The sequence below is a fragment of the Rhizobium sp. Root483D2 genome, from assembly GCF_001426685.1.
Lineage (GTDB): Bacteria > Pseudomonadota > Alphaproteobacteria > Rhizobiales > Rhizobiaceae > Pararhizobium > Pararhizobium qamdonense.
The window spans coordinates 29,638-87,308 of the sequence record NZ_LMFB01000003.1; the positions used below are offsets into that span (position 1 = coordinate 29,638).

A 57,671-nucleotide genomic window follows, 5' to 3' on the forward strand; every position below is an offset into this window, starting at 1 on the left:
GCCGGGCACGGTTCCAGAAACAGGCAAAACGATGTTGCCGGTCTTTTTCGTCATCCATATCGACAGCGTCACCGGTCGGCAGTCGGTTGCCAGCGGAAACTGAGATTGAAATACTCGCGCTAAGCGCCCTCGGGCTTGGTGTGGCGGATGGGCGCGGGGGGTGCCTTCTTGCGAAATGCAGCGTCCGTGTTTAGCCTTTGCCTACGACTGAAGAAGAGTTCTGCTAGCGGTTCGAAGATCGGGAGCGCCTTTGGTATCGCACGAGGCTCAGCGCCTTTTGAATGGAACCGGAAGATTATTCAAGATCGGTCGCCAAGGTTTGGTGGCGAGAACCGAGGGATGACGCGTTGTCCCCAAAGCGCTGTGCCGATGACGGCTCTTACACTTGTGAAGCGGCCATCACTTTCTGTGCGGGATTTTGGGTTAGGCCGTCTGATGCCAGCGTCGAAAGTGGGTAGTCATTCGGCAAGCTGGCTATGCTTGACCCTGCCAGGAGATTGACGATCTTTCCAACTTTGTCGCGAAGTCGGTTCGCTGCCGCTTCGACGGCCGACCAGTCGCGGCGGCTGATCCCTGCATACAGGTCTTCGATCAATCGAATACTCATTTTTGGCTGAGCTCTCCGACGCATCGGCGAATACCGGTCGCAGCCTAACTTGAATGGTTGATAGGGGATTAGGAGAACGAGGCGTATGGTCGCTGCGTAACTTCCTCCTAATTGGAGTTCCGCAGTGCCTGATACTGATAGGAAAAAACGGGATTTTGATAATAACGGGGCAATCAAGACTAGTCGGTTGGTCGAATGGGGCGTTGCGTCGGTACCGGAGAACGTTGTCCTCGAATAGGATACGTTCAATCGTAACGCGAACACGAAATTTACAACATTGACGACAAGGCACCTCATCAAGTCCAAGTTGAGATTTCGGCTTCCGCAGCCAGGGCTCTGTCGGTCCAGTCGTCAAATACGCTGATTGGGTTGAGCTCAAACTTCCGGCGGAAACAGAGAACAACGGTGCATAAGCGGAACTCCCCACTCATTCAGCATCGGCCGAGCCCTCCAACGGTGACGCGACGCCGCTTCGGAGCGATGTCCGCTTTCAGGCCAGGGAAATGATGACCTCTACGGCCGACACGACGGCGCAAAGCTGCCGCATCTCTCGGCAATTATCTTTAGACCGCTCAAGCCGACCGCAGACGACGAAACTCCGTCGTCTCACCTTCGAGATGCGCAAAATGCATGGGAACTCACCCCTCGACCGATTAAAAGCAGCCTGTGTAAGTGACGCAGATATCGCTGCGTGCTCTCCAGTATAGTCAGCGCTCGTACTCATCGCGTCCATTGTCGCGGTGACGCTCATGCTCGGTCGGACGAATGCGCTCACGATGCTGTTCATCCTGCACGCCTTTCGCGTCCACCGCCTGCTCGCGTGCTGCCCGGGCCGCTCGACCTGCAACAATGGCGTTTTGCTGGACCGCGATCGCAGGATCCACACTTGCGGGCGGCTTCCGGTTTTGATCTTGGCCGTCGCCCGCTCGAGCAGCTGCCGACGTTCCCCCTCCTCCGGAAGTATGCATCACCGATGGTATCTGCTGCATTTCGATGTCTCGGCGCTGTTGGAAAAAAAGCGCGGAAATCTCGCGCCGCATTTCCTCGACCGCCTGGCGCTCGCCACTACTGTTGACCATCGTGTCAAGGCGGTCCATGGATTTGTTGGCGCGTGCGACGCGTTCATCGAACTGTTCCAGCGAGAGCGGCATAGTGTTTTCCCTTCGATGTTTAATGTCTGAAACCAAAGTCATTAGTTTCGCCAACGGCGCGGCCGGTTCCGAAGTCGCCGTCCGAGCGGATTTGTCGAAGCGGCTCTGCAGCCACGGCGTCGGATAACCGTTCATGCCAGCGCCGGCCGCTTCGACTGAAACAGCGGCTCTGAGCCCGTGTCCAGACAACTGGCGCTCGATATTCTTGACCACGGCAAGGGTTTCCGGGCCACGGCCAACCCTATTCTGTCTCTTCAGCTCCCGCTCAATCTTGCTGAAGCTAGCATCGATCGGCGCAAGAAGGAGGACGGTGCGACCTTGCACCGAGAGGAACCGAGCATCACTGTTCAGCGCACGTTGAACAGTCTTCGGCACGGAGCCGCTGTCATCGGCACCGTGGATCTTGAGCTCCACAAGCACGAAGCCTTTCATCGGGCGTGGCGAAAGCTTCGGCGCTTTTGCCGAAGCCGCAGCGGCAAACCGATCGGCAGCATCAATCACTGTGGATTTCGCACCCACCTTTTTCAACGCGTCCACAGTCGCTCGCCATTGCTGGGCCATCGCAAGCCCGCCGTCTGCGAGCGAGGAGCGGTCAGCGACACCGGCCTGCTTTCGCTCGACGCGCCTAATGAGTGCGGATGTCTTGAGATAATGCGGATCATTAAGACCACGTTGATAGGCGCCGGCCTGCGCCTGGCTGTACGGCCGCGTTGCCGCGACGTCGGCCCGGCGGGTCGCCACCATTGCGATCCCATGCTCACGCGCCTTTGCCGCGAACCGCTCTCGCCATTGATAAAGCTCGGGCTTGATCAACCGCAGCGCTTTGCCAACATCATCGCGGGCGGAAATCATCGCATGGACGTGCACATGCCCGGTTTCCGGATGATGCGCCGTGACCCACCGGTGCCCTGCGACTTGCTCGCTTAGAAAATCGCGCACGGCCCGGTTCATCGCCTCCGCATCCGTCCCCGCCCGGGCGGAAAAAATGACGTGAAAGGCATTGCGCGGCTCTACGGTGCGAATATGTTCAGACCAGCTCTGCCAAATGCCATCTGCTGCGTTCTTGATAGACGTTTCGTGCTTTACCGCTTCGCCCGCACTCGAGGTGACCGGTCTTTCGCCACGAAGAAACTTTTCGAGGAAATAGCGGCCCGACTTTTCCGAAGTGGCAGCCCCAAGAACGCGAACCTCCGCCCGTCTGCCCGCGTCCGCCAACCGAGCCGCAAGATCCGCTTCGGCAGTTTCCGCCAACCGCACCGAACCGTCGCCCTTCTCACGGGCTTTCATAGCGACAGCCAGTTTTCCCGCCGGCAGGTCCGTGACCGCATAGACAGAAATCTCGCCGTCGGGGCGACGGGAATAAAGGAACGGCTTTGAGCCGAAGGCGGCGTTCAGTGCCTCATGAAGATCGTCGTCTCCAACGGGTTCGGCGAACTTAATGGAGATGCTCACCACCGCGTTTACAGCATAGGGCTTTCGGAACTCAGCGATCCAGTCAGCTAGAACGGCCGCGCGCTCCTCCCTGCTTGCGATGGCGATCCCGTCTTGATCAATGACAGAAACGTCAACCCTCTCCTTTCGCCCGTCTTCTTTTTCGATCTCCCGCGTTCCAAGATAGGTGAGCAGGCCCGCGGCGGAAGCGCGGCTGGAAACTGTCGACGTGACTTTAATCACAACCGGCTGGGCACCGGCAGCAAGCGCCGCCCGGCTGGCAACCTCCGACGATGCCTTGTCTTGCAACAAACGCCGAGTGGCGATGGGGTTGGCTTGACGTGCGGCGCTACCGCCCCCTCCTCCGCCCCTGCGCAGTTCGTCGTCCTCTTCCGGACCCCTGGGTGACGCCAACACACCGACGAGCGCGATGACGTCCTGCTGAGAGGAGCGCGCTGGCTGCAGGATGGAGGCGATAGTCTGTTCCCCCGATGGAACGGAGATCGTCGCGGCCCTGGCTGCAAGCCCTGTTGGCAGATACCGCTTCCCAGCGCGATCACCGGGCGCGACCGGACCACTCGCCCGTCCCGGGCGTCGCTTATCATCGTCGTCCAGCAGCGAAACGGCCCGGCGCGCCGAATAGGTATCGATTTCACCTAGGAGGCTTGCCCACTCATAGGCCATGTCCGCCTCCTCTGCGCTCTTGCCGGCTGATCCGCAGCATCAGATCGACGTCGGCCCTCAGCCGAAACACAGCGTCCAGAAGCTTTCGCAACGCTGCATCCAGATGCGGTTCATAGCCGACCCGGCCTTCGTTCATGGCCCTAACAGCCTGGTTGAGATTAATACCGACCCGACGCAGTTCTTCGTTCGTGCCCCGCAGATGGTCGGCTTCGACCGGTCCGACAGGCAACGGAAGACCGGCTTGATCGCGGAACAGCAGCCGGATGACGTCACTTGCGGTCCGTGTTTCTCCACACAGCGCCGCGAGCGCTTGCCGCTCTTCCGGCTTCATGCGGACCCTGACCACCTCGCTTCGCATCACTTCCTCTTCATTGCCATGGGTGCCGGAGGCGCCACAGAGCGCCATCTGGCGCGAACACCAGCATCGCCGGCGGCGGGGCGTCGAGTTTGTACCACAAACTTGACTATCCTGCCACAGAGAATTAATTATAGTTTTCTATTTGCACTGTCAACTCACACTCGCGGGTGAGACCCACATGCCGTTTATGGCCGGCGACCGGCAATGGGTAATTGAAATGTTGGCAATTGCCCATTGTTAATTGAACAGTGGTCGTTAGTGCATGGCAATGAACAGATAACCGTTGTTAATCATCAATTAATGCGTCAACAACTGCTTACGGGCAATCATCAATGGGTCGTTGCCCGTTGATGTTGAACAGCTGGCAATTGTCGATCATCAATCGTCACCGGCCAATTAGCAACGGGCAACTGAAGCGTTGCCAGAAGGGGCCAGCGCAGTTAATTATAGTTTTTTTTCGAACGAAAGGAGCTTCCATGATCGTCACCATTGCGAACCCAAAAGGCGGGACCGGAAAAACCACCCTCGTGCGGGCGCTGTCGGGAACAGCTGCCCATGCCGGAAACAACGTGTTTCTCATCGACGCTGACAGCCGTGCCAACACAATGCGATGGGTGACGATGTCGAAGCACATGGACGTCTGGCCCGATAGGCTTGAGGCGGAAAGCTGCCTGGATCCGGATCGCATCTACAAAATGGCGTTGGATCGACAGCGCGAGGGCAAGATCGTCTTTGTCGACATCGAAGGGACGACAAATGAAAATCTCTTCGCGGGTCTCTATTGCGCCGACGTCGTCCTCATTCCCCTTCAAACCACCCAGGACGACGTGGTCGCCGGGATGCAACTGGCGCTCAATCACATTCCCGTCGTCGAAGACGATCAAAAGCGCAAACTTCCCGCTCTGATCGTCATCAACCAACACGATCTCGTCACCGGACGCGCTAAGGCGAATGCACCGCTTCGCGAAATCTTACGGGAAAGTGGCGTTGCGCTTGCCTCGCAGCCCATTGCCCGTCGTGCTTGCTATCAATCGATGGGCGCCGCCGGCACGCTCCAGACCGTTGCAACGCCCGACCCGAAAGCCATTGCCGAGATGGAAACGCTGCTTGGCGAAATCCTAACCCTTTACAGATCCACCGCCGAGGGAGTTCAGGCATGAGTGACGGACCAGACAGCAAGAACCTTGTTCTCGGGCTGATTTCGACCAACCGGCAAAAGCTATCCGTGCGGGAAAAGCAGACCGCCTCCCCTCCTCCGCAAACCGAAGACGTCCATCAAGCCTCGACTAACAAGCCGCCGATTAGCCGTCATCAGCTTCGCGACATGGTCGCCAAGGGCGAAAGCCGCGATCCGATCGCCGGCAAACGCTTCCGAGACACAGAAAAAGTAACCACCGGTATTCATATCCGCGCCGACGTTCACAAGACGCTGAAGATCCTTGCCGCAATAGAGCGCCGCAAGTTCAACGCTTATATCGAAGAGGCGATCGACGACTATCTCGAAAAGATCGCAGACCGAATCCCCGACATTTCCTGACCAGGTGGACGCGGGGCTCATCATGCGCTCCGCTTCTCATCCCCGGCATTCGCCCTGATCGCCGCCATCAGCATCGGCCCGAGACCGAACTCGCCGCGCGCCGACTTTCGGGTCAAGTCACGCAAGTAGCCGCCGGCCGAGGTGATATGCCCTGCCCGCTCAAGGATGCAGGCAATTGCGACTGCCGCATTTTCGGCCCCCATTATTTCGCAGGCCTCTTGGTAGGCCGAAGGACTGACGCCGAGCATCGACCGGACCACAATGGCAGCCGACATCAAGTCACGCCAATGGTCTATCCGGCCGCCTGGGGCGTAATCCGCCATTTGCGGGCATGCCCTCAACACCATGCTCAACGGGAACGCCTTCAGCGGCTCGGTCACCCGTTTCGGTTTGAGCTCCGGCGTTTCGCCCTGCTCTTTGTCAGAGCTAGGTTCAAGTTCATAGATGGATTCGGGATTTGAATTCTGTATGTGACATCCGTCTTGGATAGCATTGCCGTCGGTTTTTTCTGCTTTTAGCTGAATTTCCAGGACGTTGACGATTTCCTCACGAAGCATTCGCATGTCTTCGAGCACGGCATCAACATCGTGGCGCCTCGGAGCGCGCGGGAGGCGCGCAATAAGCCCGACATACATCGCCTCGATCTCTGCCCAATCGCCGTCAGCGCCCTCTTCCATGGCAGCGGAAATCAGCTTTCGCACATCGCGCCGGCAAAGCGTCAAAGCTTCCTTGGCACGCTTGAACCGCACGCGCTCTTCAGCAACTTGCTGGGCAAGACCAGCCAGCTCGGCAGCACGCGCACGCAACGGTGCCAGGTTGAAGCCGAACGCGTCCTCGATGTCCCCTCCCCTGCTCCGATGCGCATAACGTTTTCCGTTCGGGCTATCGCGGCGCTGGATCAGACCAGCCTCAACGAGCACACCGAGATGGCGCCGCAGTGTTGTGCCGGCGATGCCGTGCGCCCGGATCGACAGCTGCGTGTTCGACGGGAATACGACAAGACCATTGTCGTCCGAGAGCTCAGTATCCGGATAGAAGCTCAGCAACGCGTGCAGCACTGCGAGAGATCGGTCCTGAAGGCCAAAGACGTCCTTCGCCTCACAGAGATCCCGGAAGACTTTCCACTTATCTACGGGCTTGCTCTCGCTACGCTCAGTTGTGTCCAGCTGACCTTTGACCAAGGCAAGCGTCATCGGCCGCCGCCCAAAGGGCGTCGTCACACTTCCACTCTGCATTTTCTTCACCTCTCAAAAGGCAAAAGAAATCCGCTCACCAAAACGATGCCAAAGACTCTTGACTGTGATTCGTGAAAATGCGATTCTCAGATTGCTACATGTGAGGAAGGCTTCCACGACGGAAACGTTTGGGGGCCTTTTTCTTTTGCGGTTGTCTCTCCTTCGACCTTGCTTAACTCTTGCTGTGACCCCCCGCCCTATTGCGCAGGGTCGGCCGATTGATATTCGCGCATCAGATCCGGCATTCGATCCGCCAGCCAGCGCGCAAATGCTGCCTCTTTTTTGGGAATGATCACGGTCGTCCCAGAAGACGTAGACTTCATACGCCCAAAAACTCTTTGGTTAAGAGCGAAGTCGCGGATCTCATCCTGTGCCTTCCCTTCGCCGTGCTTAGATATCTCACTTGCAGCTCTGATTGCCTGCGCGATCCGCTCCGCTCCATCTGCTTGCTTAAACTCTGGTGTTTTAACAATCCGGCGCACAGCCTCGGCCTTGTTCAAACTTTTCAAGAGGTCCGCAAATGCAGTCCACTTGGGGCGGCCCACGCCTTTTGCACGACCAATAGAGTAGACAATATCTTCAGGAACGATGTCGGTGACCCGGAACAGGTGCGAAATAGCCGCCTCAGACAAACCAAGGATGGGGCATATCGCACGATGAGAGAGTCCTGCGCTTTTTAGCTGCACGGCCCACATTGCCTGCTCAATCCAGGTGAGGTTCTCTCTAACGCCGTTTTCGAGAGACTGCTCCTCAATAAGCTGACGATCTGTAAGATCACGGACGTATGCCTTGATCTTAACGGCCTCCGGTCTTTCGGCGTCCGCCATGATCGCCTTGACAGCTGCCCAGCGACGGTACCCGTAAGCCAGCTGATAATGATCGCTCTTCGTTGGATGCGGCCGGACAAGGATTGGTATTTTCTGCCCTTCGCTTGCAATCGATAACTTCAGCGCCTCAAGTTCTTTGTCAGCCTCTTCGTCATTTTCGAAGCGATCCTTGTAAGGAGAGCGCTCCACTTTCGTGGGATCGAGGGAAATAATGCTGTCCTCGGTCAACTGCGAGAGCACTCTTCCCACGTTTGAAATGACCGGCGACGAGTGGCGTCGCGAAGGTAGAGCCTTGTCCAGCGCCTCAGGGACTTGGGCCGTATCACCGCGGATTTCGGCATCCGCTGCCATTCTTTGAAGTATGCTCTTTTTCATGCGCTACGCCCCCAAACCTTGTGGATCAGGTGAAGGATCTCGAAGTTAACACGATCCGCGCTTTCGATCGCTCGCTTCAGCGCCTCCCGACCAACCTCGCCGACTTCAAGCTCGTAAAGCGTTTTTTTAGCGACGGCTGCGCCAGCAATAGCAGTCGACTCCAGAGCCTCCGCCACGAGTACGTCATCACCAAAAAGACGTCGCATGACTCCAGACATGTACTTCTGCGGTCCGTCGTTCGGATTCACACGTGTCAGAAGGAACCGGAAAAAATCATGCTCAAACTGGGCGCCGAACTGGCCCAGCGTCTCGGAAAGATCGGAAATCATGATCAGGAATTGATTGCAAGACGCCACGTCGAGCATGGCTGGATGAACCGTCACGATCAGCGACGTCGCTGCATACAGTGCTGCGAGTGTCGAATAGCCAAGTGATGGCGGTGTGTCGAGAATGACGATGTCATAACGATCTTCCACACGCGCCAGCGCATTGCTTAGCCGTTCGAAAAAGAGACCGAGGTCGTCCCTGTTCCTCTGTGTAAGGTAGGAAGGGGTGTCAAACTCGAAGTCCATGAGTTCGAGGTTTCCTGGCACCAGATCGACGCCTGGGAAATAAGTGGGTCGAATGACATCTGCCAAGGCTCGGCGCTCGTTGTCATAGCGTATCGCCGCATAAGCAGTCTCATTTTCCCCGAGATCAAATTCCGGTTGGATACCAAAAAGCGCCGTCATGGACGCTTGTGGATCCAGATCCATGCACAACACCCTGTAGCCCTGCAAGCCGAGGAAATGGGCCAGATGCATCGAGGTCGTCGTCTTCGAACTTCCCCCTTTGAAATTCGCGGTGGCGATGACCTGCAGCTTCTCGCCCTTACGGCGGTACGGCAAAAGCTCACCGGCATCATCCGGACGAAGGGTAGCGAGAAACGAGCGCAGCTCTTTCACCTGGTCTACCGTATAAGTGCGCCGATTGTTCTCGGCGCGCTCGGGTACAGGTCCCTTCCCTTCGATCGTTAGTTGCCGGAGAGTGCTTTCAGGTACTCCCAGCAATCGTACCAGATCGAGGGTCGAGAATGTTCTCGCGAATGTTTTTCGTGCGGCTGGCGGATAGACTGCTTCGCGCATATCTTGAAGCTCCGCCGAAAGCTTCGACGTGTACGCCTGGATCTTCGATGCGGTATCTCTGACGTTATGAGAAGCCGAGTAAAGCATTAAATCCCCTTGACGGTTATGGTCCCGATACGAGACCCTTACCGTCAGAAATGCCAGAGAGACTCCGATTCTTCAAGTGGTTTTTCGTTAATGAAAAGTTAACATCACCGGTCGCCGGCGCAGGACTTTACAGTTGTAAAGTTCAGCGCGACCTGTAGTTCCCACTTTGGCGAGCGGGGAAGCGAGAGAGCAGCGCTTGAGCACCCTTCGCTTTTGGAACAAATGAGCTGCATGAAAACCGTCTCTTGCGGCAATTCAACGGATTGCAGCCAGTTCCATACTACCGCGCGAAGGTTTGCCACCCCGAGCTCCACCAGCGCCACCACAAGCTTTCGACACCGGGGCCACAGCGTAGCACCGTTCTGCATGTCTGCCCCACAGGGTCGATGACTCAGGCGATCGTTCAGGTACGGCCCCGCACTTGGGCCGTACCTTGCTGGATCAATCCCAGGGAATGACGGCCATCAGATCGTCGTCTTGGCCCGGGAAGCGCCCGAGATTGGCATTAAGGCGTCCGTATCCGGTATTGACCGAGAGGGTGTAGTAGTCACTGCCGTTCTGATTGATCTTCTTCCAGATGCCGCCGATTTCTACGGAGCGTCCCCTAGGGGTCTTGGCAAGGATGCGATAAACGGGCGCTTTCGGGTTGGTGCTGCTGATTTCTTCGCCGGTCAAATCGATGTCGTAAGCCATGGATGCGATGTTGCCCGAGAGGCCGGTTTCGGTGAAGCGGATGAAGTTTACGAGGTCGGACATTGCTGTATCTCCTTTGTTAGCGTTGCCGATGGACACGACAAAAGGGCGGGAACAGGAACGGCCGCACCCGAAGGGTCGCAGCACCTGAGAGCGGGACGATTTTGCAGCGCGAGGAGATCTGTACGATCGGGGAAAATCGTTCCGATCGAGGGTTGCGGGCGTGACGACCGGCCTTAGTGATCCATCTGAAGGCATCGCATACAAAGGAGATCAGCGCAGACGTCTCCGGATATAACGCCGCCCGTTTCACCGAAGCCGGCATCGCCACTCATCGACGCCAGACGCATCTACCTGACATCGACGAGGCGATTAAACACCACTTAGCGGACGAACCATCGGCATCCTCGCAACGACATTCGCCGAGAGCTGGGGCTCATACGGAACTGACTGCATCTGGGAGGAAGACCGATCACGCAGCGAGCACATCGAAACATCGAGATCGGCTCCACCACCATGCCATCTCGAGAGCCTCCCCTGACAAGATCGCAGGTCTTCAGGACAGGAACACTGATTGCGCTAGCGATTTACAGCTGCGCGCGGTTGCGGGCACGATCACAGTACGCGGGATGAAGATTGTTCCTTTCGCATTTAAGGGAAAAGCCGTTGCTGACGGGTCCGACAACAAGCAACATCATCCGCGCCCGATCACATGCGGCCTCATCCAGCCAATGTCGTACCGGAAATAAACGCTCGCGCGAGACAGGCGCCCGCGTGATTCCAGCGCCGCGGATACTGCTTGCGAAGCAAAGCGCGGGCCGGGGTTCGATGCCCTGGACCGCGCTCGCGGGCGGAAATGTGTGTAGGGTAGGTCAAATAGGTGGCTCTGTTTTAAACAGGGGCCGACCGCGCGGAAGAAGCGCGACCGGCTGGATAGCATCGGCGGGGTTATTCCGCTGCCATCGGCAGGGACTGGGCCTCGTCGTCGTCGATCTCGACGTGCACCTCGGCGCTCGGGTCGAATGCAATGCGGATTGGAGCCGGGAGCCAGCCGGTACCCACAATCAGCCTGTCCGCGATCAGCACGGCCTCTGTCTTCTTACCCGCTGCCTTCACGGATAGGCTTGCGTCTTCGCCCTTGGCTTCCGCCACAGCGAGAGCAATGCTTTGCCGATTGATGTGATTAAAATAGCTGTCGGCGGTCGTCTCGAACCAATCCGTCATCCGCACATTGAGCGCACGACCAAGCTGGTTTGCCTGCTCGATACCAGATCGGCGGTCAGTGAATTTCTTCTCCACGGCGTTGACGGAGTGGGCTGCCGCATAGGCCAGCAGGAGCAGCAGTTCTTCGCGGCTCTGTGCAAGGCACCACTCGAACAGGTCGGCAGGGTTTCCGGGGATTTTATGCCCGTAGTTTTCCTGTACGCTGTCGAAATCGGCAACGGCCCTGCACTTTTCCGGCGATTTTATCGACCCTTCGACGCGCTCATAAGTCAGCGACACTTGCAGGGCGCTTTGCTCGGACACATAGCTGGTGTAAGCAACACGCAGCAGCATGGCGTGAACGACGGCGGCAAGCGCCACATCGGGATTGTGGACCAGCTCGACGCGAAGCGCTGCGGTCTTCTGTGCCGTCAAATCCTCAATCAGGGTTGCCGGGTGGGTAAGCTTCGAGGTGTTATCCTTTGCTTTAACGCTTGCGGGGGCGTTCCCGTTTTCGCCTTCGTCCGCGTCTGCGGCCTCGTCCTCATTCCTGATGATGCCGATCGCCGCTTCCAGCTTGCCGTGATAGTTGACATACAGCACGATGCCGCTTCTCGCCTTGTCTTCGGCCAAATATGTTTCCTTGCTTTCGGAAATCTCGTCCAGCCGCCGGTTGATCGCATCAACGCGCTCGTGTGCGCCCTCCTCCTGAGCCTCGTTGTTGATCATTTCTGCCAATTCGTCATGCTCTTGGCAAAGCGCGTCGTATTCAGCTTGAACTTCGTCAGAAAGCTCGACCTCCACCGGATAGGCACGCGGTACATTGAACATCCATTCCGGGCGTTCGGAAGTCGCTTCCACCCATTTCCAGCCTTGCTGACGATATGGCACCGTTGCTTCTTCCAGCTTCTCGGATACGAGCCTGTCGAGCAATGCGACATCAAGCGCATAACCTCCGCCGTCCGCGTCAAACAGATCGCGGCGAACGGTTCCGCCTACCTGCTCATAGGCATCCAGCCCCCCGACGAATTTCACCCGCCGGTCCGTGCTGGCAACCTCGTCCGTCAACAGGTTCGACTTGATCCGGCTTGCATGACGATCCCATGTGGATAGGCCATTCCAAACCTGTTCCTGTCGCTCATGGTCGTCGGAAACCGTGAAGGCGGAAAGTTGCTCGAAGGTCATCTCCTCCTTGCAGTAGAGGTCCAACAGTTTGGGTGAGACCTTCGCCAACGCCAGACGGCGGCGCACGATGATTTCCGTGGTTCCAAAACGGGCGGCAAAGTCAGGGATCGCCTTGCCCTGATCCGCCAAGCGCTGAAGGCCTCGTAAGCATCCACCGGGTGCATATCTTCGCGCATGACATTTTCCGTCAGGCTGATTTCGGTAGCGTCGTCACCATCGCGCACTTTGCACTCGACCGCGTGGTTCTTCTGAATTTCGCCCTGCTCCAACAGCAGCAACAATGCCCGTCTGCGGCGCTCTCCGGCCGTGACGAAATACCGTCCCTTCTTTTCTGCGGTCCGCACGACAAGGTTTTGTAGAACGCCGTTGACCTTGATCGATGCGGCAAGCGCCGCAATGCTCTCGGTGGAATAGGTCTTGCGGACGTTCTTGGGGTCTGCGTCCAGCTTGTTCAATTCGATGATGATGGTCGTCGTCATGGTATGATCTCCTGATGTCCCGTTTCCTTAGGGTTTCGAACCCGCAGTGGGCGAAGCCTTCTTCCTTTGGTCCGAAGGACGTGCTCACACGTTCCTCGGAACGAAGGGAGGGGGCGTAAGCCCGCTCCCGGTAGGGCGGGGATCGGGTCATGGGTCGGACGGGGAGAAAAAACGGAAGGTTCGGCGCTCTGGCGGTGAAAGCCGTTTTTTCTCCACGGCCGACAGCGCCCTGGCGCGCTTGCCCATTGGCGCGAGCACCGACCTATCGTAAGAGCGGCATGTCAAGGAGAAGACACGCATACGCTCCTGCAGATGCTCCTTGCAGATGTGAGCGCGAGGTCGCGCTCTCAATATCTCGCCAGTCGGCCTGGACGAGTCTTGCAAGAGATCGTTTCTCGAATGTGGAATCCAGTTACATGGGGTTTGATGGGCCCGAACACGGCGCGACGCTTTATCAGTGAGTTGCGTCTCTTCGATCGCAGCCGCAGATCTCAACGCATAATTCCGTCGGGTGAGCACCACGTGACCCGGCACACTAGCAGGATCGCAAACACAGCACCATATGTACACACCAAGGATGTACATATTTCAAATAATGGAGTATGGTACATCCACGTACACACAAGGATGAGCGCTATGCACATCACGAAAGCTTTCAAAAACGGAAATTCGCAGGCCGTGCGTATCCCGGCCGAGCTTGCTTTCGACCGGACCGATGTCGAGTTGGAAATCGAGCGCGTCGGCGACGAGCTTCGCATCCGTCCTGTGCATCGCTCCCTGGCCGGCGTTCTGGATGTATTCGCCCGCTTCTCTCCGGATTTTATGCGTGACGGAAGAGGGTCCCATGAGCAAGACGAGCGGGATAAGATCTGATGGCGCGCTACATGCTCGATACGAATATGTGCATCTACCTGATGAAAAACCAGCCGGAGCAGGTCGCCCGCCGCTTTGCCAGTTGCTATGTGGGAGACGTGGTCATGTCGGCCATCACCTTCGCCGAACTCGAGTATGGTGTATCCGCATCCGATGATCCCGCACGGGAACTTGATAATCTCGCAGCCCTGGCCGAACTGATCACGGTAGAGCCGTTTGGGATTGCCGCAGCGCGTGCCTATGGTCCGGTTCGAATGGCGACAAGAGACCGGAAGAAAGATCATCTCGATAAACTGATCGCGTCGCATGCAATCGCCCTCAACACAGTGTTGGTGACCAACAACACGCGCGACTTCCTGGCGTATACCGGACTGAAGCTCGAAAACTGGTTGGACGCGTAACGCAGAGAAACGAGTTAACCCGTCCCAGCGGCTATGCCGTGAGGGGCGGGAAGGGAGGGGACCTTGCCGGCGTTCGTGCCGGTGCGAGTGCCAACGACCAAGGCACGATCAGCGAAAAATGAAGAGTATCGGAGAAATCAGCATAGCGCCGCTCCCGGGCGGGATTTCGGGAATTCTCGACGCGCAGTGAGCGGGAAAAGGCAGCCGCAGGAGCCTCAACATAGTGGCCCGAAGGGGAGGCGGGATCGACTACCGCCGCACGCTGCGCACCGTTTGCATGGGCCAGAAACAAGCAAAAAAAACAAACGCCAAAAACGACCGTTTTCCACCAAGCTCCGGAAAACCCTACGGCGCTATGTGGGAGCGCGGGTTTCCTCCGCTTGGCTGCGCTCGTCCTTGCGGCTCGCTCCGGCCGCGGGCGCGCCGTCTGACGGCGCTGCGGCTGGAAAACGGTCGAACAATACCGCATAATGAACTCCACGATAGCTGTGAGTGCCCTCAGCCCTGGATCCAGGACAGGGGAGGGGAACACACCTCGCTTGCAACGAGCGCATATAATGACGAGCAAGCCCGGTGGGCCGGAAGGAAATGCGAGAGTGTGGGGCTTGGCCGTACCCCGCGAAGCTATCAGCGCTCAAAGCCCAGACCACTGGTTTTTTATCCGTGCCGGCTACGTCGCTGTGGAGCAACCGATCAATCGATCCTTGTCGCATTCTGGCGGAGGATTGCGGCAAAAGCCGCAAGACCCTGGCGTTCCACAGCTCCAACAAAATCTTCGCTTGAAGGCAACGATTTGCGAAGATTGCCTCGGGCACGAGCGACACTGTCGATCAGTGCCTCGGGAAACTGCCCGTAAAGCTCGACCAGAAAAGCATCGGGCGTGATGCAAGCCACGCCATGCGATCGGAGATTTTCGATAGGAAAATCCTTAATATTCCAACTGACGATCAGTGTTGCTTTTCCGGTTATGGCGGCCGCCAGGACGTGCCGGTCATCCGGATCGGGCAAATCCAGTTCGGGAATGAGAGATTGGTAACCACGGACATCGGCTTGCGGCAAAACATCCTTCATCCGGTCGCGCGTGACCTCAAGTCGATCCACCGTGACATGCGGAGCGTTTGCGGCGAGATTGCGTATCCACTCTGCGTGAATGTCGTCGGACCAGTGCGCATCGAAAAGACCGTCGAAAGCGGCCTGAACAAGGAGGTTGCGAAGATGGAAGGGATAGAGAACGCAGGCATCAAGGACCGCGACAAGCGGTCTAGAGGCCATGGGTGCCGATCAAGTCCTCTGTATCGTCTGCCAGCGCCTCAAGAGCCTTTTGACGGGCGTCCAGTTTGGATTTGAGTGTTAGGACGTCTCTCAGCAACGCGCGGCGGTGCTTGCCCACGTAGCGAAAGGGCAGATCACCCCGGTCCATGCGAAGCACGACAAGAGGTCGGGAAATCCCGAGGATCTCGGATGCATCTGACGGGCTCAACTCCTGATCCTCGGTGAGGAGAGCGACATTTTCCCCACGCGACAGCCGATTAATCAATGTCTCGATGGCAACGGCTGCAGCCAGTGGCAGCGCCAATGTTTGGTCGACACCGTCGCGGCGTCGGACATGCAGTTCAATGCGATCGCCTGCCGCCAGTTTCGGCAGGGTCGCAACTTGTCTCCGGTCACGGTCCGACAGACCGACAAATTTCACGACGTGGCTGGCCATAGCTTGATCTCCTGTGCGGTCAATATAGAGGTCGCAGCAATTAACTGCAATAACTGAAATTCAAGGCTTGTGTTCAAAAGCAATTTGGCAAGCCATTTCGCGCCGACGGGCGGGAAGGGAGTGCGAGGGGTGGGGCTTTGGGGCACCCCTCGAAGCTGACCCGCCGCTTCGATAGCGGCAAGGGACAGCTACCACGGCGTCCAAAGGAGGGAAGGGCAAAGTGCCGCCGTTACCGACGACGCCTTACTCGGCAAGGGGTTCAAGCCTTCAGCGCTGCCATCCGTTCGCCCAGAAGCCAAAGCGCCTTGTTCAACTTGATATCCTGATCGATGCCATTGACGCCGCGAGACTTCATACGGCGCGGCCTGCCGAGATCGTCTCGGCCGACGCCCCGCAATCCGCCCTTGATGGCGTTTTCCTGAACCACGTTCCAGACCGTCCAAAGATCCTCTGCGCGATCATCATGGCGGCGGGGAAGCAGCAGCTGCTCGGCTTTGATTGGCGTCTTCGTCTCGCCTTCGTTGTCGCCAAACCGCAGCAGATGGGCGGCATCGGCGAGAATATTGGATTCCTCACGATTGAGCCTGAGGGTCGCCCAGTCCTGCGGAGCGGCAAGCGTGCGTTCGGCCTCGCCCAGCACGCGGTAGGTGCCTTCGATGACCTTGTGCTGCACGTCGCCGGAATGGCGGACCTTGATGGCGTCGATTGTGCCGGTTTGGGTGACCAAGGAATTGAGGCATCGGACGCGGAACAAACCGGCCATCAGTTCATAGGCGCTGCTCCCGTCATTGGCGTTTTTCAGCAGGATTTCGCAGACGGTATCGCCGACATTATAGACTTTGCCATCGTCGATCCGGCGCATGCGAATAAGATGCTTGGTAAAATCCGCCTTGCCCTCGATGCGGCTATTCGATTGCTTGGCGCCAACCGGCATGAAACCCTCTTTCATGAGGCCGCGCAAAACCTCGATAGTCGGGATCGGCTTAAAACGTTCCGACCGGCTCTCATGGGCGCTGACGGCAAAGATGGATGGCGCGATCTGGCGCATCTTGGTCTCGGTCATGGCGCGGCCGGTATCGAAGCGGGCGGTCTGGGTGTAAATGCTCATGGGTCTGTCTCCTAAATTTCCGTTTCCCGAAGGGGAGCCCTGTCGGGCGAAGCCTCCCCGGTCTTTCCGGGAGAATGGCCTCTGACATTCCCCCGGACAGAGGGGGAGGGCGATAGCCCGCCCCACGGCGGCAAACGGGACTGTCAAGTGGCGTGGCGCGGAAGGCGGGGCATCTTCTCGGGCCCGACCAAAGGCGGGCTGGCGCGGAAGATGACCCGACTTCACGGGCCGCTTGACCGGCCTGGGGGACGATGGCATGTGGCGCAAGAGACATGCGGCCCGAACGGGCCTCAATTTCGGGTGCGAAGCGACCGATCGGACAAGCGATCGTCACCGGCATCGGCGAAGACGGCCGCCGGCGGCTTCGTGCCATCGGCATAGAGCGCGGGCGGCCGGAACGCACGATGGCCCAACAGGCGAAGGCGGCTCAGGCGCCCTTCTTGGCAACAAGGTTGAACAGCTGAGCGATAACGTCTGTGGTGTAGACCTGTTCGCCGTCGCGCTCGTAGCTGGAATTGGATATCCGCGATTCGACATAGACGAGATCGCCGGAACCGACGTTCTGTGTGATCCATTCACCCTGTTTCTTGTCGAGAATGGTGACCTGGACCCAATCGGTAGCGGTCTTCTTCTCCCCATCAGCTTGCCACTCACGGTTCGCGGCAATGTTGACCTTCAGCACATTTTTGAGTTCCACCAGGTTCCCAACGTGGCCGAGAATAGTATGACGATTAACGTGTCGCATCGATTTAAACCTTCCTTAACCGGAAAAATGCGTTTATTTGTGGAGCTCGAACCAATGCCGCTCGGTTTGACCTGAGGTTTCATTCTTGATGTCAAAGAAATAGGGCTCTGACTTGAGCGGTCGGGATATGGAGACCGTTTGTATGCAACCTTGCTGTCGATCAGAGTTATAGAAGCCGTGCGTCCTGCCCTGGCACACATTGACTGTCTTGATGCAGAAGTTTTGCTCTCCGCCAAAACCGTTCCTGTTATGCCGACTCCCTGCCTGATAACCCTTTGGACATGCAGCATAGCGTTCAAAGCCAGGGGAGCCTGTGCCGGCTGCCGGGCAGGTTGGCCAATCGAAACCGGGCTTCTTCATCGCCGAGATCAGCCGCGTCATCGGCGGATGGCAGGAAGCGACGCCGCGCCAAGAGGGGTTGGACGACGCTGCGCACAGCAGCACTTCGCAGCCCCATTCGCTCGCCACTGCCGGAGCAACGGGCACAGTTGCCCATACAGACAGAAGAATTCCAACGACGACGTTCATTCGTTTGACTTTGACCAACGTGGGCACCTCTCACATCACACAATAGAAAATTAAATATAATTAATCCTATGGCAACGAGCAAGCGTAAGAAGACCGATACTGACCTGGGAACGATGATCCTGCGAAACATGGCGATGACCATGGAGCGCGAGCGGGAGAAGCGCGGCCTCAATAAAAAGGAAATGGCGAGCTTGTGCGAGATCACGTCGCCTTACTATCTGCAGATCCTCGACGGTTCCGCCAACCCATCGCTGCAGGTCATCACGCGGATCAGCACCAACCTCAAAATTCCGTTGCAGGTGCTGATGATGGGGCAAAAATCCGAAGCCAAGGTCGATTGATCAGCCATCGCGCCTTGCGGTTTTAGAAAACTATAATTACTTCTGTCATCTGTCCGCTGCGGATGAGATTCATCCGGACAATGATGGGAGTAACCGTGGCCTCAAAGCACCCGCTTATCGCCGTCCTGGTGCTAGCGACAACAACGGCTAACGCCGCGGATAATCCCATGTGGCGAAACGGCTTGCTATGGACATGCACATTTTCGTCGATCATTCGCTGTGAACGATCAACTGACTGCTCCTCGCACCCGGATCGAGGAAGGATAAAACTGAACTACCCGGAAAACAGTCTTGTCGATCAAACGGGTCGAAGCCGTCCCATCAAGCGTCACTACGTCCAGACGGTTGCGGGCAGTCCGATCGGCAGCGAAGTGAAAATTGAGCTGGCAACCAACGAAGTGGTTTGGCTTTCGGCCGCCGACGGGGGAGGGACGTTTTCCGACAACTGGACCGGGGCCATGGTTTCGCCAGGTGCCGGTGTGATCGTGCAGGAGCTACGGCCATTGATCTGCGCGCCAGAACAGTGACGGCCAGAGGGAAGGGGCCAACTTTGATGTGCATGGGCCAGGCCCTATAGGGCTTAGCCGATCCCTTGGAGGCCGGGCTTCGATCAGGCGGTAAGCCGAGATACGCGAGGGCGGCTAAGGCAAAACTTAAGAACCCGGCTGGACACGCTCCTCTATTAACCCTCTATTAACCATAGCAGGTTAAAACGAGCGAATGGTTCAAAGCGATGATCCAGTCGGAATGCCTCCCAAACAAAAAGCTCGTTGCTGTGATCCGGCAATGGGCTTTTTGCATTTATGTATGATCAGCGAAATTGTGTTAATCTTGTCATGGTTCAAACAGCGGATCCGACAAGGCGAACGAGACAATGCTCAAAACCGATACACGCCAAGCCAAATGGCGGCGTGCCAACCCCGGGAAATACGAAGCACACCTTGCAGTGCAGCGGGCTGTTAACGCCGGCGACCTCGATAAGGAGAGTTGTGAGGTATGCGGCGTCGAAGCGGTTGATGCCCATCATGATCAATACGACGAACCTCTGCGTGTAAGATGGTTATGCCGTCAACACCATACGCGCCTTCATCACTACGGCGAGGATATGTTTCCGCTTAGGAATTCCCCCCACACGTCCGGTGCTGTCGCTGACTGATCGCTGAGGCGTCACAAACCTGCAGCTTTCGTCAAATTGACCCGGAACCGATCCCGTCGTCTCTGATATCTGCGGGTCATCTCCGCGGAGGCGTGGCCGAGCTGTTTCTGGACGTAGCGTTCGTCAACGTCAGCCGAGGATGCGAGACCCGCCCGCAGCGAGTGGCCGGAGAACCTAAACGCGCGCTCGATCTCGCTGAGATCGCCGCGAACACCGGCCGCCATCGCAGTCCGCTTCACCAGCCGGGCGACTTCCTTGTCGTTCAGTCGCTCCGACCCGATGGCTTTGCCTTGCCTGGTCACACGGCGAAACAGAGGGCCATGCGCCAGCTTGGCGAACTTGATCCAGGTTTCGACGGCCACAATCGGACACGTGGAGTTTGACGAGCCACGGCCAATTTCGACCTCCCGCCAGCCCGTTTTACCGCGCAGGGTGACAAGCATACCCTTATCGAGGATCTCGATCCAACCGCGGCCGTCTTCGGTTTGCTCCGCCTTCAGATCAAGACCGACGATTTCGGAGCGGCGAAGGCCACCGGCAAACCCGATCAGCAACATGGCGCGGTCGCGCAGGCCGCGCAGGGTACCGCGCTCCAGTGTCTCGACCATAGCGATGATATCCTCCGCCAACACCGCTTCTTTCTGGACCGGCGGCTTTGCATGACTGTTGCGGATGCCGGCCATGACCGTCGCAATGTGCCTGTCTTTGCGATCAAGCGCGAGGCCGCGCTGGGCATAGTTCCAGCTGAGGGAGGAGAGGCGCCGTTCGATGGTCGAGACGGAGCTGGCCTTGTCGCCCCGCGCAGCCGTGCCAATGGCACTGCCGGAAGCGCAGGCTGTGATGTAGAGCCCGACGGTTTGCGGGTGCGGGGGGAGGGGAGACAGATTGGACCGCCGGCACCAGGCGGTAAAGTGTTTCCAGTCTGAGGCATAGGCCTTGCGGGTATTGGCGGAACTGGCAGCTTCGACGTAACCCCGGGCGCGATCAGCAAGGCCTGCGAGATGGGCTGGCGTCTGATCCCCGCCGACGAGGGAGGGGAGGGGGCTGTCGCCCGACACCTCCGGCGCGGAAACATCACCGCCGGAGGCTGTGCTGAGAGATGGCGCTAGGGTGTGCTCGACGTGATTTGCGCTGTTTTGCTCGATGATTTGGGCCATTTTCTATATAAACAGTAAGACGTCCGATAATGCAACATTATTGGACGATATTGCATGAGGATGGGTGGTGCGGTTTCAGTGCGAAGCTTGACGATAAACTGCACATATCGGCTCGGTGATTTTGCGACCAGAAGTGCTTTTAGTCGATTCGTTTGAGGGTTTCCGGCACCTGATAAGCAGTCCCCTCGACGAGCAGACGACGGGCAGTTGTGATCGCGTCTTTATCGTCCACACACTCTCCATCCCGGCCCAACGTCCTGATAGTCTTCATTTTCTTCTCCGACACGAGGATATCGGGATAGCGGTTTGATTCAAGGCGCCCCATGGCGAGCGAGCGCTCGATCGTCCGGAATTCCCCAGCGCAATTGGTATCCCATTCACCCTGGTGCCCTGCGACCATAATGTTATCGAGCACAGGTTTCAGTTCGTTGTTGTCTATGACAAAGAGCTACAGGACTGTCTCGCCAAACGGATTGGGCCTAAAACTTCCGCGCCGTTCAATGCGCAAGAGCGCAGAACATCAAGCCGAGATGCTCGATCTTCTGCGACGCTGTTTCCTCTCCCCATACCCCGTTCCTCTGAAAGAAGATCGCCGTCAGCGTCGAGGTCTTGAAGCGGATCAGATCAGTCATTTCTATGGCCAACCGCAGCGGCGCGTCGACGACGCCTGACAGAAGATCAGGATCTTCGAACGTTTCCTTAGCATTCTGGTTTGCGCTGTTCGCCAGGCATTGCGATCGAGGCGACAGCGATCCACCGTCATAGGTGATGCCTGGAAAGCGGATGGCGTAACGCTGCTTGACCGCTGCGGCCTGGTAGCGCCGATAGTCTGTCGAGCCCGAGATGATGACCCGGCGCACACATTCTAGGATCTCCTCCCGCTTGGCGAAGGGCAGGCTGCTGAAATCGTCCTGCGGATTCCATGCGATGCGCCGCCGCTCTGCGTGGCTGATGTCACCCAATTCATGGCCGTAGAGAGAACGGGATTGGTGCTGCAGCTTCGCCTTGAAGTATCCGGCCGACAGGCGGTATCGCTGCTCGATGCGTGACAGGATCCAGATGTTCGCAACCGATCGTGGAACGCGCTCGCCCTGTACCCAGGAAAGGAGGGTCTTGTCGTCGAAGGTTTCGCCCAGGCGAATGACGGCGCGATAGAGTTCGCGCATGGATTGTTGGCGGCGGCCGAGTTCGGCATGAAAGAGCATGACCGGTTGGCGCTCGCTTGGCGATGATCGAACGCAAATTGTCGGGAAGACGAACATGTTCAAAACTACCGGAGCTGGTCGAGCTTGTGATGGCAAAACCGTTGGTGTCGGCCGGGATGGTGGCGAAAACGCTCGAAGTGAGGCCGTAGGCGGCGCGGCGGATCGTTTTGGAACTCGGCCTGCGCGAGATCACCGGGAGGGGGAGGTCTCGGGCATGGGCTGTAGCCTCGATAGCTTCTGAAACGATAGCATTATGTATCGTCTTTAAGCTCGTAAGGCATTGCTATAACTGCATTTCCTCCACTCATGCGGTGGCACGTGAAGGCGCTAGGTGGCAGTAAAATGCACGCCGGCCGAATTCCGCCGCCGCTGCCACGGGCACGATGTTGGCGGAGTGCGATAGGCCGACGGGTCGGCGGGCGCTAGAATGGAATGTCGTCGTCCATGTTGCAGTCGGGTTGATACTCTATCCGCTTTGGCGGCGCCTCAAGCTTCTTCTGATCGGGTGGCGACGACAACTGGTTCTGCTCAGGCTCCTCGCCCTTGGCTTTACCCATAATGCTTTGAATACGTCGCAGAAGCTCGTTGACGGGAGCAAGTGCGCCGTTCGTGGCTTTCTCTGCCAGGGCCGATAAATCGAGTGCCATGAGCATGGCGTTGTCGAACCGGGTGCGAGATCGGTCTACATCGGCCTCGAACGCGGGAAGTTTGATAAACAATGAGTTGCGTCCTCGTCGCAACGGACGACGGTCAACTCTTTCGGATTACGGCTTCGTCATAGTTATTTAAGGGAATCCGTCAAAAGGTATTTGAAGGTGCTTTAAGATGCTCGAAATTGCATTGCCTCGCGCTGGGCGATAGATAAGGTCTGGGAGAATTATAGCTGGGGCTAGTACGAGAATTCGTACCAGTAATCCTTCATCAAGGCGTTGGCCGTGGAATTCAGCAGGTTGGCTTCAATGACGACATCGGACACCCCGCTGACGGAGTTGACGATCCGCTTCAACGAAAGTGCCTTGTTTGGCTCAGACATTCCCAGGGCGGTGGCGTATATTCGCTTCCGGTTGCTTCCACCATCTACATTCATCAGTTCCATATTCATCATGCCGAATGAAAAGCCCAGATAGACCAGCTGCTCACACTCGCTGATTGCGCCACGCATGTCCGCGAGCATCTTCTCGTCGTCTACCCGTTCGGTGAAGGTGCGGATTTGCCCCGCTGCATGATTCAGAATCTCATGCTCGGCGGGCCAACCATACTCAGAAGAAGGCATCCCTGTTCGTTGCCATGGTAGCCCGCATACCTTCCCATACGGATGGAAAATCTTCAGCTTTTGGCAAAGTTCGGTGCAGTCCTCCCATGAGAGGCGCATATACCTTATAAGCCACCAGAGAACATAATGTTCGATGCAGCGGTCGTAGTTGAACGTGATGAAAGTCACGTTCTCGAAAATCTTGTCCAGCCGATCTAGCTGCACATTCTCGGTGAGGATTTTGCAAAACGTGTTGTGCCAGCTATCCGGAGCATGAGTGAAGTCGATTTCTGGTCGCCCATGATGCTCGTGATAGATTTTGCTTTTGTGTTCGGCCTCCAGAATACTGGCGGCGATGCCGAATTTTCCTACCGTAACAACGTCTTCATCCGATGCGTGGGTGTGCAGATAGTTGTCGATTGAAATAGCCTGCGGCATTGCAGATCGAACAGCCTGCGCCGCTATCCAGTGACGATGCATCTGCTGATTTATGTCTCCTCCAGCCTTCTTAGCTCTGTAGACAAGAGCCTTCCGAAGAACATCATCCCCACTTCCGACACCGCGCCCAGGCTGGGGAAGGTCAAGTTTCTTTGCGATAATGCCTTTCAGCGTCTCGCCTACCGGCAAGCCGAGTTCGAAGCTCCCACCGGCTCCGACGACAAAGACAATTTTTTTGTTGAACATGGACGACTCCGGCGCTGACCATACCACACTATCGCCGCGCCGAGCTGCTGTGATATACGAATAGCCTTCAGTTGAGGTAATCCACAGGCTGAACGCTGAACTCTGTTCAACGGAGCGCGATGGGCAGTTCTGGGTGCTGCCTCGATGGCCTTATATTCAATCGTTTGGTGAAGCCACAGGCTCACTAACTCTCCCGCCAACGCTGCGCGGTAATTCAGGTTATTCATCCACATTCGTTTCCTGACTGCCTTTATAGCAGTTCTTGGGCGATATCGTTCCAGCCCATGTTGTAGCAATTTCAGGCGTGCAGGTGGGTCTAGTTTGATGCCAGGGCGGGCGCTGCAATTCGTTACCTGTGTTTCGGCCTCGCCTTTGACCACACCCAAGGCGTCGAAGACTGACCCCCGTTCCAACGTAATAATCGCTAGTTGTCGCCGAATATTAGAATAGGTTGTTCCGGCCCCTGATGGCTCGGTTTCCTCCCGCTGGGAGTAAGCCGCTCCTGCTTCATCATTTGTTGCGGCTACGGGGGCTGGGTCGCTGCCAATTTAGCTCACACTTTGTCGTTCCACGCTTGACCAACCAGCCGTCTCCGGTGTGGGATCGTCGATCGCGAAGTCGCCGTAGAGCAATCCGATGAGGTAATCGGCAGTTGGCACTGCCTCGGACAAGGGGTTCGCCGTTGTCGGGAGCTGAGCACCGGCTTTCCACGCGAACATCAGGTCTTCTGAAACATCGATCAAATATTGAGCGTCCTGCTCATCATATACTGCCGACGTATGCGCATACGGGTTGCGCACATGTTGCACCAGCTTCGACTGAAGCTTGACCACCTTTGTTCGATCGGACAATATTGTGTCGGGAGCAGTCCCTCGGAGAGAGGCTGAAACAACCACAAGGAGTGCTGTCAAATCGAGCTTCGCTCCTACCTCAGGCACCCTGAATTTTCCCGGCCCCGCGAAGAAATCCGCGTATGGCAGGCTTTGATCAAGCTCCGGGGCAGACGTATATTTGATATTGCATCTCGCGGCGCCGATACCCTGCATGATTGCCTCAGGAACCGTTGCTAACGCCTTGACCTTGGCAGTTGCCGATTGAAGCTTTTTTACCTTTTCGATGAAAGCAGAAACAAAGTAAATGAGCATTGCCTCATGCAGTGAATCGTCCGCTAACACCGTTAATTTGTCAAGTTGCGCCCTCTCTCCTTTACCGAAAGCCGCTGCTATCATTTTGGAGTAACCCTCGAGTTGGCAGGCCCAGTTCCGGACGTTGACGGGTGTGTGTTCATTTCCTGCAACTAAGGTGGCACTTCGTCCCACACGATCCCATTCAACGGAAAGCATGCCAATATCTACTCCTCTGCCAAGAGTGGCCAGCAAGTTTACGACATCCGAGAAGCACTTCAGGCGCGGATGCGCATGATGCATCTCAGAAAGGCACGCTGAGGCACGTTCGTAATCCTTTGCCTGGAGCGCCTCCATCGAAAGTTCGTAGCCCCTCCAGTCTGGCTGACCATTCATGATAGCCCACCGCGCCAAAATAGGCGTGGACGCCACCGACCCTGTCGCAGTCTCTTTTACCACAAATGCTTTTAAGGCGTTTGCTTGCAGTATGCTCTGGTCGGCAAGCGTGAGCGCGCCCAGGCCCAATCGGGCAAGTATTTCTCCCGATCCATCCATTATCTCGGAAAAAGAGCGCTTCATGAACGTGGCAACATGATCGCCCAAGCTGGCCAACGTCGCGCCAATCATGTCAGCCTCACCCGAGAGTTTCGCTTCGATGAGACGTTCGTAAAAAAGATCTGGACCACCGCCCAGCTGGTAAAGTCTATACGCCTCTCCGGTCTTGAGCCCGCGTAGGATCGCGCTTGCGACAAAATCCTCCTTGCTGAGCGGCGTCGGAACAGCTCTGTCGTGATTGTCCCCATATGAGGAGCTGACGAATGCGGAGGTCGGGGCCATCTGCTTGCGCATTTGCGCATACGAGATTGGTGAAATGGCAATCGTGGTTATCTGGAACTCGTGCTCCAATGATCGAAGGGTTGACAGAGTCGATAGCAGGTGATCGTCCACGATATCGACGAAGGCGTGAAACCGCTCGATGATCAGTATTGGGTAGACACCCATCTCTAGGGCTTGCTCCACAAGCTCGAGCAAATAATCGCTTGGATCCTCCAATCCTCCAGCATTCATTTTAACAGAGCATGCCTTCCCTAGTAGAAGACCAATGCGCTTCACGAAATGCCTGCTGGATGATGTTGTGTCCGGGGAAATTCGGAGGACAACGGGCCGAGCGTTCGAGAATTTTCTGGGAACAATGAATGATTTTTCCACTGTCTGCTTGAGCAGATCAGCCAACCCTGGCTCGGAAATTCCATGAGGAGACAAAACCAGATAAGACCTACCTGGAGACGCTCTCCAGGTGGCCGTCGCCCGCTCGGCGAACCATCCGCAATGCGATCTCATATGGTTGCTCTCTGATGACGCAGAGTGAATTCACCCCACTGCTTTACTGCACGGAAACCTTCCGCGAAGATCGGAATTTTGAAGCGATATTCGCCGGGTTTCGGAATTTCCAGGATGCCGATCTCCGCCAAAGCAACAAGATGCTGGCGCCAAACGTCCTTGTCTCTCACGCCAAGCAACGTTTGGTCGAGGATAAAGCCAACGTTTGCCTCAGGCGCCACCAAGGAAGTTGAATTCGCTACTCGGTAGAGAAGCATCCACAGGAGGTCTGGCTCCGGCTCAGGACGAAGCCCCAGCATATGCTCCAGAGGCTCCAATATTTCATAAGCCTTGAAAGGCAAGGTCACTCCATCATCGAGGACGAGCGCTTGGACGGCGCGTCGCACGTCCGTTTTTGTTGCCCGTCCGCTGCGCACGAGTGCGGCAGTCGCCGCACCGAGCTGCCACATGAATAGCGGCATGCCAGCAGAGATCTGCGCGGCGTATTCGATCGCGGCCTGATCAAACTGCACAAAAGGCTTAACCCTATGGGGTGCGATGATGTGGGAGCAGTCGACGGGATCATCCAAACCCTTGAGGTTAAGCGAGAAGCAACTTCCAAAGAACGCGTTTTTATATTCCCTCGCAAAAACGTCTATGTGATTGCTTCCTGACAATACTATCCCGATGTTCTCTGACGCCTGCGATACCTCACGCAGGCTCTGCAGGAATTGCTCTAGCTCCGTGCGCTTCGTACCCCCTGCTTGGTAGGGGACAACAAGAGTTTCAGCCTCGTCAACCAGGTAGATGATGCGCTTGCTGGCTCCTCCCAACCACTCGAGAAGTTTCTCGCTCAGATAAACGAGGGATTCCGCGAGGCTATCCTTGTCATAGCATGCTTGCAGCTTCACGCGCACGGATTGCCAGTCGCAATCCAACTTCGATTGAAGTTTGGCGACGACGTCGCGGTTTTTATCGCCAACCGACACCCGTTTCGCCAGGACGTTCACTATCGCAGAAAACATGGTGCTCGACACATCCTTGTTCTTGTCCATAAACGCCGAACGCTTTTCTGCAATCGAAAGGTAAACAGTCACGGCGTTGGGACCATTCGGTTGCTTGTATGATTTGTGGAACTCCTGAAGAAGCGAGGTTTTGCCTACGCGCCGCATGCCCGTGAGCAGAACCGGGCTAGGTTTCTTGCTGGAAACAAGCACGGTCCGAAGCTGCTCGATCTCTGTTACGCGACCTATGAACTCTTCGTCCTTTGCGGGCTGACTACCAACCCCAGGATAGATCTCCCAGAGCGACGAATTGTCGAGCGAGTGACCGCTTCCGCGTCCGCGATCTTGCTGAAAAACCTGGCATGCGATGTCCGTATGTATGACATCGCCTGTGAGGGTCTTGGCTCCAACGCGCATGCGGAGCAATTCCCGGACTGGCTCCGAATCGCGCTTCGCCCAGCTAGTCCCAAGCTTGATCGACACCAAGTAATCTGCGGCAAAATACACAGGCTGCTTTGTTAGATCCATTCGTCGGCTTCCGTCGATGAAAGTGACATCGTCCTCTTGGAACAGCGTCACGCTCAATACCTCCGGCACCAACCCTCGGGGCTCTATGGTTATTGGTAACTCAACGCGCGTTGGTCGACTGTTCTCTAGTCGAAATGAAATCTGCTCGTCGGTTGTGGCGAGCAATTTGGGCTGTTCCACGGTGTGCCGATGGCAGGCCCCGAATGAAATTGCGGAAGGGGCCGGCCTTCGCCTGCTGGGCTGTCTGCGCCGCAAGCGACTGAGCCACGGGGACAAGGTCTCCACGGGTCACTGCTACCGACCTTATCTCGAAAAGCTGCTCCAGTTTATCGCGCAAAGGTGGTTCGTGCTTCTGCGCCAGCTTGAGGACCAGTTCGGAGGAACGATCGTAAAGGAAGAACAGCAGTGGCGTGCGAATAGCTTGGGGTTCACCCGTATTTGTCGCGGCGTCCCATAGTTTGTCGGCCAACTCCAAACCAAGGCTGCCTTTCAGCAAATTCTCCACCGCTCGCCGACTATTGCCTGAAAGTTGCGATATGTTCTTCACCGCGTCGGGGCGGTTTGCCAAGACATCTGCCCAAGTGCCGCCGTCGGGTCTGCGCCGAAGCTCCAGGGCGACGCAAACGATTCTGTAAGCGATCTCGGCGCGAATGGCGCGAGGAATAAAACGCAGATCGTCGGAAGAAAGTAATGAGCTCACTTCGGCCACTTCGCTCGAAATCTGCGGCATCGAGCCTTCATCGGCGGCGATGACCAAGCGAGCCAACTCAGCAAAGTAATGCGAATATTCAACCGTTGGATTAGCGGCGGCCAGCTCCAGGATTTTTTCCCACTCTCGCTCAATCATCGCCTCGCCGACCTTAGACATCAGGGACGAAGCTATGGTCTTGTCGTAACCGACCTCCTCGTTAGTGTCCCTGGCGGGGAACGCATCTTGGGGCTCGTCCCCGTCGAATGCGTCGGCCTCTTGCACGGGCGAACTTTCCGCGAGCTCATCCGCAAATACTTCTCCAATTTCGGTAAGGCGCGCAATGCAGTTGATTGGCTCACCCGAGGATCCGATGATGTCCGAGATCTCGTAAACGCGCTCCAGAACCCCATCTGGTTCATCATCGCTATTGGCGCTCAGTGTCCGAGCGATCTCGATGAAGAACTTTAGGTACCATCGAATAAGAATTGGCAGGGCATTTTTGGCTGCGAACGAAAAGGCAGGGGAAGACTCTATCCAGGTGCGGAGCTTGGAGGCGGATGGCTCGAGCATTTCCGAGAAAAGATCGGCCGTCTTTGACGGCAGCCAAGTGTCGGGGTCCTTAGTCAAATCCTCAAAGACGGCCAGTTCCACAGCCACGTCAGATAGGACGTTCGATGCGGTCGCGAAAGTGCTCTCGGCCAATCGGATGTGCGTTCGGTTAGCTGATCGCCGCTTGAGTTCTTCGGTCCATTGCCGCTCGAGGTCGTAGATCGGAGACCGGTCTTCAAAGACGGTAACTCCAGCTTTTAGCAAAAGCTTTGTGAGTTGTCCGCGTCTGCTGGCGTCCGACTCGCTTTCCAACGGTGGCCGCGCCGTGGATTGTGCTTCGTACAGCATCAGCTCCGCGAGGTCGCCGCGTTCTTGAGCAGCATCAAAGTCAAGATTGTCGATGGCTTCTTCGACCCCATCCAACATGGAGCCGTCTGCGAAATTCACCTCGGTAGCCAAATCGCGAAGGGTCTGCAGGCGACCCATAGCTTCGCTCTTTTGGCGACCAGTTTCATTGCCCAAGCGGGCTAGAAGAGACTCGACGTCAACCTGATCGCCGAACTCGTGGATCGTCGAAAGAGCACTTGCGTACCTTCCGCTCACTATCAAATGCGTCACGATTTCGGTCTTTGTTGGCAAATGGTCCTGGGAAATCCACCATAGCAATGTGGACGTCGCCTCCAAACCGTTCAGGCGTCGGTCGTCGTGGAATTCGGGGAGTTCGAGATACGCTCGGGCCCATTGACTGTCGGTCTCATCCCACTCCCTCTCAAAAAAAGGATCGGCGTCACCGATAAGGGTCAAATACTCCGGTTGTGAATGTTTTCCTGTCAGCATCGAGTGAATGTTCGCTTCGAACCACTCGATCGATCCTACGACGCCGGACCTGCGAAGCTGTGACAAACATCTTTCGAGCTTCGCGCGAAGAGCGACGTGCCGCGATCGGAACTTTCCTCCCCCGGTTCCCTCGCTCGTCAACTGCTCCAAAAAGACAGAGCCTTGGTTCAGGTAACGCTCTAACTGACTACGGTGACGAGCCTCGACCCTTCCCCCTACAATCCGGGCTGCTGATGCGATGATCTCCTCAACTGCTTTTCCCGATTTGATATCCGCGAGTGTGTTCGCCACCACGGTTAGATTAGGCTTCGACGGCAAGCACAGAGGTGCGAAGAGAACATCACGCGCTGCCTCGCGAAGCTTCCTGTAGATCCCAGTCATCATGATTGGCGTATTGATGAACTCCTTTAAAGTGCCAAATGCATCCTCAGTACTGGTGGGGCCTGCGAGAATGCCCCGAAGGTCGTCTGCGCTGTAAACGATGTCGAGATGCTCGCTGAGCACAAGGGAGAGCTCATGCACGGTCCGTCCGACCACGTTCACGTCGCTAAGGCCAGACGCGGGGTCAGACACCTGTGCCAAAGGGCCAAAGAAGAATGCGTCCCGGAATTTCTCTAGGGCCATCACCCTGCGCACGATCGGCTCCCGGTCAAAGGCCGATGTCGCGGAATCGATAAAGCGAATAAGATCTCGGCGAGCCGTTAGGTCCTCATCGACGAGAAGCCGGAGCTCACCGGCGGCTTCATCACCGCCCTTCTCGCTCAACAATCTCAGCACGATAGACTTCAAAGGAAAGGGGTTTGTAGGGAAAGCTGCAACTAGCGCTGCTAACTCCTCCGCGCGTAGTTCTTGCAGCCACCCCTGAAGAATTGACCCTGATGATTGCCTGCGGCAATACTCCCGGACTTGACGTCCAAACTGGGCAAGAAGTTGCTTCTTTCCGAGATGGTCGGCGGCCAAAACGGCCAATTGCTCTAAATCGTCGATTGTGGCGGTTTGTTTGCCAAGGTCCTCGCGCCATCCGTAAACGACCACCGGCTCGGCCCCGACGCTTGCTTCAACGAGTGATCGGACGCGGTTTGCGGACTTGAGGTGGTCACTAACAGAGCCAGCGGGCAGTACGATCCCTGACGGGGCGAGGCCGACCTGTTGGGCGCTCTCGGCAACGAGTCGCTCCGTCTCCCGTGAGCACTCACTGTTTCGTGTTTCAACCACCGCTCGGGCTGCCCTGACCCGAGTCACTGACCTGAGCGCTTCATCATATTCTTGGTCGTTGAGCTCGGAGAGCTTCGAAAGATGCTGTACAGTGCGGGATGCAAGTACGGAACAAGCAAGTTCTAATTCAGCCTCCGATTGGTCCAGCGCGTCCAGCAACGCCTGAGATTTTTCATAAACCGGAAGCGCGTGGAGAGCCAAGGGCGGTCGGTCCGCATTGTCAAGATGTGGCGGTGCAAGTTCATGTCGATCGATAGGAAGCGACACTATACCGGCCGACGGTTCGAGATGTCGGAAATATTCGTTGCCGCGAGCGGCGGCCTCGTTGAAAAGAACCAACGCGTCTTCTACGGGTAGCTTAGCCGCCATTAGTGTGACGACCTGAGAAAACAGCTCGCTGCGTGCATCGCAAGGCCACTGATCCGATGGTCCAGCATCGCGAAGATGTGCCGCAGTTAGGAAGAATTGTTGTCCTGAATTGATTGATACATCGCATAACTTGAATATCCAGTCTCGGACCGCGGCATTCTCGGGATCGTCCAAGAGTACTCCCCACAACAGGCTTGCTATATCCTGATTGACACGTACCCGAGCGACGTTGGCCTGCATTCGGCCAAAGCGCGGTGAATCACGCTCTTTTTGCAGTTCGAGCTCGACGATACGGGACCTAGCGCGTGGGTGGTCGCATACCGCATGCACAAGCAGCTTGTCTTGATCAGGGGCCTCAAGCGTATCGTTCGCAACGGTGAGCTTTCGATAGTTTGGCAGAACGCGCTTTAAGAAAGCCTTCATGGCTTTCCGTACCACGACCGCCGAGGTGTCGGTCTTTAGCGGCAGAGCTGAAAAGAACGCCTTCTTTAAAAATGCTTCTGACAAAACCCTGTAAGGCCATGACCCTTCTGGATTGATCGGCCATTCAGCTTCGAAAACACGATCGACCTTGCTCATAGTGCGCCCCAGTGTCTAAGTCCCCAACGATACTTTAAGAAAACAATTTTTCTCATTAACGCAATCCAAACGTGCGCAACGGCTAGGTTGCCCACAGAGGAAATAAATGCCTTGAGGCTAAATCGATCTCCGAATTAAGATTGTTCGGATATGCCTGCGTGATTTCATTACGGACACGAAAGATCGGAGAGGTTTTTCTGGCACCCCATCTGCCTTTCGACTGTTCGATACTAATGTTGGACGATTAACGCGGACACACTCTAACCTAACGCGAAGCCAGGCCCCTCTCCACTACGCCGCAGCACAGGAAACGAAGAATCAGAGGCTGCCTTCCGGCCCCTTGGAGATGAAAAATATAACTTGACGATATTCTGCCCGCAGAATGATCAACGGGGGAGACCAAGAGAGGTAGCCACAACGGACAGTTCCACTCCCAAATCCAAAGCAATAACCTGGAAAATGAGACCCCGGTACTTGTAAACTCGCTTACAGGGTGTTGAATCTCTGCAAACTATTCGAGGATTCGCCCTGGCTGATCTGCGCCCCATTTCCGATAATTACGAACGCGTGACCTTGCACGTTTTGTTTGTTCACGGCCTTTCCGGGCATCCAGACACAACCTGGAAAAGCTCGGATCTAACGGAGCCAGTTTGGCCCAAATGGCTCGAAAACGACATTTCAGAGATCGGCTTATGGCTTGTGGGTTACCCCGCAGCCAAAACCAACTGGGCCGGTCACAGCATGCCTCTCGCAGACCGTGCGGGAAACATTCTCGCATTGCTGTTGTCGGAGCCGCGGCTAGCCACGGGAAATATTGCATTCGTAACTCATAGTCTCGGCGGGCTTGTCGTTGAGCAGATCCTCCGAACGGCCGAGCGCGATGCCGATACCGACCCTCTGGCGCATAGCTTTCTTTCCAGAGTCAAGAAGATTGCCTTTCTCGGTACTCCCCATCGCGGCGCGCTTCTGGCGAGCGTTCTCACCAAGATCGGGTCAATCGTCCGTTCATCGGCGTCCACTCGGGATCTCATCACGAACAATCCGCAGCTCCGCGACCTGAACCTGTGGTATCGCGCCTTCAGTGCCAACAACGGTATTGAGAACTTGCAGCTTGCCGAAGGTCGTCCTGAGACGCTCATGGGGATAAGGCTACCTGATGTCATAGGGACCATCGTTCAGCCAAATAGTTCGGATGCCGGTTTGCCCGAACTACCCATTGTTGTTGACCAAAGCCATCGGACGATTTGTAGCCCAGATAGTCGCGGCAGTGAGGTGTACATCCACGTCCGCGACTTCTTGCGAAGATCACCTGCGTCCCCGCGCGGGAGATCGCTGCTAACTGAAGCGGCCGAGACCAATACCAGGACACTTCAGGAACTGGTTTCGAGTGACCGGGAGAAGAACGAAAAGCTAGGGAATATAGAGCGATCCCTTGAAGATTTGTCCAGGCAGCGCCCCAATCCGGCGCTGGTTGACGGTGAAGTCGAGCGCCAGCTGCAGACCCTCAGGAAAACGCGTATGTTTGGCGGCGCGGACCCGGTAGCCCGGGCGCGCAAACTTGCGGCTGACTTGCGCAGAGGAAACCTTTCCGCATGTAGCGCGCCCGTCAAATCAAAAACTCTGGCTTGGTGCGCAAGACTTCTCGCGCTCACCGACCCCGACGAAGCAGACGACCTCCTCATGTCGATTGGAATGCCCGATTCGGAACTCGTCGGTATCGCGCGCGGCCTGGTTATCGCGGCACGAGGCAAACAGGATGAAGCACTTGCCAGCCTGACATCGATGAATACGCAGAAGGCTGCCGGCTCCGCCTTCATCCTGGTTCTTCGTGACAAGGGATGGCCAGATGCGCAGACGTGGCTTCATGCATCTGGCCTCGATGTCTCGAAGCTCGATAGCGACGCCAAATTCTTCTATATCAAATCCGCGCTGGAAGGCGAGGGCTGGGACACGGCTTACGAGCAGAGCCAGAGGCTGTCGGAGGCGGACCTGCAACGAACACCCGGATTGCTGTCCGTCCGAGCCGATGCCACTCTAATGCAAGCCGTTCCGGAGGAACTCCGGCTTTTTCTCCTCCAATTCATGCCGTTCGACCTTTCCACCTACCCACTTCGTGGCGATCCAGCGTCATTCGATCTACGACGACAAGCCGTCCTGTATTACGAACAATTGGGAGACGGGATGCGGGAGCTAGGCATGCCCGCTGTCGCTGCGAACGCAGACGACAAAGCGCTCTGGCTTCGACTAATGGATCCCGAAAGCAGAAATGTAGCAAGGGATGATCTGCGAAAAAGTCTTCGAGAACCTTCTGTTCTCCTTCGGCGCCTGAACTTCGCCCTGCGGTTTGGTATAACGGTCGAGCTCGACCAGGTTGAGCAGGAAGTTGACCGACAGACCGCCTTATCCGGGGGCAGCTCTGTCGAAGCAGCGTTTGCTCGTTTTGTACTCGTGCATACCAAACCCACCATCGCGGAAGCGGCTGCCTATCTCGATCGGCATCGCTCCCAGCTTCTTCGACATCTCGAGTGGAAGGCCGTCTACTTCTTCGAGATCGAGGCACTTGCAAGAGCCGGGGAGCGCGCAACCGCCACGGAGCGGTTTGCCGAGGCAACCAGTCGCGGCTTGACTGAGCAGGAAACCGCTCATTTGCGGAGGCTGATCGAGGCGTCAGCTAATGGTGATCCCGTCAATCATCTGATCAGCGTCTTCAAGGATTCAGGGGTGCTCTCCGATCTCCGGACGCTGGTTGCTGAGCTCGACCAAACCGAGGAATGGGAGAAAATCGCCGAGTACGGCAAGCTGCTTCTCGATAAAACAGACGATCTAACCGATGCACAACGTTACGCCGGTGCTCTCTACAACCTGGAACGCCAGGAAGAAGTCCTCAAAATCTTCGATCGCTACCCTGCTCTTCTCGCCACCAGTTCAAAGATGAAGCTTCTACACGCTCGGGTCCTTGTGGAACTTGGATATCTCGGCGAGGCGCGAGCGGCAGTCAACGCCCTCAGAACCGATAGTGACTCGGAAGTGGCACGCAATTTGTCGGTGACGATTGCCGTCGTCTCGGGTGACTGGGAGGTCCTGCAAGGGTATGTGGAGGCGGAGTGGACAGAGCGAGATCGTCGAACCCCTTTCGAACTCCTGAGAACTGGTCAACTTGCTCAACAGGTCGGAGCCGCCCGCGCGAGGGAATTCGTGCGGGAAGCAGCAACGCACAGCCCGGACGACGCGCAAGTTCTGATAGGTGCATATCATCTCGCAACGTCTTCTGGCTGGGAAAACATTGAAGAGGTTCACGGATGGTTTCAGCGGGCCGCGGAGCTTTCGGAAGGAATGGAAGCTCCTCCCGTCCTGAAAATATCGATAGAAGATCTTATTGACGAACAGCCCGAATGGGGAAAGCGAACGTCGAACACCTGGGACAATCTTGTTGAAGGCAAGATACCTCTATTCGCCGCTGCTCGCCTGCTAGGGCGATCGTTGCTTAGCCTTCATCTTCTCCCCGCTGTCGCCAACCTTGTCGAAAGGGACCCCAGAAAGAGGTCAAACATTTACAGCTTCAGTGGTGCGCGGCGGCCGATGCGTATTCCGTTCCGCGTCGTGGCCATGGATATCACGGCCCTTCTCACAGTGGCTTTTCTTGACGCTTTCGACGAGGTCCTGTCTTCAGTCGAGACCGTCTTTATACCGCATAACACGCTGTCTCTTCTTTTCGAGGAAAAGTCCAAAATCCTATTCCACCAGCCAAGCCGTGTCGCGGAGGCGCAGAAGCTTCGGCGATTGATCTCGGACGGATACCTTCGTGTCTTCGAAAGCACGGCTCCGCGTTCCGAAGCCCTCGTGCGCGAAGTCGGCGACAGCCTTGCTGAGCTGCTTGTAGAAGCTGCATCGTTCCATAATGATGATGGCCGCCAAAGGCTGGTGGTGAGAGGCGGGCCGATCTACAGGACCAGCACTTTCATGAAAGAAGAGGCTGATCTGCAAGACTACACCGAGCGGTTATGCAGCTGTCTCGACATCGTGGAGAAGCTATCTCAGAAGGGCCTGCTTCGAGTTCAAGAAGTTGAACGTGCTCGCGCAGCTCTCAGCCTTCGTGAGGTGCCATGGGAGCCACCACGCCAGATTCGTGATGGCGCAGTTGTCTATCTTGATAACTTAACGGTCTCTCATCTTCAATTTCTTGGATTGTTAAACCAGCTCCATAAAGCGGATCTTGTTGCCGTCGTCCACTCAAGTGAGGTTGACGAGGTTGATGCCCTCATCAGTCACAATGTCCTTGGTGACGAGCTCATCGCAGTAGTCGAAAAGCTTAGATCGTCAGTGCGGGAGGCTCTGGATTCAGGGAAAATCAAACTCGGGAAAGCGATCCGATTGGACGAGGAGGGCCCACGAGCCGCCATGGCTCACCCAACGATTGGGGTCTTGCGTTTCGCGGAGGAGGTCGATGCAGCCATCGTTGATGACCGCTTTGTCAATCAGCATGCCTGGCACAATGATGACGAGAGCCAAAAGCTCGCCGTCGCCACCACGCTTGATGTCCTAAATCACGCCTATGATCACGGAAACATTTCGCCGGAACGACTGAGTGAAGCACGCACCAAACTTCGCCAGGCCGCGTTCCTGTTCATCCCTATCGCCGCAGAAGAGTTGAGCTCGTTGCTCAACCTCACCGAAATCATCGATGGAAAGGTCATCGAACGCGCTGAGCTAAGAGCGTTGCGGGAAAGCATACTGCTTGTACAAATGAGAAACTCGTTGCAGGTTCCCGTAGAGTTGGCCTGGCTGGAGGACCTGCATGTTGGCTTGCTACGGACCCTTAGGATGCAATGGGACGACCCGCTGGACCAGTTGGCGGCACAGGCGCGATCGGATTGGCTCTTGGGCGTGCTTGACGTGAGGGCGTGGTCCCATCAGCTCGGCGACTCCAGCTCGGAAGGCGTCGATCGTTACCGAAGGTGGATCGCCGGCCTCATGTTTCTCGCAGCGTCACGTTCGGAAGAGGTCAAAGAGGCTTATTGGAATTGGCTTGAGAAACGTGTTCTGGACACGATCCATCGCGAAGACCCGGAGACATTTGCCTTTTTGGTCAAGCATGCCAAGGAGGTGATTGTCCAATCGGCCTCCGATCTGGAACCAGAGATCGGAGCCATCTCGTGAATGACCTCCGGCGAGACCTGATGGCTGAGATTGCTCTCAGTAACCTTCCTCCAAGCATTGTCAGTGAATTGTTGAACGATGAAGCATTCGTCAATGAGTGGCAGATCCAGATTACAACCAAGATTGCAATCGGCAATAACGGACCGGTTTTCGAGAGGGACCAGTTCCTCAGCGGGCTTCGGAAAAGCTTAAATGGCCTCGAGGTCGACCAAATAGTCTCCGATACGAACGGAGAGTCATGGTCGGTCGTCGCAAAAGCCGTTGATGGTGACGTCAGATTCCTTTTAAGCGGCGCGACCGCGCGGTATCGCTTGAAGTCTTATGCGGCCTTGGCGGCGGATCCTGAGATCCGATTAAAATGGTTCGCCGCCACCTGCGCCGAAATGAATATCCACGGTGACGCAGCGGAATTTTGGAATGACCGGCTTGCCGAGCCGGATCCCCTTGGTGACGAAGAATTTGGCAAGCTCGTTGGCGAATTGGCGCTCATGCCTACAGGCGTCTATCAAGGCTTAAATGATAGCCTTATGGAAGGCACCGCGGACCTTTCTAACCTCATCCCGTCCGATCCGAGGTACTATGAACGCTTGATAGGCGAGATCACCGAGTTCACCACCCTCGATGAATACGTAGATGAAGCATCCCGGTTGATCGCCACATGGCAAGCCTGGAAGCCGGAGAAAGGCTTTCGGTTCGCACTCTCGCTGTGCTCGCTTGGCGCAATTTCCAAAACAGTTCAGTTGCCCGACGTTGGGGAAGAGATGCTCGCCGAGATCTTTTCCAAGATTGCATTAGACGATGATCCGCTCTCGAAAGTCGCGGCGGTCGAAATAGCTCTCGCTCACTGCGATACGCAGCCGGTGCTGGCCTCCTTTGTCGAGGCGGTGGTCGGGGACTTCATCGCCGACGATCCGCACAGGGATGAAAGCGAGTTTGCGCTTCTGTCGCAGATGGCGGTGCTTACCGCATCAGAGCTTTCCAGGAAGAAAGCATTTCCTCGAAGCCAACCCTTTTATCGCAAACAGGCGTCTCTCGCTCAGGCCTCTGTCATTTTACGGGCTTTCAGCGGCACACCTGTCGATCGCGCTGCGGTCGTCCAGTGGGCTGACCGGCTTGGATCGTCCCACGATTTCTACCTTCAAGGTCTCGTCGATTTGCGGATCGAACCGCGTTGGTTGCCTGACTTCATACATGCAGAGCAGATCAGGGCAGATTTTATCGGTCGGATCAGAAATGCCGTAGCAACGAACGACGATAGAATTACATTCGACCGTCTTCGCGCGCTCCTTGTCGGCCCTGATTCACCGCTCGCAAAGGCGGTGGACTGGCCCTTCGCCAGCCTTCCCAGCCCATTGGAGGGTTCGCTTACTCCGCAAGGCAGAGTGCCAGAATATATCCTGGATCAAGTCCGGGCCTCTCTCGAAGCGGAAACCCTAACCGCGAACTCATTCGCAGGTCTCGTGAATGTCTCTCTCGTAGACGTCTTGCCGTCGGAACTTTCCGAGCTAGCTGCGGCGGCCCTTAGGCGTGTGAAGTTCTCGATAGAGAACCTAGACGACGACGCGCGCGTCTTCAGTCTAATAAGTGGGTTGGCAATTGTCGCTGCAGTCAGTCGAAGTAGTGAGCTTGCCGATACACTCCGTATCCTGACACGCATATTGCGTCGGCGGAAACACTTTAAACCCAGCGCAAATGACGAAGTTCGGGTGGCTGTAATTGCGGCAGCATCTCGCTCTGAAATCGCCCAATGGTCATCAGTGTGCGGTGAGTGGCTGACAGAGGTCGCATTCGAAATAAGCGACAAGGCAGAAGCTCTGACACTTTTGGCGATAGTGCGTCGGCTCCAGGAGATCGAGACTGCTCTGATCGGGCCGCTCGGCAAGGCCATTGCCGCTCTCGAAGCTTATACGTCATAGGACGTTCCGTCCGTAATGGAGCATCACGGCTACAAGGAGGCTGGCGGAAATATCTCGAGATCGGGAAATGTCCGCTCGTGCTCCCTATCAACATAGCAGCAATAGCGCCCTTTGTAATCAATCGCTCCCATAAGAATGCGGTTAATCAATTCTCGAATCAACACGATTTCACGCCAGATGAGATTGCGATCCGGAATGGCGCCGCGGTGAACAATTTCATTGCGTACACCAGTAAGACGCTTGATCGTGTCGTCGTCGAAATCCCGCGTCGGCACGGCGAGATGCTTAAAGAGCGCCTTGATCTTTTGGCTCAGTACCTTCTTATTGGCGTCTTCAAGCTTTTTCTTCATGATGTCTCGAGCTTCCGGCTCAACACCGAGCTCCGTGTCGATCGCTTGGTAAAGCCTGTCTCGGAGCGCCCTGAATTCAGCCTTTTTCATCATGCCACCCTTTTCGGTCTTGGGTAGCTGCGTGTCGACGATCACCTCGAGCGCGGTCATCGCCGAAAGAAAGCGTACCTCGTCGAATGTCGTCGGGAGCTGAAGCCAGCCAAGGGCGGTTGCATACCCCTCGTTCAGGGGACCTTTTTCGAAGAAGCCGTTCACTAGCGCCTCAATGAAGGGGCCATGGTTTAGGAAGTGTTGCAAGGGCAATTCCGGCGCAAAGCCAGCGCCTGCGAAAAACGTCGCGGTCCACGTGCGGCCCGCTATGAAATCCTCATGGGCGACCTGCAGCCGTCCGCCTTGCGCAAACGATAGGCCGGAATGCATATGCAACAGGAAGGCGCCTGCGGCTTCATGCCAAGTGTCAACATCGTCCTGAGAGGCCGGTGCTTCAATGGCAACATGACCGCAAACGCGGTCATTTGATCCTGGCTGATGCATCCCGAAAACCACGACGCGGCCGAGCGCGGTATCATGGATCGGGTTCCTATGAGAGCGAAAAGCCCGAAAGTGCCTTCGAAGGACAGGGCGATGGCAATCGCTTTTCAGCCCAACAGTAATTGTCGTGTGCTGCAACCCAAGTTTCAGACGCCATCCGGGCGCGTCGCCACCTCCGAGGTGGCGTATCGACATTCCGGTCGAGACAAAACGATCTCCGTTTCTCGCAACGCCCACGAGGTCAAAACCTGGGTGTTGTTGGCCGGCCTGGCCAAAGTGCTGATGAAGCAGGAGGTAGGTTTCCCGATCTATGGGATCGACGCTGACGACACAGCGATGATCGCCGCCGACTTGCGCGGTAAATTTTACGGGCCTGACCTGTTCTCCCGCAGACAGGGTTCCGGAAAACCTGCGAGGCCGGAAAACCCAGTCCTTCGATCGAGTAGCCATAACGGCGCGCGCCCCTTGCCTGGACCGGCACATCAGCCGGAACAAAAAAAAACCTTCGGCGGCAACGATGAGCCGTATCGCTGAGCACGACGAAAACGCCCGATTGAGGGCTTAGATTTTGAAAAGTCCCGCTTTGGCAACACGCCCGCGAACAAGCGAGCGAGGGTTTGCTTCGACCTTGGCATCGAACTCGCGAATTTTCTTCGCCAGCTCCGAAACCTTCTTGCCGCTATCGGTTTGCGTCTTGTATTCAGCTGACTTCACACGCACAGCTGATCGCACGGCCGCACTCGAGCTTGTAGACTCAGCAGTCTTTTTCGGGAGCGACAACATTTTAACGGGCATGAAGCAGTTCCTTTCCATCTTCCAGTGACTGGAATTCATCCAATATAATGCGTTCCATCTCGTCCAGCAACTCCTGCAGTGCCTGCTCGTCGAATTCCAGCTCCTTGTCCCCGTCAAGCGTTACCACCGCCTTTGATCCCGGAGCAAGCTCCACCGGTACGCAAAGAACCCAGGACAGGTCCTTCCAGATCAGCTTGCGAAGCCATCGATCTTCCGGAGCAGACAGACTTTCTCCCCACGTCACGGCATCACTCTTAGAAATGTACAAAGTCTTGTTCTCGTTCCAGGCGCGACCGACAAAAGACCGCTCCACCGGCAAGGAAATCCTTTCGTCCGAGAGATCGTCATAGCCGGAACTGTATTCCAGGCGAAGGGTCTTAACCCGAGGACCAACGGGAAGCGCAACCGCGAGCCTGGTACGAAAGCCGTCGTGAACAAAACCTGCGGCGTCAAACGCCGTGGACAGGATCTCGTGACAACGCACAGCGACCTTGTTGCACGTCTCGTTCATCAGGAAAGGAAGCTCGATCATCCGGTCGATGAGATTGATGTCGCAATACTCCTCGGAGTCCCGAACAATCTCTTTAGTCCGCTCGAAGCCGATGTCGAAGTCGAGGAGGCCGATATTGACGACCAGTCGTTCCGGCGTCAACCGGTCGACGCCGCGCTTGTTGAGCACGCCAGCCCCGAAGAGCATGGTGCGGAAAGCCGAACCGAGGGTCCAGTCGCCGCCCTCGGACGAACCGTGGGAGGTCTCTCCTATTTCGATCGCCGCGGTCAAGGCATCGCGATCGATGGCGCGTTCGTCGTCAAACGTCCATGCCGGGAGGTTGGAGACCAAACCGCCATCCATGTACCAACTTGTCCCTATCTTCCGCGGTTTGAACACGCCAGGTATGGCAATCGAGGCGCAGACCGCTTCGGCAACGGCAATATCTGGGGTTGTTTCGACCGAAAACACCATCGTTTCCTGCTCTGAGATATTGGCGGCGACCACCTTCAGCGGCGCACAGCCAGCGGCCGCAAGATCCGAAAAAGTAACGGGCGGGCCGAGCCGGCTTCCGCGGACTTTGATGCGCAGAAGCTGGTCGATGCCGACCCTCACCGGATCGAGTTCGACAAGACCCCGGGCAATCATCCACGCGGCAATACCGGCGATCCCGAGCATCACCACCAGCAGCAGCAGCGCCGGCCGGGGATAGAGAAACAGGCCCGGAAGAACGATTCCGACGGTACTCAGAGCGAGGAACCAGACAATCCAGACCCTGTCGAGCAAGAAACGAATCAACCTGATCTTCCACCACTGGCTCTTGCCGAACAAGTTTGCCGGCGTGATCGCTGGCCGAAGGACCTGACTGGCGTCCGCATTGGTCGGCTCAAGGTCGAGACGATCCAGGATTGTTTTTCCAGTCGCTTCTGAAAAGAGTTCCTCGGCGGAGTATCCGCTGCAGGCAAGTGCCGCGACAATTGCTCCGGCCGATGTGCCTGCGAAGCCTCGGATGTCGAGACTTTGCTTCGAGATAGATCGATAAGCACCTATATGGCCCAGCCCACGTGCGCCGGCCCCCTCGAAGATGCAATAGACGCGCTGCATCAACTGGCACCATGATTGCGTAAAACCGGAAGGCAGACCTTAATTGTCATGCTATTTGTTCGACCGCTTTCGTTGCTGAACCCGAAGCGAGCTGGCTTTGTCCCAAGGCCTGAACGATGCGCATCTTCAGCGCCGCCCGTCGCTGGTCGTAGAAATCGGGAAATTTTTCGATGGTTTCCGGCAGGGCGGAGATATCCAGGCCTGCCAGGTATTGCCGCCGGGCGATCTCGTCCGGCTTCGTCCAGGCAGACCATTCGTATGGCAACTTCTGTCGCTTCTGATTGTTGATCGGGCCTTCCAGGAGCTGGAGGTTCGGCAACCTGTTCTGCTTTTCCTGCAACGACGCCCAAAGCTTCTCAGTCACACCGCCCTTGCGCAGCTGCGCGTCCGTGAAGCGGCCCTGCGGATAGATATGATCAACATGGAAATGCCGCGACAGATCGAAGCCCGGAAATATCATGGAGAGAAGCGCAAACGTACGAGCGTTCCCGTAGGCTAGGTCGCAGTGCTCGTCGATCTCGACGTCGGTAAAGGTCAGCGACTTACCGCGCAGCGCCATGACCGTCTCAAGCTCATTCACGGGAAACTCGCTGGTGGCGTGCAAGCTGATCTTCTCGCGCAATGCGGTCAGCAGGGTATCGAGGCCGCTTCCCCAGATGCCAGATGCCTTGAGAACACTCCTGATCAACCAAAGCCGGATATTCTCGCGATCTGAGGCGAATTCCGCACGATGCAGATAGGCCTCATCGGCCTTGCGCGCGTAAATGTAGTAGGCGATCGGTAGGATCGAGCTTTCCGCTCGCAGGTTCTGGCCGCTGAATCCAAAGGATGCCAAAAGTTGAACAGCGATCAGCATCGCCTTGTAGATTTTTGGCCAATTTGCCTCGAGCACTGCCATGTTGGTCTTGTTGAAATTTTCGACCTTGAAGCCGACGCTGCCGATATCGGAGAGCATCAGGCCAGCCTTCAGCACCAAATCCTTCGTAAATTTGAAGCCGTTGCCTTGGTCGTTCATCTCGTCTACGAGCGAATGGATGGCTTCTCGTGCATCCACCTTTTCCCACTGCGCAACCGCGACCGACAAGGGAAGGTCGGAATAGGAAAGCGGCGCAGCGCCACTGTTCATCCGGATGAAAATATTCAGGACGTGCTCAAGGCTTTGGTTCTCTTCCTCATAGTAAGTGATGAGATCCTTGTCATGAACGGTGTTGTGGAAATGACGCAACGTCGCGCGCGCCGTCCTAATGGCTTCCTTTTCGAGATCGAGCTCATCAAGGCTGTCAATCAGCCAGTCGTACTCCTCCTCCACTACCCGGCCACATCGGAACCACACCGTGCCGGGTTGTGGGCACTTGGCCTGGCTTTCCGTGAGGAACTCGAAATGATACCGGTAACCGCTTTCGAGATCGGCCTCGCTTAAGAGGTCAAGATACAGGTGCCTGCTGGGAAATGCTGCATCTGAACTCCACCGTTTGCCTGGCATTTTCCAAGTATAGGAACCCCGCAGGCCGACTTTGAGCGCGGTCATGCGCTGTTGCCCATCAAGGACAGCGATTAGCTCACGCTCGGGCGGGTTTTTCAATAGTTCGCAATGATACCGGTCGCGTTCGTGATAGTGTTGAACAAAATCGTAGAACTTGTACTCCGTGCGCCTCTCCTGCGCGATCTTCCAGAAGAGGAACGTGCCGAAGGGACATCCCTGCATGAGGCTGTCAAGAAGCTCGCAGATTTGTTCCGGCCACCAAACGAATTCGCGCTGGATTGCCGGCAACACGTAATCCTGGGACGCAATTTTTTCGAGGTGCGATTTGATTGTGCCGCTAGGCTTACACATCGGAGAATCTCTGAACCTTTTGAGGTGTTACGACTGAGGATTGCACAGCGGTCAGTAAAAATCCCGCGTCGCGTCTCGCATGAATTGGCGGGGATAGAGTTTTCCCCATCATATTTTGGTCCATATAGGATTGATCTTTTTGACCTGGCGGATGAGAGCTTAGACGGGGGCCAAAATCGGTCGGACCCAGCGGCAGCATTGACATCCCGAGCAATAAGCGTTGCGCGGCTCAAAACAGCTAGCGAGATCGCCTACGCCTGATCGTCAAGCAAAAGAGATTGATAGCCTATCCGAGCCCGCGTCGGCGCGGCCGCCCAAAATATAACGCGTAGCTGGAAGCGACCCTCTATTCGACAGACAAGGACGTCCTCATAAAGCGTTCGTTCGCCGACAATCCGACCGGAGGTTGAAGGCAGCCATGCGTGACGCCGAGAGGGCGGACGACCGCAGACGGGGACTGGAATCTGTAAGCCGCTGGAAAACAGCAAATATCACCTTTTCGGGGTCAAGATAATTGCTGGGCGGTAGGTTCGTACCCCATCAAGGCGATGGGGGGCCCCGAAAGCGGCCTCCCGTCGGACGAAGTTCAACCGGACGAGCGCCGTCATCCGTCAGCGGCGAAGTCGGTCGACCCCGAGACGATGCGCCATTCGGAGAGAATGGCAGCGTCTTGTGCGTGCTTTTTCTCGATCGCGGCGACCGTGTCGCTACCGAGCGGCAGACGCACCGGCGGATTGGGGGCGTCAGTGAAGGCGATGAGCGCCTCTGCCAGCTTTTGAGGGTCGCCGGGTTGTTTATGGCTGAGACCGGCTGCTATCGTTCGCACCTTGCCGACAGTTTCTGCGTAATCGCCGATGATATTGCCACTGACCGACAAGGACGAACTGTCGAGGAAGTCGGTGCGGAAATAGCCCGGCTCTACGACCGTGACGTGGATGCCAAGCGGTGCCAGTTCGTCATGCAGAGCTTCGCTCAGCCCTTCGACCGCGAATTTCGTCGAGGAGTAGACACCGAAGCCGGCCGCGCCGCGATAGCCGCCGATCGATGAGATATTCAGGATGCGGCCGGAACGCGCCCGGCGCATCGAGGGCAGGACGGCGCGGGTCACGTTGAGGAGACCAAAGACGTTGGTGCGGTAAACTGCCTCGATCTCGGCCACGGTTGCTTCTTCAACGGCACCCATCAATCCGAACCCGGCATTGTTGAGCAGGATATCGATGCGGCCGAAGCGCTCGATCCCAGCTTTCACTGCTGCGGTCGCCTGGCTGTCGACGGTCACGTCGAGGGCGACCGGAAGCAGGTTGGGGTGTTCGCCGAACCGCTCGGTGATCACCTTTGGATTGCGGGCGGTGGCGACGACGGCGTCGCCCTGTGCAAGAGCACGCGTCGTGATGAGGGCGCCAAAGCCGCGCGAGGCGCCGGTGATGAACCAGATTTTCATGAGGATATTCCTTGATTTTCGTGGAGATAAGGAGGGACGCTTGGCCACCGCGATTTCCGGATGGCCAACCGGGTGGGAAAGATCACGGCAGGACTTCTGCCAGCTCGATCAGGTTGCCGAAGGGATCGCAGAAGAAGGCGAGGCGGCGGCTGATCGCCAGAAGCTCGAACGGCTCGGTGACGATTGTGATGCCGCGTGCGCGTAGTTCCTCGACAGTGGTATCGACGCTTCCGACATTCAGGCAGAAATGGTGGTAGCCGGCGTATTTGAGGCTGTCGCCGAGATCGGTACAGAGACGGACGTCTGCGGGCGACGGATCGCCGCCATCAAGGATCTCCACATAGAAATGGTCGTCCGTGGCCGGTGCCAGAAAGGCGAGTTGTTCGTCGGCATAGTTCCATTCGGCAACGACACGGAAGTCGAGCTTCTCGACATACCAGCGCTTGGCGGTTTCGAGGTCCGGCGTGCGGACGGCGACGTGATGACCGCGCATGTCAGCGAAGGGCGATGCCGTGTTGTGGGTAGGAGGAAGTCGTATCCGTTAGCTCCCTTGTGACCTCGCTGATCAACAACCGCAGCCATCGATGAGCCGAATCGTTGCGATGGCGGACATGCCAGGCCATCTCGACGGGAAAAGTGCCGAGGTCGGTTGGGGCAGGAAGCACTTTCAGCCGCGCGTCGTTGGCGAGGCGCCGGCAGATCAGGGTTGGCAGGGTGGCGCAATAGTCGGTGACCGCGATCATTTCAGGTACGGCTAGAAAATGCGTAACGGAAACGGCAACTTCCCGTCTCAGGTGCTGATGGCCGAGCGCCTGGAACAAGCCCGCGCGCATTCGCCCGGGCGGAAGCACATTGACGTGCTTCATTTGCTCATACTGCTCCCGTGAAATCCCATCCCGAATATCGGGATGATCGGCTCGAACGACGCAGGCAAGCCCTTCATCCATCAGATGCTGGACCACCATATTGTCCGGTGGATCGACAATTCGGCCAAGGACGATATCAGTCCCGCCGGACATGGCGCCGGTCTCAGCCAGGTCGTTGCCGAACGGCGTTAGGCGTAGATTGATCCCCGGGGCTCGCTCCCGCAGCCGGGCGACCAGCACTGGCATCAGCACAAACTCGACGTAGCCGTTGGGGGCAATCGTAAAGAGCTTTTCTGCCTTGACCGGATCGAAGTCTCTTTGACCGAGGATAATGTCGTCAATGCTTGCTAAGGCCGCAGTGACAACGGGCTCCAGCTCTTCCGCCATCTGGGTCGGCTTCATGCCGTACCGCTCCCGAATGAAGAGCGGATCGCGCATCGTATCGCGCAAGCGGCTCAAGGCATTGGACATCGCGGGCTGGGTGATGCCCAGGCGTGCGGCGGCGCGCGTCACGTTGCGTTCCTCCATCAGAGTGAGAAACACCGGCAAGAGGTTCAGGTCGAATTTCATCCAGTTATATTTTCATGTGAATGTCTGGAATACAACAAATAAATTTCAGGAATATCAATTCATCAGGCATGTTTAGGGTGTCCAGATGGATGGGGACAGCAAAAGTCGAACTAGTGTTTTTCCCATTCCAAAATCACTCAGGCACACTCACTAGGATCCGTAAAATGAAAATTCTGATGGTTCTCACTTCGCACGACGAACTCGGCAACACAGGCCGCAAAACCGGCTTCTGGCTCGAAGAGTTCGCCGCTCCCTACTACGCATTCCTTGAAGCGGGTGCAGATATCACCGTCGCTTCCCCGAAGGGTGGCCAGCCGCCACTCGATCCGAAGAGCGACGAGCTTTCTTTCCAAACCGAACAGACACGCCGCTTCCAAGCCGACGTCGACGCGCAGTCCGTACTGGCGTCGACCGTCAAGCTCTCTTCGGTTTCCCAGGAAGACTACGACGCGGTCTTTTATCCCGGTGGTCACGGCCCGCTGTGGGATCTGGCTGAAGACAACACATCGATCGCTCTCATCGAGAACGCGTACCGTGCCGGCAAGCCGGTCGCACTCGTCTGCCATGCCCCCGGCGTTCTTCGCCACGTCAAGGCAGCCGATGGAACGCCGCTGGTCCGAGGTAAGAATGTTACCGGCTTTAAGAACACTGAAGAAGACGGTGTTGGCCTCACTGATGTCGTACCCTTCCTCGTTGAAGACGTGCTGAAGCAGAATGGCGGGATTTATTCCAGCGGTGACGACTGGTCATCCTACGCTGTTCAGGACGGGTTGCTGATTACTGGGCAGAATCCTGGCTCGTCCGTCGAGACAGCTCGCATCCTGCTGACAATGCTGAAGATCAGCAAGACTGTCTGACCGAAGTACAGGTGCAGGAGCCTCTCGCTCCTGCACCTTTGCCCGGCGTATCAACTGCCGATCACGCGCGGGTGGCGGGCAGAGCCCGAATATGCACTCGTCTTCCCTGACATTGGAGAGCCGCGACGACAGTACGCGTGAACAGGCATCGCGGTCGATTGACCTGGAAAAGAAAATGACTCGCAATCTTTCCACTAAGCCGACTGCCTACCGGCGCTTTGCAATCTTCAATCCAGTAAACCCCAAACGGGTGGCCATCACTGTTCAAAAAGCGTCGGCTTAGGTGTTAAGTGACATTGGTTTTTCACCCCCTGGCGGCAGACCAAAGAGATGCCTTACCCAGTTCAGGAACGCTCCGTAGGGTCGGCCTAGCACCATCATCATCACCGTTGCGCCCAGCACCCCTCGGATCAAACTATCCCCGGCGGCTCCGCTGAATGCGATGATCGCAGTGTAGATCGGCACTTGAAAGCTCACCAGCGCCAAGCTGTCCCATATAAGCTGAGAAAGCCGTGTCTGCTTCGCATGACTCATAAGCCAGTCCCGCCACAAGCCGTAGGGTCGCCCTACAGGAACCATTAAAACTCCGCCTATTAGACGAGCGTGAAGGACCTGCTCCCACGTCATCCCTGCGATAATTCGTTCATTTACGATGCCTGTGGTGGTGAAGAACAGCACCAAAGCCAATGTGTCCGCGACATAGGACACCATATTGCCTGATGGCTTCGCCGTCTCTCTCAACCGTTTCCCTCTCACGTCTGTTTTGCTGATATATTCTGATTAATGCGCTATCATTTATTGTCGGGTTTGCCTTCATTTGCCGAGTTTAATCATGTCGGTTAGATGTTCCTCAGGCCGCTATCGTGACAGAATGCAACGCATGATGGTCAAGATGTAATCCTCGATCTCTGAAATACTTCCGTTCTGTGCACACACCTGCGCGCCTTCCAGCAGAAACGTGATTTCGGCAGCTGCGAGCTTCGGGTTAGCGACGCCGACCTTGCGGCACATCTCCTGAATTCGCTCTGCCTGTCTGACTTTATGTTTTTCGATGGTTTGTCTAACCGGATGTGCCCTGTCCGCGATTTCGGCGATGGTGTTGATGAACGGGCAGCCTCTATATGAAATTTCTTGAAGACCATGCGCGATGTATTCAGCCCATGCCATCAACTGGGCCCGTGGATTATTTGGGTGATCCAGTTCAACCTGGTCTAGAGCGCCCCTATAACGCTCGATGGTAGCTTCCATCCAATCTTCGATCAGGGCGTCTCGTGATTCAAAATGGCGGTACACGCCCATTTTTGTTGTTCTAGCCTCTGCCGCTATTGCGTCGATGGTAACGTGCTGGATTCCCTTTTCATCGAAGAGCTTATGAGCGGCCGTCGTAATCCGTTCATTCAGCGTGGCCATCTCGACTTCCCTCTATTCGCCTAAGCATGCTTGACAATGATACCGAGCAGTATCATTGATACCAAACGGTATCATTTAAACCAGTTTGCTGTAATAAGGAAGCTATCATGGAACTTCGCGACTACACGTCCTATGACGCTCTTGGTCTTGTCGGGCTGATTGAAGCCGGTGAGGTCTCTCCTCAAGAGGTAGCGAGCGCCGCTGTGGAAGCAAGCGACCTCGTTAATCCTCACATTAACGCGGTAGCGGAGATCTGGACTGACGAAAGCGTGCTTTCGGTATCAGAACTAGATGCGAATGCCGCCTTTTATGGTGTGCCCTTTTTGATCAAGGATCTCGCCATAACCCGGGCGGGGAGGTTGAACGAGCTTGGTAGTCGGCTTGCCGCTGGGGTTCGGGCTACAGAAGATTCCACCTTGATGAGCAAATTTCGGAAAAGCGGGCTTGTTACAATAGGCAGGACGACCACGCCTGAGTTTGCCATCAGCACAACAACGGAGGGCGCTGCAACTGGCCCGACCCGCAACCCTTGGGACATAAGACGCAGCGCTGGCGGATCGAGTGGCGGCTCCGGTGCTGCGGTTGCCGCAGGTATTGTGCCTGTTGCCCATGCGACAGATGGAGGTGGCAGCATCCGCGTCCCAGCGTCAGCGAATGGATTGTTCGGGATAAAGCCATCAAGGGGCAGGGTTTCCAATGGTCCTGCGGTGGATGAAGTCTGGAGCGGCTTAGCCGTGCAGCTTGGCGTCAGTCGTACGGTCAGAGACAGTGCGGCGCTGCTCGACGCTGCTCAAGGTGGCGCTGTGGGGGAGCCGTACTACATCGCCTCGCCCGAGAGCAGCTTTCTGTCGGCGTCATTGGTGGACCCCCGCTCCCTCAGGATCGGCTTCATGCGCGATCCGCTGAATGGCACGAAAACTGATCCGGCAGTTGCGGATCAAATTGAGCTGACTGCCAGGCACTGCGAATATCTTGGGCATGAAGTCACTCGAACCGAACTCGACCTTGGCGTTTCCTGGGAGGCATTCGTTTTCGCGAACGCCCAGTTCTGGACGGTGAATACCGCAGCATGGATCGATGCGATCGCGCAGTTTACAGGACGGCCGCCAGGTGATGACATACTTGAACCCTCCACTCATGCCGTCTACGAGTATGGGCGAAATGTCACCGGCCCAAACCTACTCAGTGCACTCGATGTCAGAAACAGTGTTACGCGTGCGATCGGAGCCTTCTTTGAGAAGCACGACATTCTTCTCACTCCAGTTATACCCCGGTTGCCTCCGTTGATTGGCGAGTACAATGATAGCCAGGAACGGTTGGATGGCCTTGAGTGGGTGAACCATGTTTTCAGCCATTCACCGTTTACTGCCATCGCAAATGTTGCCGGTGTGCCAGCAATGTCAGTGCCTCTGTACGAAGATCCGGGTTCAGGCATGCCGGTGGGATCACAGTTCTTTGCAGGCTTTGGCCAAGAGGCCCTGCTGTTCAGTCTGGCCGGTCAACTGGAGCGCTCTCAACCCTGGTCCGCTCGCAAGCCTAAGATATGGGCTGGGTCACCATCGGTTGGATGAACTGCTGGCTCGATTGGTGGATCAAGAGATTGCCAGCAGCAAGTCTGGTGGCGGGCCTCTCCCGAGTTTTTCTGTTCTAAATGGTAGCATTCTGACTGGCTGATTTATTTAGGAACGCCTGCGACATCGTCAGCATCTGCTGAGTGAAAGCTGGCAACCTGCCTTCAGCGTCTCGATTTTCGAAGACAACTCGTGTTCCGCCGGTGAGCGCGGCAAGGAGACTATAAGCGACTTCATCCGCATTTTTGAAACTCGCGTCCTTACAGGATTCCAGCAGACGGCAGGCTGCCGCCCGGAGGCGGGCAAAAACCTTCTCTACCACATCGGCGACTTCGAGATGGCTCGATATTGCATAGAGCGCGCGCGACCGCTCAGGTTGATCACATTTGGCGAAAATGTAACCTCGAACGATGAATTCGCTGATCTCAAGGAGACAAGCTCCCCTAGCCGCCGAACACGACTCTTCAAATGAGGCGGCTACCTTCCCCAAATAGCTCGTGATGACAGCACGGAGCAGAGCGTCCTTGTTGGGAAAGTACTGGTAAAGTGTCCCAATCGACACACCGGCGCGCTTGGCGATCCGCGTGGTCGTCAATGCCGAGAGTCCGTGTGACAACAGAACCTGAATAGTTGCCTCGAAAATGGCATCTACGGTGGCCGCGGAGCGTGCCTGTATCGGGCTTTTTCTAGGGCCTAGGGACCGCAAGTCTGAGTTTCCAAAATGCGAATAACAAAACTGAATGATCATTCATATAATTGATCCGATGCTGCGCCTGTCAACATCGGCGGCCGGTATTGAGTTCAGAATTTTCTGCATCGGAGATAAAATGTCATCAGTCTCGTCCCAATCTTTCGATCTACCGTTGCACCATGATCTGTATCCGGCAATCGATCCTGCGGGAGTGCTTGCAGGAAGCGCGGACGGGAAGGTTGCCTTTATCAGCGGTGGATCATCCGGTATCGGGAGGGCGACCGCGGTAGCACTTGCGAGAGCGGGTGCTCGAGCGATTTTCCTGACAGCACGAAGCGAAGGCAAGCTTGAGGAAACTCAGGCAGTGATAAGCCGCGTTTCTCCTGCCACGGGCTGCGCCTACATGCTCTGTGACGTTAAAGATAAAGATCAGGTAAAGGCCGCGATCGACGAATGTGTCACCCGCTTTGACGGCATTGATATTGCGCACGCAAATGCCGGCTATCTCGACAAGTGGAGTAAGATCGGCGACTCCGATCCTGAAAGCTGGTGGCACTGTTTTGAGGTGAATGTGCAGGGTACCTACCATGTAGCGCGATATGCAATCCCGCATCTTGTTGCGTCAGCACAGAGGCATCGACACTCGGCTATATCCGGTGGGCATCTGATCCTGATGTCATCCGTGGGTGCTCAGCTTCTTACCCCCGGCGCATCCGACTATCAGACGACAAAGCACGCACTAAACCGCCTCTGCGAGTTTATCCAGGTCGATCATGGTTCCGATGGTATGAAATGCTTTGCTATTCACCCGGGTGGTGTCCCAACCGACCTCGCCTTGAACATGCCCCGAGAGATTCATTCAGTATTGGTAGACAAACCTGAGCTTGCAGCTGGCTTCATTACGTGGCTCTGCTCCGGGCGAGCCGATTGGGCAAGTGGGCGCTACCTTAGCGCTCAGTGGGACGTCGACAAGCTCTTGTCTACGAAAGACGACATCCTTCAAAACGATCTCCTTGTAAATCGGCTACGGACGGCCGGAGGGCTTTCAAGCGTCCTCCCGTCTCTCTATGGTTGACTACCGGGTTCCGCTTTGCAGTAGTTCAAATCGCGTCGGATGTCGTCCTGGCGACGACCTCGTCTTTGGGGGCGGGGCTTCACCGTCGATCCAAGCGGCTTTGAGATAGCTGTAAAATCGGTCGAACGGCCTGCCGCACTCTGGACATCGATACCACTCTTACCTCCGTGTCGAAGTGCCGGTATCCCGTTTATGTAAAGGACCTGACCTGGAGTGTCCGCCACCCGGTGCTCATAGTGGCTTGGCACCAGATGTGGGTTGTAAACGGACGACGCGGCCGACATCACATCCGGAATTTGCATTCTCTAGATTGGCTTAAAGCGTAAGGCCGCTTGAGATCCGTTGGAATCCCTGAGGGTAATCAATTTTCTTCCTCTGTGTTGGCCATGTCCCTTTTGTGGCGCTGGAGATAGGACTGTGCTGCAACTGCTTCGTTATCCATACTAATCGGCTGGCCGCCCGGCTGGCCTCCGTGGATGTGAACTGTCGGCACAGGAATCTCTATTCCGTTCTCTCTGAAGAGCTCGCGCACGCGAAGGTAAAACCTGCCCTTCATTCCGAAGGCGCCGCCGGGTCGGGTCGTAGCCTTGATGCGAAGGACGATGCCGTATTCACCAAACTCCTGCACGCCCTGCAACTTGATTGGTTCGATAACCCAGAGTTTGTATTCCGGGTCCTCGGCCAGTTCCAGTCCGAGGCGTTTAATGAGCTTTCGCGCAACGTCGAGATCGGTATTGAAGCCGACAGTTATGTTAAACTTGTTTGTCGACCAGTCGCGGCTACCGTTGCACACAGCACCCAGTTCCCCGAATGGGATTGTGTAAAGTAGGCCACGATGGTGGCGCAGTTTCACCGAGCGTAGCGAGAAGCTTTCAACTGTGCCGCTGAATTTGCCTGTCGAAATGTGCTCCCCAACCCGAAACGCATCGTCGATGAGATAGAATACGCCCGAGATCACATCCTTGACAATCGTCTGCGCGCCGAAGCCGATGGCAACGCCCACGACACCTGCACCCGCGATCAACGGCGCGATCTGAATTCCGACCGACGACAGTATCATAAGGGTCGCCATGACGAGAATGATTGCAAGCATGATGTTCTGGAGGATTGGCAACAGCGTGAGAAGGCGGGCTCCATGGGAATTGACGACCGCCACGGCGTCAGCATCGTCTGTGATGGCCGGCGTCTGATTGCCGATCTTGTGCTGGATGATAGCTTTGATGATCGACCACACGAAATCAGCTCCGAGTGCGACGACCGCTGCATTGAGCAATCCGCGAATTACAAGCGTCATTCCTGGACTGGTCTCGGCAAAGCTGGACAGGTCAAGCCCCCACACTTTTGCCAGAAAATAGGCCGCCACAACAATAATTCCCAGCCGAATGGCGCGATCGACGACCGCAATTGTCACAGCAGGAACGGGAGGCGAGTCGCTCTCGCCCGTTGGAGGCCTCAAAGCGTAGGTCACAGCATGGGCTGCGATCATGATGGCGAGCGGCGTGGCAACTGCTCCCACAACAAACCAGAATGCCACGTTGGCGCCTCCGATTCGGAGGAGTAACAGCAGCAAAAAGTAGGCAGTTAGCAGCCAAGAGGTCGTCTGGTGGCCGAAGAGGCCAGGACGCTCCAGATCCTCGGCGCGGGCAACGGGGCGCTGCCAAAGGGCAAGCAATGCGATGGCAAACACAATCAGATCGATCACGACAATGGGCGCGAGCACGTCATCTGTCGTGAAACCGAATCTGGCACGAAGCGATAAAGTCGCTATGGCGATGGCAATGGCGAAGGAAACGATGCCGATCCAGCGATACCAGTGATCAGCGCGAGCGTCGCTGACATTAAAGGCACGCACTTCGCGTGCGCGAACGACACCCATGAAAGTTGGTAAGAGCCCGACCCGAGCAACAACGCGTATCGCCCAAATCACAATGGCGGCCGTCAGATAGGCGAGCACGATCTCACGCAACAATGGCGGCCAATCGAACAGGAGGAACGCCCCGGCGCTACCAACGGTGAATGCACTCATTCTGAGCAGACCCATCAAAAAGCGCCCGCCGAACTTTCCGATTCTGCCTTGTGGCGTGTCCACGTCCTGCGCAATCGTCCAAAGCCGCAGTGGCCTGCCAAGATGGTAGGCCAGGTAGGAGAAAGCGGCCCCGACGGTCACGAAAAGAGCGATAAGCGCAACAACGGTGAACCCTCCTTTGTCGCCAATATCCTTCATAATTACCTGGCGCACCGTTTCCAAACGATGTGGCATGAGCTGCCAGCTGTGTGCAAGTCGCGCCAGATGGGTATTCACGCCCTCAAGCGCAGTTGACATCATGCCGCGGTCGCTGGCTGTCAGTGGAACCGGCGTCGCATTTTCTCTTGCCGCCAGCACGGGTCTCTCCGCTGTCAGCCACTCCCTCACAGCTGGATCTTCAAGCAGATTGAGTAACTGATCGACCTTGCCAGATTCCGGAGGAGGCACCTCTGCCGCGGCCGGTCTTGAGAGGATATTTGCCAGAAGGAGGCATGCTATCAACGCGAAGGCGCCCCGTGCCACCGCAGCATTAAAGCACTTTTGGAGGATGACAACTGTTATAGGCAGAGCGTTTCTCATAGATCTGGTTATCCGCAATTGAAGGACGCGATGATCCTTTCGGTTTAGTTTCTCATCAATTCCTGCATTCCAGCGACCAGTTGCGGCGCGAACAACCTGGAACATATTCTGAAGACGTCGCGGGCGTGTTTCAGTCACAAGGCAGACCGTCGAAGGCACCGATCGAAAGCCCTAGGGTGACACGACTTTAGCCAGCGCCTGCCCCATTTGAGAGATCGCAGTATTTCGTTCGTCCATGGTCGCGTCTGTCTCGGTTATGTAGATCGCCGCAACGAGCGGGGCTTTTTCGGGCGGCCATATCACCGCAATAATTCCACGCGTGCCATGACCTCCTGCACCTGTTCTGTCAGCTATCTGCCAATTCTTCGGAATGCCGGCTCGCAGCAGCGGATCACCGACTTCATTACCTTTCAGCCAGGCCGCAAGTTGCTCGCGAGAGTTCCTCGAGAGACTGTCACCAAGCAACAGGTTCTGGAGAGATAAGGCGATTGCCCGTGGCGTTGTCGTGTCACGCTCATCGCCAGGCGTGCCCTCATTAAGTTCCGTCTCCCATCGATCCAGCCGTGTGATATTGTCGCCGATGGTGCGCATAAAGGCGGTGAAGCCTTCTGGCCCGCCAATGTTTTCAAGAATTTTGTTGGCGGCGGGATTATCACTGGTTCGTGTCGTGGCATCGCAGAGATCACCAAGACTTACCTCTCGGCCGACCCAGTCCTTGGTGACAGGCGCATAGGTGACAAGATCGCTATCATTGATTTCTATCGTGTTATCCAGGCTTTTTTCGCCGGTGTCAGCTTTTGCCAGAAGCGCCGCGCAGGCCAAAGCTTTGAAAGTGGATACCATGGGGAAACGCTCATCTGCGTTGAATAACCAGCTTTCGCCGTTGCCGGAGTTGTAGATCGCATACCCCACGCGAGCATCAAGCCTTTCTTCAATCAGTAGAGCCGCCTCTTGGAGCGGGTTTGCGTAGCTGCTGTTCACCGACAAAGCCGAGATAAAAGACGTACCGATCAGAGCTGAAAGTCTGTTCATCAAAGTTCCTCCAGGTCAGGGTATCCGGGTCTTAAAATGTCTCTCTTCAAGGTTTCCACCCCCGCTCAACAGCTTTGTTGCGTGCCGGCCATGCATGGCAGATCAGGTTGTTATGGCGGACCAGACCATCACTGCTCCGAAAATTATGAAGATCACGCCAGTCAGATTTCGGCCGCGCTTTGCCTGTTCAGGTTTACGTAATAAGCGCGCAATTCGGCGTGCTCCAAAAGCGTAGGCGCCGAGAACGACGAGCTTTACAAATACGAAGGTAAGAACCAGAACCAGAAGAAGGGAAGGGCCGCTGCCTGGCGGGATGAACTGAGGAAACAGGGCTGCGAAAAAAAGGATGGCCTTTGGATTGCTGATACCGACACCAAAAGAATAGAGCCACAGCTTCACTCCATTTCGCTTTCCGTCCGGCTCTGACCTTGTCGAACCAACCTGGATTGGGGACGGGCGACGAAGGTAAAGCCAACCGAGCCAGACAACATACGCTGCCCCCATGAGGCGCACCGTCATGAAGACAGCAGGATGTGTGACCAATAGAGCTGCAATGCCAACAACCGAGAGCCAGGCGAGTAAGGCGATCGCCAGGAGATCGCCGCTCAACGCGCTGATCGCGCGCCACCGACCCAGAGACAAGGCATTGTTGACGAGAAGCAGAGTGGAAGGACCCGGCGTAGCAACTTGAGCCGCGCTGATCAGGACGAAAGTTAAATACGCCGTATATTCCATTAAGTGGCTCTGGTACGAGGGGCTGGAGATTGGTAACTCAATGCTTTGGTGCAATAGCAAGGCAGGCGCCTATTCTGCAGCTTCGGCGATAAGATCTGCGACAACCTTCGGCGTTGAGATCATTACGACATGCGATGCACCTTCGACCACGATGGTGCGCTTTGAGCCGGCCCGCTCTGCCATGAACATGAGTGCCTTCGCTGGAATATTCTTGTCACCGTCGCCATAGACAAAAAATGACGGCAGCGCCTTCCAGGCCGGTTCACCGGACTCCTCAGTCAAGGCAGCTTC

Annotated in this window: 48 protein-coding genes and 2 pseudogenes (1 of these 50 running past the window's edge); 14 read left to right on the forward strand and 36 right to left on the reverse strand. The window is 56.3% G+C overall.

The genetic code is table 11. The features are described 5' to 3' along the window. Positions 1-379: 379 nt before the first annotated feature. The 3 genes from ASD32_RS02345 to ASD32_RS02355 all read right to left on the reverse strand — a co-directional run bounded on the left by ASD32_RS02345 (position 380) and on the right by ASD32_RS02355 (position 4,279). The gene (locus tag ASD32_RS02345) at positions 380-595 is read right to left on the reverse strand and encodes a hypothetical protein (RefSeq protein WP_156383021.1); all 216 of its coding nucleotides are present in this window, start codon (positions 593-595) and stop codon (positions 380-382) included. Positions 596-1,314: 719 nt separating this feature from the next. After that, a complete protein-coding gene (locus ASD32_RS02350) occupies positions 1,315-3,873 on the reverse strand; it encodes a relaxase/mobilization nuclease domain-containing protein (RefSeq protein WP_060636303.1) in 2,559 nt (852 codons plus the stop codon). Next, on the reverse strand, positions 3,863-4,279 hold the full coding sequence (locus tag ASD32_RS02355; protein ID WP_060636304.1) for a hypothetical protein: 417 nt from the start codon (positions 4,277-4,279) through the stop codon (positions 3,863-3,865). The genes ASD32_RS02350 and ASD32_RS02355 overlap by 11 nt, the downstream gene beginning before the upstream one ends. A gap of 428 nt (positions 4,280-4,707) precedes the next feature. Between ASD32_RS02355 and ASD32_RS02360 the strand changes: the two genes are divergently transcribed. Both ASD32_RS02360 and ASD32_RS02365 read left to right on the forward strand, forming a co-directional pair. Then, complete coding sequence (locus ASD32_RS02360; protein ID WP_060636305.1) at positions 4,708-5,391, forward strand: ParA family protein; 684 nt, start codon at positions 4,708-4,710, stop codon at positions 5,389-5,391. Continuing rightward, complete coding sequence (locus tag ASD32_RS02365; protein ID WP_060636306.1) at positions 5,388-5,768, forward strand: hypothetical protein; 381 nt, start codon at positions 5,388-5,390, stop codon at positions 5,766-5,768. Before ASD32_RS02360 ends, ASD32_RS02365 begins: the two co-directional genes overlap by 4 nt. A 20-nt stretch (positions 5,769-5,788) precedes the next feature. Here ASD32_RS02365 and repC read toward each other — a convergent pair whose 3' ends face one another. The 6 genes from repC to ASD32_RS30530 form a co-directional block, all read right to left on the reverse strand. After that, the gene (repC, locus tag ASD32_RS02370; protein ID WP_060636307.1) at positions 5,789-7,003 is read right to left on the reverse strand and encodes a plasmid replication protein RepC; all 1,215 of its coding nucleotides are present in this window, start codon (positions 7,001-7,003) and stop codon (positions 5,789-5,791) included. Positions 7,004-7,200: 197 nt separating this feature from the next. Continuing rightward, positions 7,201-8,205, reverse strand: a complete 1,005-nt coding sequence (gene repB / locus ASD32_RS02375; protein ID WP_060636308.1) for a plasmid partitioning protein RepB — start codon at positions 8,203-8,205, stop codon at positions 7,201-7,203. Then, positions 8,202-9,416, reverse strand: a complete 1,215-nt coding sequence (gene repA, locus ASD32_RS02380; RefSeq protein WP_060636309.1) for a plasmid partitioning protein RepA — start codon at positions 9,414-9,416, stop codon at positions 8,202-8,204. Before repA ends, repB begins: the two co-directional genes overlap by 4 nt. Positions 9,417-9,857: 441 nt before the next feature. Beyond that, positions 9,858-10,172, reverse strand: a complete 315-nt coding sequence (locus tag ASD32_RS02385; protein WP_060636310.1) for a DUF736 family protein — start codon at positions 10,170-10,172, stop codon at positions 9,858-9,860. A gap of 885 nt (positions 10,173-11,057) precedes the next feature. Next, positions 11,058-12,563, reverse strand: coding sequence for a hypothetical protein (locus ASD32_RS02390; protein WP_244490077.1), 1,506 nt, complete (start codon positions 12,561-12,563; stop codon positions 11,058-11,060). Beyond that, positions 12,494-12,976, reverse strand: coding sequence for a ParB/Srx family N-terminal domain-containing protein (locus ASD32_RS30530; protein WP_244490078.1), 483 nt, complete (start codon positions 12,974-12,976; stop codon positions 12,494-12,496). The genes ASD32_RS02390 and ASD32_RS30530 overlap by 70 nt, the downstream gene beginning before the upstream one ends. A gap of 636 nt (positions 12,977-13,612) precedes the next feature. Here ASD32_RS30530 and vapB point away from each other — a divergent pair. Both vapB and ASD32_RS02400 read left to right on the forward strand, forming a co-directional pair. Then, positions 13,613-13,849, forward strand: a complete 237-nt coding sequence (gene vapB, locus ASD32_RS02395; protein ID WP_060636311.1) for a type II toxin-antitoxin system VapB family antitoxin — start codon at positions 13,613-13,615, stop codon at positions 13,847-13,849. Then, positions 13,849-14,250: a type II toxin-antitoxin system VapC family toxin gene (locus ASD32_RS02400; RefSeq protein ID WP_056319926.1), complete on the forward strand. Its 402-nt coding sequence runs from the start codon at positions 13,849-13,851 to the stop codon at positions 14,248-14,250. The genes vapB and ASD32_RS02400 overlap by 1 nt, the downstream gene beginning before the upstream one ends. Before the next feature lie 693 nt (positions 14,251-14,943). Here the strand turns inward: ASD32_RS02400 and ASD32_RS02405 are convergent. The 5 genes from ASD32_RS02405 to ASD32_RS28820 form a co-directional block, all read right to left on the reverse strand. Next, on the reverse strand, positions 14,944-15,522 hold the full coding sequence (locus tag ASD32_RS02405) for a PIN domain-containing protein (RefSeq protein ID WP_060636312.1): 579 nt from the start codon (positions 15,520-15,522) through the stop codon (positions 14,944-14,946). Then, positions 15,512-15,958: a hypothetical protein gene (locus ASD32_RS02410; protein ID WP_060636313.1), complete on the reverse strand. Its 447-nt coding sequence runs from the start codon at positions 15,956-15,958 to the stop codon at positions 15,512-15,514. The genes ASD32_RS02405 and ASD32_RS02410 overlap by 11 nt, the downstream gene beginning before the upstream one ends. 259 nt (positions 15,959-16,217) lie before the next feature. After that, on the reverse strand, positions 16,218-17,066 hold the full coding sequence (locus ASD32_RS02415; protein ID WP_060636314.1) for a DUF932 domain-containing protein: 849 nt from the start codon (positions 17,064-17,066) through the stop codon (positions 16,218-16,220). A gap of 427 nt (positions 17,067-17,493) precedes the next feature. Continuing rightward, positions 17,494-17,811, reverse strand: a complete 318-nt coding sequence (locus tag ASD32_RS02420; protein WP_060636315.1) for a single-stranded DNA-binding protein — start codon at positions 17,809-17,811, stop codon at positions 17,494-17,496. Positions 17,812-17,844: 33 nt separating this feature from the next. Continuing rightward, entirely contained in the window at positions 17,845-18,339 is a 495-nt protein-coding gene (locus tag ASD32_RS28820) for a hypothetical protein (protein ID WP_082546608.1), read from the reverse strand. 68 nt (positions 18,340-18,407) lie between these two features. Between ASD32_RS28820 and ASD32_RS02425 the strand changes: the two genes are divergently transcribed. The 3 genes from ASD32_RS02425 to ASD32_RS28825 all read left to right on the forward strand — a co-directional run bounded on the left by ASD32_RS02425 (position 18,408) and on the right by ASD32_RS28825 (position 19,836). Further along, entirely contained in the window at positions 18,408-18,680 is a 273-nt protein-coding gene (locus ASD32_RS02425) for a helix-turn-helix transcriptional regulator (RefSeq protein WP_060636316.1), read from the forward strand. A gap of 95 nt (positions 18,681-18,775) precedes the next feature. Further along, positions 18,776-19,207, forward strand: coding sequence for a hypothetical protein (locus ASD32_RS29365; RefSeq protein ID WP_156383022.1), 432 nt, complete (start codon positions 18,776-18,778; stop codon positions 19,205-19,207). Between the two features lie 347 nt (positions 19,208-19,554). Then, positions 19,555-19,836, forward strand: a complete 282-nt coding sequence (locus ASD32_RS28825) for a hypothetical protein (RefSeq protein WP_082546609.1) — start codon at positions 19,555-19,557, stop codon at positions 19,834-19,836. A gap of 11 nt (positions 19,837-19,847) precedes the next feature. On the opposite strand, the gene ASD32_RS02435 is transcribed toward ASD32_RS28825, so the two are convergent. From ASD32_RS02435 to ASD32_RS02445, 3 genes and pseudogenes are all read right to left on the reverse strand, one after another. Next, on the reverse strand, positions 19,848-20,993 hold the full coding sequence (locus ASD32_RS02435) for a site-specific integrase (protein WP_060636318.1): 1,146 nt from the start codon (positions 20,991-20,993) through the stop codon (positions 19,848-19,850). 139 nt (positions 20,994-21,132) lie between these two features. Continuing rightward, positions 21,133-21,408, reverse strand: a complete 276-nt coding sequence (locus ASD32_RS02440) for a hypothetical protein (protein ID WP_156383023.1) — start codon at positions 21,406-21,408, stop codon at positions 21,133-21,135. Positions 21,409-21,496: 88 nt separating this feature from the next. Beyond that, positions 21,497-22,153, reverse strand: a pseudogene (locus ASD32_RS02445) (hypothetical protein); the annotation flags it as partial. Here ASD32_RS02445 and ASD32_RS28830 point away from each other — a divergent pair. Next, a pseudogene (locus ASD32_RS28830) lies at positions 22,154-22,416 on the forward strand (helix-turn-helix domain-containing protein); the annotation flags it as partial. Positions 22,417-22,620: 204 nt separating this feature from the next. On the opposite strand, the gene ASD32_RS02450 reads toward ASD32_RS28830, so the two are convergent. From ASD32_RS02450 to ASD32_RS02470, 5 genes are all read right to left on the reverse strand, one after another. Continuing rightward, entirely contained in the window at positions 22,621-22,917 is a 297-nt protein-coding gene (locus ASD32_RS02450; RefSeq protein WP_060636320.1) for a hypothetical protein, read from the reverse strand. Between the two features lie 170 nt (positions 22,918-23,087). Further along, positions 23,088-24,134, reverse strand: coding sequence for a hypothetical protein (locus ASD32_RS02455; RefSeq protein ID WP_060636321.1), 1,047 nt, complete (start codon positions 24,132-24,134; stop codon positions 23,088-23,090). 548 nt (positions 24,135-24,682) lie between these two features. Next, the gene (locus tag ASD32_RS02460) at positions 24,683-26,491 is read right to left on the reverse strand and encodes a hypothetical protein (RefSeq protein ID WP_156383024.1); all 1,809 of its coding nucleotides are present in this window, start codon (positions 26,489-26,491) and stop codon (positions 24,683-24,685) included. A gap of 104 nt (positions 26,492-26,595) precedes the next feature. Further along, on the reverse strand, positions 26,596-28,161 hold the full coding sequence (locus tag ASD32_RS02465) for an ATP-binding protein (RefSeq protein ID WP_060636323.1): 1,566 nt from the start codon (positions 28,159-28,161) through the stop codon (positions 26,596-26,598). Positions 28,162-28,210: 49 nt separating this feature from the next. Next, the gene (locus tag ASD32_RS02470; protein WP_156383025.1) at positions 28,211-32,350 is read right to left on the reverse strand and encodes a hypothetical protein; all 4,140 of its coding nucleotides are present in this window, start codon (positions 32,348-32,350) and stop codon (positions 28,211-28,213) included. A gap of 567 nt (positions 32,351-32,917) precedes the next feature. Here ASD32_RS02470 and ASD32_RS02475 point away from each other — a divergent pair. Both ASD32_RS02475 and ASD32_RS02480 read left to right on the forward strand, forming a co-directional pair. Further along, positions 32,918-37,507, forward strand: coding sequence for a hypothetical protein (locus ASD32_RS02475; RefSeq protein WP_156383026.1), 4,590 nt, complete (start codon positions 32,918-32,920; stop codon positions 37,505-37,507). Positions 37,508-37,527: 20 nt separating this feature from the next. After that, positions 37,528-39,423, forward strand: coding sequence for a hypothetical protein (locus ASD32_RS02480; RefSeq protein ID WP_156383027.1), 1,896 nt, complete (start codon positions 37,528-37,530; stop codon positions 39,421-39,423). 29 nt (positions 39,424-39,452) lie between these two features. On the opposite strand, the gene ASD32_RS02485 is transcribed toward ASD32_RS02480, so the two are convergent. Further along, on the reverse strand, positions 39,453-40,307 hold the full coding sequence (locus ASD32_RS02485) for a HEPN domain-containing protein (RefSeq protein WP_156383028.1): 855 nt from the start codon (positions 40,305-40,307) through the stop codon (positions 39,453-39,455). 90 nt (positions 40,308-40,397) lie between these two features. Here ASD32_RS02485 and ASD32_RS02490 point away from each other — a divergent pair, with 90 nt between their 5' ends. Further along, positions 40,398-40,838 (forward strand): hypothetical protein, encoded by a 441-nt coding sequence (locus ASD32_RS02490; RefSeq protein WP_156383029.1) that lies wholly within the window; start codon positions 40,398-40,400, stop codon positions 40,836-40,838. Positions 40,839-40,865: 27 nt separating this feature from the next. On the opposite strand, the gene ASD32_RS02495 is transcribed toward ASD32_RS02490, so the two are convergent. From ASD32_RS02495 to ASD32_RS02520, 6 genes are all read right to left on the reverse strand, one after another. Continuing rightward, entirely contained in the window at positions 40,866-41,099 is a 234-nt protein-coding gene (locus ASD32_RS02495; protein ID WP_082546610.1) for a hypothetical protein, read from the reverse strand. Continuing rightward, positions 41,089-42,693, reverse strand: a complete 1,605-nt coding sequence (locus ASD32_RS02500; protein ID WP_060636330.1) for a patatin-like phospholipase family protein — start codon at positions 42,691-42,693, stop codon at positions 41,089-41,091. Before ASD32_RS02500 ends, ASD32_RS02495 begins: the two co-directional genes overlap by 11 nt. A 46-nt stretch (positions 42,694-42,739) precedes the next feature. After that, entirely contained in the window at positions 42,740-44,527 is a 1,788-nt protein-coding gene (locus ASD32_RS02505) for a DUF262 domain-containing protein (RefSeq protein WP_060636331.1), read from the reverse strand. Between the two features lie 604 nt (positions 44,528-45,131). After that, positions 45,132-45,968 carry an SDR family NAD(P)-dependent oxidoreductase gene (locus ASD32_RS02510; RefSeq protein WP_060636332.1) on the reverse strand — a complete coding sequence of 279 codons (837 nt, stop codon included), beginning with the start codon at positions 45,966-45,968 and terminating at the stop codon, positions 45,132-45,134. 82 nt (positions 45,969-46,050) lie between these two features. After that, entirely contained in the window at positions 46,051-46,461 is a 411-nt protein-coding gene (locus ASD32_RS02515) for a VOC family protein (protein WP_060636333.1), read from the reverse strand. A gap of 1 nt (position 46,462) precedes the next feature. Continuing rightward, the gene (locus ASD32_RS02520; protein WP_060636334.1) at positions 46,463-47,404 is read right to left on the reverse strand and encodes a LysR family transcriptional regulator; all 942 of its coding nucleotides are present in this window, start codon (positions 47,402-47,404) and stop codon (positions 46,463-46,465) included. A gap of 164 nt (positions 47,405-47,568) precedes the next feature. Here ASD32_RS02520 and ASD32_RS02525 point away from each other — a divergent pair, with 164 nt between their 5' ends. Then, on the forward strand, positions 47,569-48,261 hold the full coding sequence (locus ASD32_RS02525) for a type 1 glutamine amidotransferase domain-containing protein (RefSeq protein ID WP_060636335.1): 693 nt from the start codon (positions 47,569-47,571) through the stop codon (positions 48,259-48,261). A gap of 279 nt (positions 48,262-48,540) precedes the next feature. Here the strand turns inward: ASD32_RS02525 and alaE are convergent, their stop codons facing one another. Further along, complete coding sequence (alaE, locus tag ASD32_RS02530; RefSeq protein ID WP_060636336.1) at positions 48,541-48,972, reverse strand: L-alanine exporter AlaE; 432 nt, start codon at positions 48,970-48,972, stop codon at positions 48,541-48,543. A gap of 147 nt (positions 48,973-49,119) precedes the next feature. Beyond that, positions 49,120-49,671, reverse strand: coding sequence for a TetR/AcrR family transcriptional regulator (locus ASD32_RS02535; protein ID WP_060636337.1), 552 nt, complete (start codon positions 49,669-49,671; stop codon positions 49,120-49,122). A 107-nt stretch (positions 49,672-49,778) separates the two neighbouring features. On the opposite strand from ASD32_RS02535, the gene ASD32_RS02540 reads away from it, so the two are divergent. Beyond that, a complete protein-coding gene (locus ASD32_RS02540; RefSeq protein ID WP_060636338.1) occupies positions 49,779-51,242 on the forward strand; it encodes an amidase family protein in 1,464 nt (487 codons plus the stop codon). Positions 51,243-51,318: 76 nt separating this feature from the next. Here ASD32_RS02540 and ASD32_RS02545 read toward each other — a convergent pair whose 3' ends face one another. After that, entirely contained in the window at positions 51,319-51,990 is a 672-nt protein-coding gene (locus ASD32_RS02545) for a TetR/AcrR family transcriptional regulator (RefSeq protein WP_082546611.1), read from the reverse strand. On the opposite strand from ASD32_RS02545, the gene ASD32_RS02550 reads away from it, so the two are divergent. Next, positions 51,983-53,008 carry an SDR family oxidoreductase gene (locus ASD32_RS02550; protein WP_200953548.1) on the forward strand — a complete coding sequence of 342 codons (1,026 nt, stop codon included), beginning with the start codon at positions 51,983-51,985 and terminating at the stop codon, positions 53,006-53,008. The two genes, ASD32_RS02545 and ASD32_RS02550, sit on opposite strands and share 8 nt — an antisense overlap. 361 nt (positions 53,009-53,369) lie before the next feature. Here ASD32_RS02550 and ASD32_RS02555 read toward each other — a convergent pair whose 3' ends face one another. From ASD32_RS02555 to ASD32_RS02570, 4 genes are all read right to left on the reverse strand, one after another. Then, the gene (locus tag ASD32_RS02555) at positions 53,370-55,391 is read right to left on the reverse strand and encodes a mechanosensitive ion channel family protein (protein ID WP_162252628.1); all 2,022 of its coding nucleotides are present in this window, start codon (positions 55,389-55,391) and stop codon (positions 53,370-53,372) included. A 393-nt stretch (positions 55,392-55,784) separates the two neighbouring features. After that, on the reverse strand, positions 55,785-56,645 hold the full coding sequence (gene bla, locus ASD32_RS02560; RefSeq protein WP_060636341.1) for a class A beta-lactamase: 861 nt from the start codon (positions 56,643-56,645) through the stop codon (positions 55,785-55,787). Between the two features lie 102 nt (positions 56,646-56,747). Further along, complete coding sequence (locus tag ASD32_RS02565; protein ID WP_060636376.1) at positions 56,748-57,380, reverse strand: LysE family translocator; 633 nt, start codon at positions 57,378-57,380, stop codon at positions 56,748-56,750. A 69-nt stretch (positions 57,381-57,449) separates the two neighbouring features. Continuing rightward, on the reverse strand, positions 57,450-57,671 hold the final stretch of the coding sequence (locus tag ASD32_RS02570; RefSeq protein WP_060636342.1) for an alpha/beta hydrolase. 546 nt of this gene lie beyond the right edge of the window; the window shows 222 of its 768 coding nt (coding positions 547-768); the start codon falls outside the window, past its right edge; the stop codon is at positions 57,450-57,452.

Coding starts and splice junctions, on each gene's coding strand:
- ASD32_RS02350 (WP_060636303.1), bottom strand. CDS start 3,873: ATGGCCTATGAGTGGGCAAGCCTCCTAGGTGAAATCGATACCTATTCG.
- ASD32_RS02355 (WP_060636304.1), bottom strand. CDS start 4,279: ATGGCGCTCTGTGGCGCCTCCGGCACCCATGGCAATGAAGAGGAAGTG.
- ASD32_RS02360 (WP_060636305.1), top strand. CDS start 4,708: ATGATCGTCACCATTGCGAACCCAAAAGGCGGGACCGGAAAAACCACC.
- ASD32_RS02365 (WP_060636306.1), top strand. CDS start 5,388: ATGAGTGACGGACCAGACAGCAAGAACCTTGTTCTCGGGCTGATTTCG.
- repC (WP_060636307.1), bottom strand. CDS start 7,003: ATGCAGAGTGGAAGTGTGACGACGCCCTTTGGGCGGCGGCCGATGACG.
- repB (WP_060636308.1), bottom strand. CDS start 8,205: ATGAAAAAGAGCATACTTCAAAGAATGGCAGCGGATGCCGAAATCCGC.
- repA (WP_060636309.1), bottom strand. CDS start 9,416: ATGCTTTACTCGGCTTCTCATAACGTCAGAGATACCGCATCGAAGATC.
- ASD32_RS02385 (WP_060636310.1), bottom strand. CDS start 10,172: ATGTCCGACCTCGTAAACTTCATCCGCTTCACCGAAACCGGCCTCTCG.
- ASD32_RS30530 (WP_244490078.1), bottom strand. CDS start 12,976: ATGACGACGACCATCATCATCGAATTGAACAAGCTGGACGCAGACCCC.
- vapB (WP_060636311.1), top strand. CDS start 13,613: ATGCACATCACGAAAGCTTTCAAAAACGGAAATTCGCAGGCCGTGCGT.
- ASD32_RS02400 (WP_056319926.1), top strand. CDS start 13,849: ATGGCGCGCTACATGCTCGATACGAATATGTGCATCTACCTGATGAAA.
- ASD32_RS02405 (WP_060636312.1), bottom strand. CDS start 15,522: ATGGCCTCTAGACCGCTTGTCGCGGTCCTTGATGCCTGCGTTCTCTAT.
- ASD32_RS02410 (WP_060636313.1), bottom strand. CDS start 15,958: ATGGCCAGCCACGTCGTGAAATTTGTCGGTCTGTCGGACCGTGACCGG.
- ASD32_RS02415 (WP_060636314.1), bottom strand. CDS start 17,066: ATGAGCATTTACACCCAGACCGCCCGCTTCGATACCGGCCGCGCCATG.
- ASD32_RS02420 (WP_060636315.1), bottom strand. CDS start 17,811: ATGCGACACGTTAATCGTCATACTATTCTCGGCCACGTTGGGAACCTG.
- ASD32_RS28820 (WP_082546608.1), bottom strand. CDS start 18,339: ATGAACGTCGTCGTTGGAATTCTTCTGTCTGTATGGGCAACTGTGCCC.
- ASD32_RS02425 (WP_060636316.1), top strand. CDS start 18,408: ATGGCAACGAGCAAGCGTAAGAAGACCGATACTGACCTGGGAACGATG.
- ASD32_RS28825 (WP_082546609.1), top strand. CDS start 19,555: ATGCTCAAAACCGATACACGCCAAGCCAAATGGCGGCGTGCCAACCCC.
- ASD32_RS02435 (WP_060636318.1), bottom strand. CDS start 20,993: ATGGCCCAAATCATCGAGCAAAACAGCGCAAATCACGTCGAGCACACC.
- ASD32_RS02455 (WP_060636321.1), bottom strand. CDS start 24,134: ATGTTCAACAAAAAAATTGTCTTTGTCGTCGGAGCCGGTGGGAGCTTC.
- ASD32_RS02470 (WP_156383025.1), bottom strand. CDS start 32,350: ATGAGCAAGGTCGATCGTGTTTTCGAAGCTGAATGGCCGATCAATCCA.
- ASD32_RS02480 (WP_156383027.1), top strand. CDS start 37,528: ATGGCTGAGATTGCTCTCAGTAACCTTCCTCCAAGCATTGTCAGTGAA.
- ASD32_RS02485 (WP_156383028.1), bottom strand. CDS start 40,307: ATGCATCAGCCAGGATCAAATGACCGCGTTTGCGGTCATGTTGCCATT.
- ASD32_RS02490 (WP_156383029.1), top strand. CDS start 40,398: ATGGCAATCGCTTTTCAGCCCAACAGTAATTGTCGTGTGCTGCAACCC.
- ASD32_RS02495 (WP_082546610.1), bottom strand. CDS start 41,099: ATGCCCGTTAAAATGTTGTCGCTCCCGAAAAAGACTGCTGAGTCTACA.
- ASD32_RS02500 (WP_060636330.1), bottom strand. CDS start 42,693: ATGCAGCGCGTCTATTGCATCTTCGAGGGGGCCGGCGCACGTGGGCTG.
- ASD32_RS02505 (WP_060636331.1), bottom strand. CDS start 44,527: ATGTGTAAGCCTAGCGGCACAATCAAATCGCACCTCGAAAAAATTGCG.
- ASD32_RS02510 (WP_060636332.1), bottom strand. CDS start 45,968: ATGAAAATCTGGTTCATCACCGGCGCCTCGCGCGGCTTTGGCGCCCTC.
- ASD32_RS02515 (WP_060636333.1), bottom strand. CDS start 46,461: ATGCGCGGTCATCACGTCGCCGTCCGCACGCCGGACCTCGAAACCGCC.
- ASD32_RS02520 (WP_060636334.1), bottom strand. CDS start 47,404: ATGAAATTCGACCTGAACCTCTTGCCGGTGTTTCTCACTCTGATGGAG.
- ASD32_RS02525 (WP_060636335.1), top strand. CDS start 47,569: ATGAAAATTCTGATGGTTCTCACTTCGCACGACGAACTCGGCAACACA.
- alaE (WP_060636336.1), bottom strand. CDS start 48,972: ATGGTGTCCTATGTCGCGGACACATTGGCTTTGGTGCTGTTCTTCACC.
- ASD32_RS02535 (WP_060636337.1), bottom strand. CDS start 49,671: ATGGCCACGCTGAATGAACGGATTACGACGGCCGCTCATAAGCTCTTC.
- ASD32_RS02540 (WP_060636338.1), top strand. CDS start 49,779: ATGGAACTTCGCGACTACACGTCCTATGACGCTCTTGGTCTTGTCGGG.
- ASD32_RS02550 (WP_200953548.1), top strand. CDS start 51,983: ATGATCATTCATATAATTGATCCGATGCTGCGCCTGTCAACATCGGCG.
- ASD32_RS02545 (WP_082546611.1), bottom strand. CDS start 51,990: ATGATCATTCAGTTTTGTTATTCGCATTTTGGAAACTCAGACTTGCGG.
- bla (WP_060636341.1), bottom strand. CDS start 56,645: ATGAACAGACTTTCAGCTCTGATCGGTACGTCTTTTATCTCGGCTTTG.
- ASD32_RS02565 (WP_060636376.1), bottom strand. CDS start 57,380: ATGGAATATACGGCGTATTTAACTTTCGTCCTGATCAGCGCGGCTCAA.